This window comes from Paenibacillus oryzae (assembly GCF_001675045.1).
In the GTDB taxonomy this organism is placed as follows: Bacteria; Bacillota; Bacilli; order Paenibacillales; family Paenibacillaceae; genus Pristimantibacillus; species Pristimantibacillus oryzae.
Window position 1 is genome coordinate 115344 of the sequence record NZ_LYPA01000047.1, and the last position, 57671, is coordinate 173014.

Genomic DNA, 57671 nt, shown 5'->3' on the forward strand with positions numbered 1-57671 from the left:
ACATTCATTGCCGTTTTTGATGCATGGACGTAAAATGCCGGATCAGCCGCGGCTTGCAGCGTCTGGGGCAACGCCGGAAGCAGTAGAAGCAGCGCTAAAGCGATGGTTAGCCATTTGTTTTTCAAAATTTCTTCTTCCTTTCCTTTGGAACTGGGCCGGGTTATAACCCGGCCTCATGTAGGATTGCTGGATCATGTAGGGTTGCTGGATCATGTAGGGTTGCTGGATCATGTAGGATTGCTGGATCATGTAGTGTTGCTGGCCGTCTGATATTACTTAAGTTCTGGCATTCATTGTGTTCGTATTATTATTGGACAGGGGTTTCATGTTGAAGCTCGTTTTGTTCTTGATTATGATCCTCGTTTTGCTCATTGCTGGTTTCTTCATTTTGCTCATCGTTTTGCTCTTTGACGGTTTCTTCAATTTGTTCTTCGCCTTGCTCTTCATTTTGAGCTTCGTTCCGAATATGCTTGGCTATACCGCGTAAATCTTCGATATCGATTACGCCGTCACCGTTCCAATCGGCAATTTTGTACAGCTCCCATTCGGAGTTTGCTTCGCTTTTTCCATAGTAGGTGGAGATTAGCAAATGCAAATCCTCGGCGCCCAGATGTCCGTCTCCATTCAAGTCGCCTTTAGGAGGGAGAACAACCAGAGCTTTGAATGCCTGGACCGCATCAAGCAAGTGGAGAAGCGCTGCTTCAATGCTAGACAGCTCCGGCGTATCCTCCACCAGCAGAGCTTTGGCGCTATCAATGGCGGTTTGCAGCATGGCTTTGGAGCCTTCCGCATATTGCCCGATCAAGACGCCTTCAACTGCTGCATCGTGAATGGCTTGCGCGTTGTCAATTGCATTGCTCAGAACCGTTAAATCTAGGACAACAACAAAGGGCACTTCAATGACTTGGCTGGATTCGCCATCTACAACCGCGAGCGCTTTGATCGTCGTTTCACCTATTGGCAGAGAGATAGGGCCGGTATAAAGCCTGTTTGTATCGCTTGGTACATCGGAAGGCTCGCTTCCATCCAGCGTGTAATAAATTGCTGCTCCGTCTACTAGATGTGAAAGCTTCACTTTTTTGGGATAGTCGTATGTGCCAGCATTAGAATCGGTTGTTGGAGGCGTCAGTACATAAGGCTCTGCTGATTTGGCATATACCTCAACCTCAACAAGACCGCTTCCCCAGCCGTTGCTCAAAGCATTGTTGTCCGCACGGCGAACTTCTAAGACGTCCAGTTTTACGTAACGGTAACGACCATCGAGCTTGCTGGAATTAAAGCCGACCCAATTGTTTGCGGTTCCATCATATAGCTGAGTCCAGTTTTGGCCGTCATTGGAAGCATAAATCTTATATTTATGGTACATTTCTGACCCGTTGTACAACCGGTATGCCACATCGATTCGGGACAGATCGTACTTATCGCCCAAATCAACCGTATATTGGTACGGTCCAACAAGTCCGCCAAAATAATGGGTGGAATCACCTGTTGTACTTAAGCTGTAGGCAATGCCGTCATTTGTTTTAGCAATTTCCGTTTGATCATTGTTAGTTATAGCTGCTGTCTTGCCGCGAGAAACCAAGTATGATTGCGGTAATTGCACACTTCCGTCTTCGGCGTTGAGCTTCCATCCAGTGGTGTATGTCATGGAAGCGGTTTGGTTAGGTTCGTCTAGGGTCATCGGAAGCCAGATATAACGAGAATCGGATAGCTGACTTGCGCGCCATCTGTCGCCCATATAGACAAAGCTTTTGTTGCCGTTGCTGTCAACCAGTCTCATAATATTGGTCGGCTGGCTATAGAACGTACTGTTATTTCCAAGCGTAAAGCCAGGGATAAGGAGGTTGTTGTCCTTAACAGGCGTCCAGCCGTTTGGATTTTTCAGATCGGTTGTATAGCTGATCATCGTTTGGTTCGGGAACCAGCCCGATTGTCCGGAGGTGGCCATATAATAGCCATTTTCCGCACGGACAATTGCAGGGGCTTCACGGCCGACATGATCGTAGAACAGATAGGATTCAAAATCGGCTGCTTTTGTTGCAGGATCGCTGTCGGCATAAGTGGTAAAGTCGACATCGGTAAACTCCTCATTCAAGCGGTGCACCCTCATGGAGTGGCCTTCCGCATTGACCAGATAAGCTTTCCCGTCGTCATCCATAAACACGGTGTAGTCTCTGAGCAGCTTGCCCATTTGCTTTTCATCGTTTTGGATGTCTGAAGGAATGGTTGTTTTGACTCCGCTCGTTTTGTAAAACTCGGAATCCATGTAGTTTCCGCCGTCGCTCCTCCAGTTGCGCAGCGTGCCGCCTGGACGCCAGTGGCCCAGGAATGTATATGGCCCGTTAACCTGATCGGCGGTAGCAACCGCAATTTGGCTGCTTGCATAGCTGTTTGCCGTTTCCCAGTGGCCGTAAAGCACGTATTTTTGAGTTTTTTCGTTGTAAAGCAGCTTAGGACGTTCCCATTTATTATCCAGCAGGCCAAATTCTGCTCCGGGCACCGTTTGGGTAAATTGATCCACGATGTCGCCTTCATTAATCCAGTTGACCAGATCGCGCGAGGAATAAAGTGAAACGGCGTGGAAGACGGCACTATTATGGATTTTATTTTCGCCTACCCAATAATAAATCGGTTTGCCGTCTGACGCGGTTTGCTGAAGGAAGCCGCCCCCGTGTGCTTGAATGGCGTTGCCTTCCGTGTCGTACCAGGTTTCTCCCACAGGTACGCCAGCTTCAGTGTAATCTACAATTTTGTCTTCATTGATAGTCAGCGCCCACCTGAAGGCTTCGTCGATTTGCAGTGCAGCGCGGTCCACTGTCCATTGAGAAGCGGACTGGCTGGCCAGCACAGCTTCGGCATTGTTAAGTGCCGTAACGATTTTGTTCCAGGTGGATTCCGTATAATTGCCTTTGACCGTATCTTTCTTTTCGTTGTATTTAGCTTCGAGCGCTGTTTTGTTCACATCCGGCGTACCGAATACAGCAAGCTCGATTAGACCATCGGCCCAAACCGCGTCATTTCCGTTATGAACATTTTTGATTGAGGTTACAGTCAGGCGAACGTAACGGAACGGCGAGTCGCTGCTAATTGGATTCGTAACAAATCCAAGCACGTTGTTTTGAGAGCCGTCGACCAGTTGAGTCCAGTTTTGATTATCCTGGCTGCCAGACAACGTGTAGCGGAAAACGGTGTCGGAGCCGCCTACCAGTCTTGTTGTAAAGTTGATTTCTTGAAGCTGGGAAGATTGCTCAAGGTCAATAACAACGCTATACGGCAAGTTGGCATGATTCAGCTGTGGAGAGGAAGCCAGATCGGCGCCGTCCGTTGCCGCGGAAGCGTTTAATCCTTGGGAATCGGAAGCATTTTTGTTAAGTGAAATGTATTGTCCCGACTGAACTGGGATTAGACCGCGCACAGGATCAAGATCAAGCTGCGGGAACCACTCGGCGGCCGCTATTCCATTATGGAAGACCAGCGGGAACAAGCGGGCATACGTGCCCATTGGATCCTGGAAGCCCGCATGATGCTGATTGCCCCAGTGAAAGCCATTTAATACAAAGGCCTTATTGTTATTCGTTCCAGCGTAGCTTAATACGCCATTTGCCTGTGTAGCAAAGGTTGCGCTATTCGCGATTTGCCGCAAAGGAGTCCATTCTCCTCCTAATGTATCGGCGGAAGCGTATTCTGCCTGACTTGGATACCAGCCGCTTGCCGTGGAGCCAAAGAAATAATAACGCCCTTCATGTTTGATAATAATGGGTGATTCCTTGTGTTTGCCCTTGAAAATAGTATTTACAAGCTCGACTGGCTCGGTCCAGCTTGAATTTAGCTTCACAATCGCCAAATCACTGTTGGTGTTTGTTGCAAAAACGAGATAAGCCGTGTTGTCATCATCAACAAATATCGACATATCGCGGGAATCATGACCAAGCGGCTGCCCACGGAAGGTATCCTCGAAATCATTGCCGCCCGGTGTCATGGAGCCCAGAAAAACGGCGCCTCTGTTATAGCCGCTGCTTGCTTCCTCATGAGCCATAAACACGATTTTTCCAGTGGAGGGATTCAAACGGTAGCCTTCCATCTCCACGCGCATATCCTGAAACGATTCCAGCAGCCGTTCATTGCCGTATTGAATGCCGTCGTTACTTGTTAACTCGTAAATGCCGGTGGTGACAATGCCCGTGTTGTCGTTGCGTGCAGCCTTGTATTTATAATGGTACCAAGTGCCGCCTACCTCTACGCCATACGGCTGACCTGCCGTTAAATCATCTTCGCCCGTGTAGTTGTTCTTGACCCGTGTGACAGCGGATGGATCGTAAGTAAATGTCTCAATAGCGTTTGTTGTTGCTTCTGCTATGGCTTTGCCTCCGCGAATAGCTTTGACACGGTAGACATAGGTAGCGTCTGTATCCAGCCCATAGTCGTCCGCAACATCGCCGCGTACTCTGTCGATCATAACATTGTCACGGTATACCTCGTAATAATCGGTTCCGGCAATGATTGGCCATGAGATTTTGGCATTATTGACCGTTGATTCTCCCTGCAGCCTGAAAGCAAGCGCCGTGGCTGCCCACTGGCTGCCATAATATTCAACCGTTCTGACGGAGCTGCTCTTGCCATTTGGAGCAATAGTGGCCGCCTTGACAACGGTTCCATCCGACACAGAAAAAGGACCCGTATATTTCGTGCTGGATAATGTTGGATCGCTGCCGTCGGTTGTGTAATAAATGTAATCGATGCCTGTCGGGTGAGTAATGGTAACCGGTGTATAAATCTGTCCGGCTGCCGGTGAAATGGTCGGCATGATATTCGTCAGTCTGAAATCGGTAAGCTCTTCCAGTGACAATGCTTTATTAAATATCTGTACATTGTCGATGAGGCCGTTGAAGTATTCGCCTCCGCCCCAGTTGCCTTTGCCAAGCTGCAGTATACCTCCCGATTGGGAGACAATGCTGGACAAGGCGTGATTGCTTGCAACAGTGGCCTTAAGTTGATTATTGACATAAAGCTTTGTATCGGTGGCCGACACCACAACGTCGATATGCTTCCAGGCGTTGCTGCTCGCCGTTTCTGCGCTTTGCGGCCTGGAGTTCGTATTGTTATAGCGCTCAACGACAATTTTGCCCGGCTGATCGAGTATGCCCAGGTAGCGTTCGTTGTTATAGGTTTGGGCGGTTGTATTTGTAGCGGCAAAGAAGGCCCAGCCCGGATCGGCATTGGATTTGCTATCATAAGAAATAGTGATTTCGTCTAGTCCTGCCAGAAGAGGCGTTCCATCGGTTTTGGTTACGTTCAGCCAGAAGCTGCTGCTGAGATTGGCAGCTTTGCCGTTGCCATCAATAGAATCGCTGTAGCTTGCAGTGCCCTGGACAACCGCTTTGGCGCCATTGCCTTGAAGTCCAGTCGTGGAATCATCAAAATTAAAGTTGGCGATTAGCAAATCCCAAGCATCAGGAGGAGGAACGATAACCGTATAGCTTGTTGAAAAGTTGAACCAGTTGAGCGTCAAGGTTACTTCCTCGGTAGAGGAAGGTCTTGTTACGGCGCCTGTTGCGGCATTGATGACACTGTTGTTGCTGGACGTCCAGGTAAGGTTGGGGTCCTTCATCAAGGCCAAATTGCCGCGCACCTCCATGCCGTCCGATAGTCCGGTTGAATGGACCAAATCATTCCAGGCGAAGCTGCGAATTTCATTGGCAAACAAGGTGGCTGCATTACCGTCCACGGCTTTGTTAAAAAGACGGACATCCCGGTAATGCGAATCCAGATTGGCAAAAGTGTTAATAGTACGGTTAAGCCGGAAATGCCCATTGCCGATTTGATCGGCTCCTATTCCATTGGAGGACACCTCAGCAGCTTTTTCGCCATCCACCCAGACAATAAGCTTGCCTGTATTTGCGGTACCGTCCACCGAAATGGTGTAGTTATGCCACATATCTGCGGCAGGGGCAGGGAAGGACGCTACTGCTGCATCGCTTCCGTTGCGTCTGAGCACAACGGCGGCTGTACCATTGCTGTAATATGGACGCAGCGTGATGTTGTTATTTTCATTTGTGCCAAAAGATAAAAGGGTATTGGCAGAGGTTACGGCTCTAGTCTGTGTTTTATTAAGCTTGGCGTTTAGGGAAAATGAAATTTCCTTGCCCGTCACAGCCGCTCCGGGGTTTGTGCCCGCGATATGTCCATTGTTGGCATTGCCTGGATTAATCAGTGAAACATAGTCAGCGCGCCAGACGGGATCGCTGCCGCTTAATAGCTGTGTTTCGTTCAGCTTGTTTTTATACTGATAAACGCTATTCAGCGGATAGTAGGCAATTAAGCCTTCCGGTTCGTTATCCGCTGCGATTGCAGGGGGGGCTGGCGGGAACAAGCTGGTCATCAAGCTGGCTGCAAACAAAAGCAGCAGCGGCTTTCTTATACTCTTTTTTATTTTCTTCCAACGTTCGGCTTTCATCTAACCTCTCCTCTTTTATATAGTTGTTCACTTGGATGCTAACGTGTCGCCGACCCTCCTTTAGTATTTTTGAAACGCGTTACAGAAAACGCTTTCAATATTTTTGATAGTAACATGCGAACTCTTTCTTTTTTAGTGAAACATTGCTTCATCCATGAACATTTCGGCATGTGAACAGTGAACAATACTGATAATGCTGGACAAAAGCAGCATTTTCCACAAAGTATACGAGCAATCCTCAACCGTTTAGTGTGAAAAACCTCACTGCGGCCCTTCAAGCAAAAGGAGGAAAATGGAGGCATAAGGACGAATAAGGTGTAAGGTTGGCTCATGCATGTGCAGGATGAATGTGGAAATAATGTCAAAGAGGTTTATCTATTTTGATGTCTCCTGTTGATTTATGAGCGAAAATGACATACCATTAGATTAGAATGATTCTAATATGTTGCCTTCACATATAGTGCTGCCAGCATCAAGGGGGTTTGGTGTATGAATGTATCTGCCGAAATCGACAAAATAAAACGCAGTCTGATGGAAAATGGTTCCAAGCTGACAACGCAGCGGGAAATCATCGTTAGAGTGCTGCTGGAAAACGAAAAAGAGCATTTGAGCGCCGAAGATGTATTCATGCTTGTAAAGGAAAAATTTCCGGAAATCGGACTGGCAACCGTTTACCGGACGCTTGAGCTGCTGGCGGAGCTTCAAATCGTAGCCAAAATGAACTTTGGCGACGGCGTTGCCCGTTATGATCTGCGGGGCGAGGAGCATGAGCATATGCACCATCACCTCATTTGCCAGAAATGCGGCTCGCTTGAGGAAATTAAAGATGATTGGCTGACGGAGCTGGAGGAACGCGTGGAGCGGGAGTATGGCTTTAAGGTGCTGGACCATCGGCTTGATTTTATGGGCTATTATAAAAACTGCGATAACGGCAATTGCAAAAAACAGGGTAATAAAGCGGTATCCTGATGATTAAACGGCATATCCATCTTGAATAGAGGCCATGGCAGGAGAGTTCATCTCAGGCTATGGCTTTTTTACGCGTCTTTTCCATTTGACGGTGAGAATGCTTATCATTAAAATGAGAATAACGATTTTGGATAACAGGCAGCTGCTTGTTTAGGAGGAACTTCCTTGAAGCGGATATTAATAATAGAAGATGAAATCAATATGGCCCGATTTTTGGAGCTCGAATTGAGACACGAAGGTTTTTATGCTTTTGTCACGGGCAATGGGCAAACTGGACTTGAGCTGGCGATGGCGGGGGAGTGGGATCTTGTGCTGCTTGATTTGATGCTTCCCGAAAGAGGCGGGCTGGAAATTTGCCGAGAGATTCGTACCATGAAGCAAACGCCGGTTATGATGATTACGGCGCGAGATAGTATTCATGATCGTGTATCCGGCCTGGATAGCGGAGCGGATGATTATTTGCCCAAGCCATTTGCAATTGAAGAGCTTTTGGCAAGAATTCGAGTTATCTTTCGCAGGCAGGAGGCTGTAGAGGCGGGGGGACACATAACCTATGCTTGTGGGGATTTGCTGTTAAATCCTGATTCACGGCTAGTCACAAAAGGCGGAAATCCGGTGGAGCTGACCAAGCGGGAGTTTGCCTTGCTGGAGGCGCTTATGAAAAATGTGAATCGGGTGTTGTCCAGGGAAACACTGCTGGATACCGTATGGGGGTTTGAAGCAGCAGTTGATACCAACGTAGTAGATGTATATGTTCGTTACTTGAGGAACAAAATTGATGCCAAGGATAATCCTAGCTTGATTCAGGCTGTGCGCGGGATTGGATATGTGATGCGCAAATGAACAGACTTCGCAACGGCTACGCCGCACTTCCTATACGCTGGAAGCTGACGCTTTGGTCCTCGCTGCTGTTATTTCTTTTGTTCGCCGCAAGCAGTTTAGCGCAATTCTGGTTTGTCGAGAAATGGATGGTTAATCAGGAGGAAGAACGCATTGAACATGACATGAAAGAGCTGCTGAATGTGCTTCTTGCGAAGGAAATCACGATGAAGCCGGAGCATTATTCCGCGATTCAGGCTCATCTTGACAAGGCTAATGTTCGCAACGGCATGATCCGCATATGGAGTGATGAGGGAGAACCCATCGTAACAGTAGCTGACAATATGCCGCAATCATGGATTTCCGGGGCAAGCCGAGCAGAAGGGAACCAGTCTGCAAGCGTTAAAGACGGCATGCTTGTTATGGCGAGCCCATTAACCGTTTTTCAGTTTAAAGGCACCGTTGAAATGGTTCGAAGCATGGGGGACATCAACCGGTTGATCAGCATCTTAAACCGAATCATGCTGGCTTGCGGCGCCATTGCGCTTATGCTCAGTGTGATAGGAGGCCGGCTGCTTGCCCGTATTCTCATTAATCCGCTGAGAGTGATGAACGAAACAATCAGCCGTGTCAAACAAAAAGGCTTACAAGAAAGAATGCCCTTGGAGGGTGCAAGGGACGATGTAGCTGCGCTCAAAATGATGTTTAACGATATGATGGATCAGGTGGAGCAGTCTTTTCGACAGCAAAAGCGATTTGTGGAGGATGCTTCCCATGAGCTGCGCACGCCTATTGCCATTATGGAGGGCCACCTTCATATGTTGCAGCGTTGGGGGAAAAATGATGCTGAGGTTCTGAACCAGTCGCTTCAGAGCTCAACGGAGGAACTGCTGCGTCTCAAAAGGCTGGTCGAGGAGCTTCTTCTGCTATCCCGCGCAGAGACGCCCGATGGAACGCTTGGAAATGTTGTGCCGTGCAACAATCTTGCAGGGATGATTCAATCGGCGGTTTGGCGGACAGCCGTTGTACATCCCGAGTTTCATATCCAGGTATCCGCGGAGCGGGTTGAAGGCTTGGAGGCTGCGGTTAACGAAGCTCATCTGGAGCAAATTCTTAACATTTTGCTGGACAATGCGGTCAAATATTCAGGGAAAAGCCGAACCATACAAGTTGCAGGCTCTATTGCCTTCAGTGAAGCTATTATCGCTATTACTGACGAAGGCATCGGTATTTCGGATGAGGATTTGCCCCATGTCTGGGACCGCTTCTACCGAGCGGACAAGGCGCGCAGCGGCAAGTCGGGATACGGCCTGGGCTTGCCAATCGCCAAACGCCTTGCCGAAAGCAGCGGCTGCCGCTTGACCCTTGACAGCAAGCTGGGGCAGGGAACAACGGCACGGCTTTTTATTCCGCTATAATTTTTTTTCATTTTCACAGTGTTTTCTCATTTTTGTTGGATACAATATTCGGTAATGATATTCATTATCAAAAAAAGAAGAGAGAAATGAGAGGGACTTGAAATGAGGAACAAGATAGTAGCGGGGGTTTTGACCTTTTTGTCCGCAGCGGTCATCGTAACAGGCTGCGGCGGTACAAATGGCGGGACCAAGGGTGAAAATAACAGCGGGACTAACGGCGCCTCGCCGAGTGCTTCCGCCGAAGCGACGGCGAAGCCGGAAAAGAGCGGGGTTGTTAATGTGTTTACGGCCCGGCATTATGATATCGACTTCGCCATGTTCGATCAGTTCGAGAAAGAAACCGGTATTACTGTGAATGAGATTAAAGGAACAGCGGAAGAGCTTGTGGAGCGCATGAAGCGTGAAGGAGAAAGCTCGGAAGCAGATCTTTTCATTACAGTGGATGGCGGGGTTCTGAACTATGCAAAAGAAAGCGGCGTGCTTCAGCCAATCGAATCGGAGACTCTTTTCTCCAATGTGCCGGAGAAATTCCGTGACAAGGATAACAACTGGGTAGCGCTGGCCTCCCGAGCGCGCGTTATTGTGTATGCAAAGGATCGTGTTAAGCCGGAGCAGCTATCAACCTATGAGGCATTGGCTGAACCACAGTGGAAGGGCAAGGTAGTGGCGCGTTCCTCCACGAATATGTATAATCAGTCGCTTATTGCTTCTTTTATTGAATTAAACGGAGAAGCCAAGACGGAAGAATGGGCAAAAGGCATTGTCGCCAACTTCGCCCGCGATCCCGAAGGCGGAGACCGCGACCAGGCAAAAGCGCTTGCGGCTGGCATTGCGGATGTAGCGATTATGAATACCTATTACGTCGGCCAGATGCTTCATTCCAAGGATGCGGAAGAAGTGAAGGTGGCGGAAAATATCGGCGTCTTTTTCCCGAATCAGGAAACGACAGGCACTCACCTCAATATTAGCGGCATCGGCCTTGCCGCTCACGCCAAAAACAAGGAAAATGCGCTTAAGCTGGCGGAATATATGACTAGCAAGGAAGGCCAGGAAATGCTGACAAACGGCAGCTTTGAATTTCCGGTCAATCCGGCAGCAGAGCTTCCGCAGCTATTGAAGGAATGGGGCCAGTTCAAGACGCAAGACATTCAATATGCCCAGCTCGGAGTTAACAACAAGGCGGCAACAGAGCTGCTGAACAGAAGCGGCTGGAAATAAGAGATGAAGACATTGCTTCTGCGCAGATGGAAACAAAGATTCGGCGCTTGGAGCGTAATTAGCGGAATCGGGGCCGTATTGGCCCTGCTTCCGTCACTTTACATTTTGGCGGGTTTATTAGGCAAGCCGGGTGAAAACTGGGCGCACATCACCGAATACATGCTGCTGGATTATGCTCTGGAATCGCTGCTTTTGACTGGCGGAACCGTCGTGCTGGCTTCCCTTGCCGGGATTGTGCTGGCATGGCTAACCGTTGCCTACGACTACCCGCTGCGCCGTTTTTTTAGTTTTGTTTTTCTGCTTCCGCTTGCGATACCGCCTTATATCGCTGCTTACACGTACAGCTCTATGCTGAGTTATACAGGGAGTGTTCAAACCTGGCTCAGGGAGATGGGGGTAGCCGTTAATCAGAACTATTTTGACGTGATGTCGATGAAAGGCGCAATCATCATTTTTTCCTTGTTCCTGTTTCCATATGTCTATTTGATGGTGCGTTCCTTTCTGGAAAAGCATAGCGCATCCTTTGTTGAGAGCGCACGTTTGCTTGGAAGGAATCCGTTATCGGTTTTTTTTCGCGTAGCATTGCCGTTGTCAACGGGGGCTGTCGTCGGGGGAGCCAGCCTGGTCGCTTTTGAGGTGCTGAACGATTACGGCGTTTCTAAGCATTTTGGGCTTCAGACGTTTACGGCGGCTATTTTCAAAACCTGGTTCGGGATGTACGATATTGATTCCGCGCTCCGGCTTGCCGCGTCTCTTATGGCTTTGATTATCGGTATTTTTGTTATCGAGCGGCTGCTGAGAAGGCGCAAGCGATATCATATTCCCGCTAATCGGAGCGTGCCGCTTACGCGGCGAAAACTCAAAGGGCCTGTGGCCTGGCTTGCAGTTATTTTTAGCAGCTTTATAGCTCTGCTGTCATTTTTTTTACCGGTTGTCCAGCTTCTGATTTGGGCATGGTGGACGTTTGAGGACGTCTGGAATGAAAAATTTGTCGGCATGTTGTCCAATACGCTGCTTGTATCCTGCTTTACTGTCGTTATTACTATGTTTTTTGCCGTTGTTGCGAGCAATGTGAACCGCCAATGGAGAAGTCCGCTTTCCTTAACTGTCGGCAGGCTTCTGTCGATGGGTTATTCCATTCCAGGCGCTGTATTGTCCATCGGCGTATTGGCCGTTTTTTTGTCCGTGGATAAAAGGTTGGCCGGCGTTTATGCCGCACTGGGGCTTGGCCACAACAAGCTGGTGCTCAGCATGTCGCTTGTAATGGTAGTGTTTGCCTATAGCATTCGCTTTCTCGCGGTTGGGTACAATGCGATGGATTCAGGCTTCGACCGGATCGGCAACAAATACAGCGAAGCCTCAAGAACAATGGGCAACGGCATGACGGCGACTTTTTTTAAGGTGGACTTGCCGCTTGTGAAAGGAGCCGTGCTGGCAGGGGGCATTATGGTTTTTCTAGAGGTGGTCAAGGAGCTTCCGCTAACGCTTCTGCTGCGTCCCTTTAACTTCGACACGCTGGCGACAAAAGCGTATCAATATGCCAGCGACGAGCAAATTCATCAAGCGGCGCTTCCTTCACTTTTGATTATTGCATTGGGGATAGGGTCCGTTTGTCTCTACCATTGGCTGGGAAGGAGGAAGAGCTAGATGGCGTATGTAGAGGTTAGCGGCTTGCGGTATGCCTATGGCGGAGGTCGCGATAATGTATTTAACGGGTTTTCATTAAGTCTTGAAAAAGGACAAACCGCCGGCTTGCTTGGTCCTAGCGGCAGCGGGAAAAGCACGCTGCTGCGGCTGCTCGCTGGCCTGGACGCTCCGCTGGACGGAAGGATTGCCATTGGCGGCACGTTAATGGCGGGCGGCAGCGTCTTTGTCCAGCCGGAACGCCGGGGAGTTGGACTGGTGTTTCAGGATTATGCGCTGTTTCCCCATATGACGGTGGGACAGAATGTCGCTTTTGGCCTGCGCGGCATGAGCAGACCTGAACGCCGCAAAGTAGTGGGGGAGATGCTGGGGATGGTTAGGCTGGAGGATTTCGCCAAACGTTATCCGCACGAGCTGAGCGGAGGACAGCAGCAGCGTGCCGCCTTTGCCCGCGCGCTGGCTCCACGGCCCCGATTGCTGCTACTGGACGAACCGTTCAGCAATTTGGATGCCGACCTAAAGGCCAGCATTCGGAGGGAATTAAAGCAATTGCTGCGCCAGACGGGCATAACCTCCATCCTGGTGACCCATGACCGCGAGGATGCCGAAGCAATCTGCGATACCATTATTATGATGCCTTCGGGAGACAAGCGAGAGACGGTATCGGCACCCGAGCCTGCCGTTGTCAGGCTGTAGGCTGCAGGCTGTGGCCATTGTGCGAAACGAGACTAAGTGGGTTCTATTGGGGGGCATTATCCCCGTCTAGAAAGCTTTGGACGCAGCTGCCGCATACGCAGGCTTTGCCCCGCTGCTCCGCAGGGATGCGGGCAAGCAGCTCTTTTGGTATTGAAGCGTGGAAGCACCAGCAATCCAGGCTTGCCGTCTCTTCTCCTGGGGTCAGCTTTTCGGCTGCGCAATGGTTATTCCCGCCGCATAGCGGACAATTGCCAGGATTCATATTTTTTCCTCCTTTGCACAAATCAGCCCTGCGGCATTTCTCCGCAGGGCTGGTTTTCTTTAATTTTTTTCTTAATTCTCGGGCAGCACGAATTTTTCGATAACGTGTCTTACGCCGTCCTCGTTATTGGATAAGGTCACGTAGTCCGCCAGCTCCTTCAAGCTGTCGACGCTATTTGCCATCGCAACGCCCAAGCCGGCGGCTTGAATCATTTCGCGGTCGTTCCATGCATCGCCGATGGCGATGGTTTCATCCATGGAGCAGCCCAAATGCTCTGCCATAAATTGCAGGGCATGGCCTTTTGTGCCTTCCTTATGCATAAACTCCAAATAATGAGCTTTTGATTTGGTCATATGCACCCGATCGCCGATTAGCGGCTGCAGCTCCAGCGCGATCTGGTCCAGCCGCTCAGGCTGGTCAATGATAAGCAGCTTGTTCAGCGGCTGCGTAATTAATGCGCTATAGTCCTCCTGAATCCTGTAAGGGATTTTGGACAAGGCGGAATAGGCTTTAATTTTATCGTTATCCTCGGTTCCATACAACACGTCGTTGACGTACACTTGCAAATGGAGGCCATGCTTCAGGCAGTAGTCATACAGCTCGGCCGCTGCGTCCGTCGGCACGTTGCGCTCATATAAAACCTGGCCGTCGAGCAGTGTTTTGACGAGAGCGCCCTGGTAAGTAATAATAGGTACATTAAGTTCAATCTGCTTGGCAATTTTTTGCGCTGAAGCGAACATGCGCCCGGTAGCCAGCGTAACCGTCACCCCTTTTGCGATCGCGGCTTCCATGGCCTTTTTGGTGCCTTCGCTTACGGTCAAATCATCCCTCAGCAGAGTGTCGTCTACATCAATTGCAATCAACTTGTACATACTGCGGAAAAGCTCCTCTCCCATGCATAAAGCAGTTTCTCTGTAGCTGTGCGTGCGGTGAATAGGTTGATTGTAGCGAAAATTCAGCTTTCATACAAGGAGATCATGACATGAACATCAATGATGCGCAAATTCGAAAGCAGCCCTCCGGCGTATGGTACGCTATCGGGGCCGTTGTACTGCTGCTGGCAGGTTTTGTTTTGGGGATGTTATTCGGCGGGGCCCGATACCCCATTACAAAAGAACCGGAGTTCAAGCAGCTGAGCAATGCCTACAATCGCATTTTGAACGATTATTTGGACGGCGCTACTCCAACTCAGCTCATTAACGGGGCGGCTCAAGGCATGACCGCTTCGCTGGAGGACCCTTATTCGCAATATTTGGCGGGAGAAAAGGGAGAGCAATATACAGAATCCTATGAAGGCCAGGTATACGGCATAGGCGCAGAGATCCGCCAGGAGGAAAACCTCTTCATTATTCAATCTGTTTTCAAGGACACCCCTGCCGAACGGGGCGGCCTGCTGCCTGGCGATATTATCAGCGGCGTTGACAGCGTGGAGCTTCAGGGGAAATCGCTGCAGGATCTGCTAGGCCTCATCAGAGGGGAAGAAGGAGAAGCCGTAACGTTAACTATTTTACGCGGCAGCGGAAGCGAGCCGATTGAAATGACGCTGAAACGCGCTGCCATTCCTATCCATACTGTAACCTCGGAAATGCTGGAAAACGGGATAGGCCATGTGACCATAACCCGTTTTGGCCAAAATACCGCTGTTGAATTCAAGGAGGAGCTGGCGAAGCTGAAGGAAAGCGGAGAGCTCAAGTCCTTGCTCCTGGATTTGCGTTCCAACCCCGGGGGACTGCTGGATTCGACGCAGGAAATAGCCAGCGTCATGATTCCGAAGGGCAAAAAAATATTGGATATCGTATATAAAGAGGAACGCCGCACCGTCAGCCTGGTATCCAACCAGAAGGAGGAATGGAAGCTTCCCGTCGTTGTACTGGTCAATGAATACTCCGCCAGCGCAAGCGAGGTGCTGTCATCGGCGCTGCAGGAATCAGCGGGGTTCAAAATCGTTGGCAAACAAACCTTTGGCAAAGGCGTAGTCCAGCAGTTTTTCTCTTACCCGGACGGTTCCGTATTGATTCTGACGGAGGCGCAATGGAAAACGCCGGGCGGCGCCTGGATCAACAAGCAGGGCGTTACGCCGGATTACAAGGTTGAACTGCCGGCCTTCGCCACGCTTCGTCCGCTGCCGCTGGGAGCAAAGCTTGCAATCGGCAGCTACGGCGACGACGTATCGGCGCTGCAAGCCATGCTTCAGGCATTGGGTTATGAGGAGACAGGGCTAAAGGGACTGTTCGACGAAGAAACCAAAGCCGCGCTGAAGAAGTTCCAGAGCGATGAAGGATTGGACGCAACAGGAGAGTTTAATGACAAAACGGGTTACCGGCTAACCGAATTGCTGCGGGAAAAGCTGATCCGTGAAGATACGCAGCTGCAAAAAGGCGTCGAGCTGTTGAAGGCGGCTTCCTGAATAAATGGGAAAAAAACCGGAGAAGGTCAAGTTGTGCAGACGGAACTGGGATAACGGGTCCAAACAGCTTAACAAGGCGCTAAAGAAGGATTATCCGGAGCTTAAGCGTAAAAAGAAGGATTGTTTGGGAAAATGTAAAACCTGCAGAAGCCAATGCCTGATTATGGTGGGTTCGGATTATATCAGCGCGGCCTCGCATCAGGCTGTGCTCAAAAAGCTGAAAAAAAGAATGGATTAAGGTCAAATAGCATGTAAGTCGTACCCTAATGCAAGTGAGCACAAGAGGCGGGCTTTTGCCGTCTCTTGTTTTTGTGATAAGATGGCAATATAACACATAAGCGAGGTGCCTTCCATGAATGATAATCTGGCAAAAGCGTTAAACGATCAAATGAACTTTGAATTTTACTCTGCTCACGTTTATCTGGCCATGGCGGCCTATTGCTCCGGCGACAGCCTGGACGGATTCGCCAACTTCTTTATTGTGCAAGCAGAGGAAGAGCGATTCCATGCGATGAAAATATACAAATTTTTGAATGACCGGGGACGCCGCGCCACGCTTGACGCGCTGCCTGAGCCAAACAACGAATACTCCTCCATGCTGGATGCATTCCAGCAGGGCTACAAGCATGAGCAGCAAAATACAAAACGTTTCTATGATCTGTCCGATATCGCACTGAACGAACGCGAGCATGCAACAATCAACTTCCTGAAATGGTTCATTGACGAGCAGGTTGAGGAAGAAGCTTTGTTCGACAGCATTATCAACAAGCTGAAGCGTATTGAGAAGGACAGCAACGCGTTTTATATGCTGGATGCCGAATTTGCAGGCCGCAGCTTTACGCCGCCGGCTGAATAGGAACATTCTTATGACAGGAATCATTGGCGAGGCTCGTCCGCAGGATGCGGACGAGCTTCTTCCCATGCTGTTGTCGGCTATCGGCTCGATTGCCTATACGTTGTCCGGGTCGACAAATCAGGAAGAGACTGAAGCCGCATTGCGGGACTGGATCGCTAAGGATAACAACCGCCTCAGCTACTCCAATATGCTGGTTGATCGCAGGGACGGCCGCATCGCAGGCATGCTGATTTGTTATTCCGGCTCCGATGCCGAAAGGCTGGATGAACCTATCAAGAAAAGACTGCAAGAGTTGTATGGCTCGCAGGCTGCGGAGCAGCTAGTTGCAGAATGCTCGCCAGGCGATTTTTATCTGGATTCGGTGGCAGTTGCAGAACATTATAGAGGACAAGGAGTTGCCAAAGGACTTTTGGCTGCTTTTGAGCGCCGGGGCAAGTTAAGCGGCTGCAAGCGCCTTTCTCTAATTGTAGAGCCTAATAATGAAAAGGCCGCTTCCCTCTATCAAAGGCAGGGCTATCGCGAGGACGGCAAGCTGCCTGTTAGCGGAACGCTTTACACAGTAATGGTAAAACCATTGGCGTAATGCTATGTTGAAGCTTTTGTCACAGCCTCTATGTAAACACCTTTTTTAGGTGAACACATAGAGGTTTTTTTGTTACAGAGATATGGAAAGATCAGATAGACAATAATAGAGCCGGAATGATAGGATAAATTGGTAATGATAGAGTTGGAAAATGAAGGAGAGGCGGTTAGAGATACAATGACTACAGGAAATTGGAATAAGGCTGCTGTAAGCACGGTGCTGGCAGCGGGCTTGCTGCTAAGTCCTCTTGCGCCTGCCCTGGGAAACGTTGCTTCAGCAGCAACGGCGCAGCAGCAAAGCATTCAGCTTTTGGTGGATAATCAGAGCATTCAGCTGTCGGCTCCCATTTATAAGGAAAACGGTATCGTTATGGCGCCAATGAAAGATGTGCTAGATGTATTGGGCGTTACTTCTGTTTACGAGACGAAGAGCGGAACAATCATTATCCGCGACTTGGATGTAACGGTATCTATTTCGGTTGGAGGGACAAAAGCCATTGTTAATGGCGCAACTCTGCAGGCTCCGGCAGCCCCTGCCGTTAAAAATGGCGTCGTCTACATTCCTGTCCGTTTTATCGCGGAGAAGCTTTTTATTGATGTTAGCTGGGATGCGGCAAAAAACGCAGTTAAACTGCAGACGTGGGATTTCTCCATGGCCGAGGAAGAAGAGACGGATGACGAAACCGAATGGATCGACCAGACAGCTGACGTAGTGATGACAGGGGAAGAAATTGCGTCGATGTTCGACGAAAGCGTCGTCATGATTATGACCAACAATGCTCAAGGAAGCGGCGTTGTGATCAGCGATCATCTCATTTTGACCAACTACCATGTTATTGAGGACGCAACATCGGCGACGGCTTATTCTATTTATTCTGATGAAATCAAAATTAAAGGCATTGTTGCCTGGGATGAACAAACCGATTTGGCCATCATTACTACAGAAGACCCTATTGACCTTAATTATGTAAGCCTGAATTATTCAACGCCCTCCAAAGGCAGCAAGATTTATGCAATAGGCAGTCCGCAGGGTCTGCAAAATACGATCTCAGAAGGCATTGTCAGCAATACGCGTTATGAAGAAGGCGTTCGCTATTTGCAAATCAATACGCCTATCGACCATGGCAGCTCAGGCGGCGCATTGTTTGACGCCTACGGGAATTTGGTAGGCATAACGACAAGCGGCATCGGTAATACGCAAGCGCAGCTGAATTTTGCGGTATCCGTTCTTCATGCATCCATTCTTTATGATACGGTCACGGAAACATTGATTAAAGACGCCGCCTTTCTGGAGCCGCGGCTCCCGGCAACTTTGGCAGATGCACCGCTTTCTACCATTGAAAAGCTTTTGAAAGATGAGTTCGGATATGCGTCAACGAATTATGGCAGAGCTGAATTTTCGAATTGGGAGGCCAAACGCGACGGGGAAGGCTGGCTTGTGCTGAGCGCAACGATTGATCCCCGATTCTATATTTACAATGGCTCTGCCGCCGAAGTCGAGCTTCGTCTATGGAGCATTAATCTGGGTCACGAGCTGCATCGCATGCTGCCGAAGGAGCGCATCCAGGTGGCAATCGACTTTGTTCGCGATTACAGCTTTAAGCCTCGTGGCTTTGCGACGAATGAAGTCTCTCAAATCGAAGCAGGCAAGTGGAGGCTTCGCCATTCCGTTATAGACATGCAGTTGCAAGACCAAATGTACCTAAAAACAAGATTCTAGAGAGGTTGCTCAAAAAGTCCGCTTCCCATTACGGGTCATGACTAGCGTCATGGCCGGCGTCGAATATGGCTTTCAGCCGAAACTTCCGTTGCTCACGTAGCTTCCACTACGCTCCGCTACTCAGTTTCTAGCTTCAAGCCATCTTCTTGGTACTGGGAACCGGACTTTTTGAGCTTTTATTTGAATGAGGTTGCTCAAAAAGTCCGCTTCCCATTACGGGTCATGACTAGCGTCATGGCCGGCGTTGAATATGTCGTTCAGCCGAAATCTCCGGTCCTCACGTAGGTCCCACTACGCTCCGGTCCTCGATTTCTAGCTTCAAGCCATCTTCTTGGTACTGGGAACCGGACTTTTTGAGCTTTTATTTGAATGAGGTTGCTCAAAAAGTCCGCTTCCCATTACGGGTCATGACTAGCGTCATGGCCGGCGTTGAATATGGCTTTCAGCCGAAATCTCCGGTCCTCACGTAGCTCCCACTACGCTCCGGTCCTCGATTTCTAGCTTCAAGCCATCTTCTTGGTACTGGGAACCGGACTTTTTGAGCTTTTATTTGAATGAGGTTGCTCAAAAAGTCCGCTTCCCATTACGGGTCATGACTAGCGTCATGGCCGGCGTTGAATATGGCTTTCAGCCGAAATCTCCGGTCCTCACGTAGCTCCCACTACGCTCCGGTCCTCGATTTCTAGCTTCAAGCCATCTTCTTGGTACTGGGAACCGGACTTTTTGAGCTTTTATTTGAATGAGGTTGCTCAAAAAGTCCGCTTCCCATTACGGGTCATGACTAGCGTCATGGCCGGCGGCGAATATGGCTTTCCATTGCATGTAATAATATGCGGCGTCTGCTTTTAAGCTGGCGTCGTTTTTTGGTGCATGGCCGGAATGATTTGTCCATCTTGGGTTATTGGTATATAATATGCTCGCTATACAAAATGCAAAAGCGGGGAGAATCTTTTATGAAAGTTGTCCTGTCGACGTTAAACGCCAAATACATCCATACTTCGCTTGCTTTGCGCTGCTTGAAGGCCTATAGCGAGCATGACTTTGATATCGAAATTGCAGAATATACCATTAAAGACCCGGCGATGAATATTGTGTCGGATTTGTTCGCTAAGGAACCCGATGTCATCGGATTTTCCTGTTACATCTGGAATATTGAAGAGACCATTACTGTCGTCAACATGTTGCGCAAAATTAAGCCGGAGCTAAAGATCGTGCTGGGCGGGCCAGAGGTCAGCTATGATATCCAACAGTGGATGGAGCGGCTTGTTGATGTAGATTTTATTGTGGCCGGGGAAGGGGAAGAGACCTTCCACCATCTGCTTCAGGAATTGGAGGGAGACTCCAAGTTTCATATGGTGTTTGGCCTTGCTTACCGAAAGCAACGCGCGGAGGGCGCGGAAATCATCATTAATCCGCCCCGGCCCAAGCTTAATTTGAATGAGCTGCCTTCGCCGCACCGTTTTGCGGAGGATTTGCCGCATTTGGGCAAACGCGTCGTTTATTTTGAGACGAGCAGGGGCTGCCCGTTCAGCTGCCAGTTTTGCCTCTCAAGCATCGAGGTTGGCGTCCGTTATTTTGATATCCAGCGAACGAAGGACGATATCTTGTATTTGATTGATCAAGGAGCCAAGCTGATTAAATTTGTGGATCGCACCTTTAATATCAAAAGGGACTATGCGCTGGAAATGTTTCAGTTTTTGATCGAAAACCACGGGGGCTGCGTTTTTCAGTTCGAAATAACGGCGGATATTATGCGTCCCGAGGTGCTTGATTATTTGGCGGAGCATGCGCCTCCCGGTATATTCCGCTTTGAAATTGGCGTTCAATCCACCAATGATCCAACCAATCTGGCCGTGCAGCGGCGTCAAAATTGGTCCAAGCTGGTGAGGACGGTTACCAAGGTGAAGGAGTCCGGCAAAATTGATCAGCATCTGGATTTGATTGCCGGTTTGCCGCTGGAAAATTATGATACGTTTCGGGGTACCTTTAATGATGTATTCGAGCTTCGTCCAGAGGAGCTTCAGCTTGGGTTTTTGAAGATGCTGCGAGGTACGGGCCTGCGGCTTCAAGCTGAAAAATGGGGCTACATCTATATGGATCGCGCGCCATACGAGATGTTGGGCAACGAGCTGATGCCGTTTGCCGATATTGTGCGAATCAAGCGCGTTGAGGATGTATTGGAAAAATATTGGAATAGCCATAGATTGGATCATACGCTGCTTTATCTGGTCGATCATGTGTTTGCTTCACCGTTTGATTTTTTCCAGCTGTTCGGCGATTATTGGGAGAGCCGGGACTGGTCCAGAATCGGACACCAGCTTGAAGATTTATTCTCAAGGCTCTGGGACTATTTGAATAGTCTGGCTGCGGGAATGGATGGAGAAACGCTAAGGCGCAACGGCGTTTTAAGAGACGGGGCCGAGCTGCGTCTTGACGTTGTGCTGGGACTGATGAAATACGATTATTTCCTCAATCATCATTATAAGCCCCGCAAAACCTGGTGGGAGCGGACCATGGAAAAGCCGGAGTGGGGAGAATGGGTGCGCAAGCTGTCTGATCAACCGGATACGATATCGGGCGATTTTGCCTCATTGGGATTGCGTGAACGAGAGCTGCAAAAACATGCCGTCATGGAGAAGCTGCCGTTCGATCTCGGCAAATATTTGAGTACCGGCGAGCTGGCATGCGACTCGGAATCGCTGCTGGTTATGTTATATGCGCTGGATCAGAGCGACAGCAAGCCCAAACCGCGAGCATACTGGGCCGCTATTTCTTAACGACTGACGGATAGGGCAAAGTAAAACCCCCGCATGAGTCATTCTGGCTGTTACAGACCAGGCGATGACCTATGCGGGGGTATTTGCTTATGTTAAGCCTTTATTCTTTTATTCAGGCACAATACTGCGCAGTACGGTTAAATTGCCGGAGAGCTCATAGGCCCCAAGCGTGGCAGGAAGCAGGAAGCATTCTCCGGCTTTGACGGCTTGCTCGCCGCCGTCCCATTTGAGACTGCCGTTGCCATCGGCAATAACGAGAATAACAAAGCTTTCGGGAGAAGTAGACAGGGCTACTGTACCGGCAACCACGCCTTTTTCAACCAGGAAATACGGCGAAGAAGCAATGGTCAGCCATTCTCCGTGTTTAACGCCGTCTGTTTTCATGCGCTGAGCGCCTGCGCCTTCATAGGCAATAACATTCAGGGAATCTTCAATATGAAGCTCGCGCAGCTTGCCGTCTAGTCCGGGACGGTCGTAATCGTACAGACGATAAGTCGTGTCGGAATTTTGTTGAATTTCCGCGACCAGAACGCCGGAGCAGAGAGCATGCACAGTGCCGGCTGGAATGTAGAAGGCCTCGCCTGCCTGTACGGTAATCTCCTGCAAGGTGTCGGTAATGCGGCCTTCTGCAATCGCGGCTTCCATGGATGCGCGGTCTACGCCTTCTTTTAAGCCGTAAATAATTTTTGCGCCTGGTTTGGCGTCCAGAATGTACCACATTTCGGTTTTGCCCAGCTCGCCCGCAGGCAGCCCTTCGTAGCTGTCGGTTGGATGAACCTGTACGGACAAGTCATCGTTGCAGTCCAGCAGCTTGATAAGAAGGGGAAAACGCCCGTTTTTCTCCGAGAAGCCCCGGCTGCCGAACCATTCGCGGCCGAATTGCTCCCGAATTTGATCCAAGCCTTGTCCCGCCAGCTCGCCATTAATCACCTTGGTAATGCCGTTAGGATGGTCGCCGATCATCCAGCCTTCACCGATTGCGCCCTCCGGCAGCTCCAGACCATATTGCTCCAGCGCGCGGCCTCCCCAGATTCTTTCTTTCATCTCGGCCTTGAATTGAAGCGGGTATGCTTTAACAGTTGTCATGTTGCTCTCTCCCTTATCTGTTGTTGATTTCTATGATGTTTTCCCCGGCTGGAACAACTCCAGCAATTCTCCGTCCGGCCCGTACAGGAAAAAATAGCGCGCGCCATTCGGAAGCGTTGTAATTTCAGTGTCGCGAAGCGGCACGTCCAGCTCTTTGATGCGCAAAAATTCGGCTTCGATATCATCAACCGTAAACGCGGCATGATGCACCTTGCCTTCGGCAGGCAGCTCCGGATTATATCCTTCCACCAATTCAATTTGTGTTTCCGAAGAGTCGGCGAATGCCAGGAAAGCCAGCCTGATTACGCCGTTAGTATGCGTCATCGTGTATAGATGCTTCAGTCCTATCACATTTTCGTAAAACGGGAGCGACTTGTCAAGATTGGAAACCATAATGCCCAGATGCTCGATTTTTTTAACTGCCACAGCGGTTTTGCTCCTTTTCTGTAAAAGTTCACGAATGATTGTTTGCAGGAGTCCCGGCCGCCGCGTACATGATTCCTCTGATCGCAGTTGTTCCAGAAACACAAGCGAGCGCTCCAAAATGATCGCAGCCGGCTGTTTAGCTTGAGCCGGGAGGCCGCCGCTTCTCGATTGCGAGCAAATACGGTGCGGCGGAGCGCTGCGGCTGTCTGTAGAGAACGGCCTGCGCCTTCATTTGCGGCAAGGCAGCCGCCCAATCCTCCACGGCAAGCGCTTCTTGCTCGCCCCCGGGATGGCCGGGATACAGCACGCAAGTAATAATGCCGCCCGGACGGAGCAGTTCAAGCGCTGCATTTAATGCCAGAATAGTGCCTTCAGGCTCTGTAATGACGGTTTCGTCTCCGCCAGGCAAGTAGCCCAGATTAAACATGACGGCGGCAATTTTACCGTGCCGGAGGGGATCAATCTTGTCAAGCATCGCCGCATGACTATCCAGCATAAGATGCAGCGCAGGCAGTTTTCCTTGCTGCTTCAGCTCCTCCAGCCGGAGCTTCGTCCGCTCCAGCGCTTCCTTCTGAATATCGAAGGCATACAGGGTGCCGGATGGTCCAGCGAGTCCCGCCAGAAAGAGGCTGTCCACGCCGCCGCCTGCCGTAGCGTCAATAACGGCATCACCCGGCGATACGCGTTCCCCGATCCATTTGTGAGCCTGGCTGAGCACGGATAGGAAACCCATGGACTAACCTCCGTTCCAGAGCTTGCCTTGCCAGCTGTTGCGGCGATTCAGCTCCCGGTCGATGCCGTTCAGCACCTCCCATTTTTTCATGCTCCACATAGGTCCGATCAGCAAATCCCGCGGAGCGTCGCCGGTCAGCCGGTGAACGATCATCTCCGGAGGAAGAAACTCCAATGAATCGGCGATAAGTCCAATGTATTCGTCCTGCTCCAAAAAACGAAGAAGCCCGGCTTCGTATTGCTTGACCATCGGCGTTTTGTACATGAGATGCAGCAAGTGGATTTTGATGCCCTGCACATCCATGGCGGCAACGGCCCTGCCTGTTGCCAGCATCATTTCATGGCTTTCCTGCGGCAAGCCATAAATGATGTGCGCGCATACGCGAATGCCTCGCGCCCGAAGTCTGGAAACGGCATCCAGGTAGCAGGCCGTATCGTGAGCGCGGTTTATCAGCTCCGAGGTTGATTCATGGATCGTTTGAAGCCCCATTTCCACCCACAGGTATGTACGCTCGTTCAACTCGGCCAAATAGTCCACTACATCATCGGGCAGACAATCCGGGCGTGTGGCGATAGACAGGCCGACAACGCCGGGCTGTTGAAGTATAACCTCGTAATATTCCCGAAGCTCCTCGACCGGCGCATACGTATTTGTATAAGCCTGAAAATAGCCGATATAAGCTGCATCCGGCCATTTCTGATGCTGTCTGTCGCGGATGGTGTTGAACTGGGTGACCAGATCGTCGCGCCTACGACCCGCAAAGTCGCCGGAGCCTCTGGAGCTGCAGAAGGTGCAGCCGCCCTTGGCGATCGTTCCGTCCCGATTAGGACAGGTGAAGCCGGCGTCCAGCATCACTTTGAAAACCTTGCCGCCGAATTGCTGCCTCATTTCATAATTCCAGGTATGAAATTTTTTGTCCCCCCACAGCAGGGGCTCCTGACGGGGCTCTTGAAGCTCTATCATCGTTTTCCCTTCTTTCCAAACAATCACCTTCCATTTTAGCGAAAAATGAGCTGAAAAGCCATGCTTTGAACAGAAGGTGTCAATGAACGTTCGGAAAATTGAAAAACTGGAAATAATAAAAATGGAATCGCATTTTAGGCTTGCGTAACCTGACATGGTGTGTTATATTAAAAGTGCGACAAAACAATAAAAATACCTAACATAGCCTAAATGTAACCGCAACCATCAATTGTCGATAAATTGGAAACAAAAAACAATCTGACGAGGTGATTTCGATGAGCATGACTAAAGTTCCCGGCGGCGACGAAAAAGTAACAGTTGAATTGACAGTGAAAGAACTGCTGGCTCTGACCGGCGTACATTTCCATTCCAACCACGACGTTAAAATATCGGCACGCAAAAAAATCAATTCCGCACTGGAAAACAAGTGGGAGCAGGAAGCAAGAGACAATGCGCCGATTCCTTATCAATTGCTGAACTAGCAGGGAGCAGGGGCGTTGCGACAGCAACCCCGTTCTATATAAAAGGACCTCGATCCACTTCGCAGTGGGGCTAGAGGTCCTTTTTTATGCCATATGAAGGCTGGCAGGAATGAGCGGGCTGTCCGAAAAGTCAAGCGGAACGAAGCATGATTCAGCAGAGAAAGCGGATAAAAATGTTTGAGCTTCCAAGACATCAGACAGCCCCTTGAAAGGCTGCCCGTCCGTTTATTGACACAGAGTATTAACCGGAATGAGCCGATCCAGGCCGCGCATATAAGGCTGCAGCGCCTTCGGTATCACAACCGAACCATCCTCCTGTTGATGATTCTCCAGCAAAGGGATGAGAATGCGAGGGCTGGCGACGGCTGTATTGTTAAGCGTATGGCAAAATTTCAGCGTTCCTTGAGCGTCGCGATAACGAATATTACAGCGCCGTGCCTGAAAGTCGAGCAGGTTCGACGACGAATGCGTCTCGCCGTAAGCGCCCCTGCTTGGCATCCAGGTTTCCAAGTCATATTGCTTATAGGTTTTTTGCGACATATCCCCTGTACAAACAGCGACCTTCCGGTATGGCAGCTCCAGCAGCTGGAGCAGCTGCTCCGCGTTGGCTGTAATTTCCTGAAGCAGGTCCTCCGAATGCGCCTCGTCGTCCCGGCAGATGATCACCTGCTCCACCTTCGCGAACTGATGCACGCGATAAAGCCCGTGCACATCCCGTCCGGCCGAGCCGACCTCGCTGCGAAAGCACATCGACGCCGCGGCCATGCGGATAGGCTGCTCCACATTGACCACCTCACCCGCGCAATAGGTAATCAGCGGCACCTCCGAGGTGCCGACGAGATACTGCTCCTCCTCCGCGAGGCGGTAGGTCTGATCCTTGCCAAGCGGAAAAAATCCGGTGCTCCGCAAAGCTTCGGGCCTTGCCATCAGAGGAACCTCCATGGGCATGTAGCCCTTGTCGAGCAGCAGGTCCAGCGCCAGTTGCTGCACGGCGCGATGCAGAAGCGTGCCTGCACCCCGCAAGTAGTAATGGCGGCTTCCAGCCGTCCTCACGCCTCTTGGCACGTCGATCAAGCCGTGAAGCTCGCCCAGCTCCATATGATCCCGAACCGGGAATGGAAATGCCGGCGGCTCTCCCTCTACCTTGAGTATGAGATTGTCTGCATCACTAAAGCCGATTGGCGTATCCGGCGAAACGCGGTTCGGTACCAGCTCCATCAGTTCCGCAAGCCGCTGCTCCGCCTCGTCCAGCCGAGGCTCCGTTTCTGCCAGAGCTTTAATAACGGCAGCCACCTCTTCCTTGCAGGCGGCAAGTCTTCTTTCCAGACTTTGCGTAGTCAGTTCTCCGTCAACGTCGATTGCTGCGTCCGACGCCTTCCCGGCTCCTAAAAGGCTGTCCTTTACATCCCGCGCCAATCCTGTCTTGACCAAACCGCCGGGTTTGGCTTCCGCGCTGTCTTGCGATACGCGCAGCGCTCCCATTAGGCGCCCGATTTCGCGCGACAGCTTGTTGCGAGTCTCCCGCAACCCATCCGTCGTCTGCTGCAGCTTCCGCCTCGACTCATCCCGGCGGAGCAGCTCGTCGACCGGCAGCGCAATTCCTTTTCGATCCGCCGTCCTCTGCACCTCTTCCGCATTTTCCCTGATCCATTTCAAATCCATCATGTCTGCTGCACTCCTTTTCGAGAGAAATATAAAAAGCGCCCTTATCCCACATGGGACGAGGAGCGCTTCTCTCGCGGTGCCACCCAAGTTGACCAAGCTGTGTAACGGCTTGATCCTCTTTGTTCCGCGGTAACGGGCGGGTCCGGTTAACTTAGGAGAGACGGCCGAATAATACGGCTGTCCACTTGACGAAAACGCCTCCGAGTTGGATGCTCTTCACAGGCATAATGTGCAATTCAGTTTTTTGTATTATAGCTTATGTTGGTTTGGAGCGCAAGGTACGGAGCGCGGTGTGCGGGGATTATGTTTTCTGGCAGTGAGAGGCTTTACAAGACGGGAAATGTTCGTCAAAATAGGACTATCCATATGTAAGAGGAGCTGTAACCGATGCGTTTAAGAGGAAGAAAAGGCATTCGCGAAAATTTGGAGGCACAGCCCGAGCTTGTTGTGCTGGACGCTGCGCCGCATAAGGGCAAATGGCGTGACTTTTTCGGCAATGACAATCCCATTCATGTTGAGCTTGGCATGGGAAAAGGGCGATTTATCAGCCAGATGAGCGTTCGCAATCCCGACATTAATTACATCGGAGTCGATATGTACGACGAGCTGCTGCGCAGAGCCAGCGAAAAAGCCCGTTTAGCCTGGAGCGAAAAAGGCGAGGCGTCCCCTCCCAACCTGGCCCTGCTAAGAGCCAATATTGAAGGAATCGAGGACATGTTTGCGCATGGAGAGCTGGAGCGCATCTACTTGAATTTCAGCGATCCGTGGCCAAAAAGCAAGCATGCCCGCCGCAGGCTGACGCATTATCGCTTCGTAGAGAAATACAAGGAGATTTTGAACGAGCGCGGAGAAATTCATTTTAAAACGGATTCGTTGACCTTGTTCGAGTTTTCCTTAAACAGCTTTGCCGAAATGGAGCTTGTGCTGCGCAACATCTCGCTGGATCTGCATCGGGATGGCCCGCGCGAGGATCTTGTGTTTACCGAATACGAAAGCAAGTTCATGAACAAAGGTCAAAATATTTACCGGCTGGAAGCCGTCATCGGCAAAGAGGCGTTGCGCCACTACCGGAAAGAGAAGAGGGAAACGCGGAAACGCGAAGCGCAGTCTGTTCGTTTTCCATCCATTCCTGGCGAAGAAAAAGGAGACGGCCAAGCCTCATCGCCTCAAGACGAAGCGAATTCCTAGAATTCATCGAAAAAATCCTCCATTCCACAGCAAGGCTTCAGTGGAACCGGAGGATTTTTTTGCGCATGGGCCCGCATCAAATGGCAACAGGAGCAACCCAGAAATAATGAACGGCCATAGCGGACAAGGTGCCCACAAATGCTCCCGCAGCTACATCTGTAGGATAATGAAGTCCTAAATACATGCGGGACCAGCCGACCGAGCAGGCAAGAAAAAGTCCTAACGGAATGATTAACAGATTCCAGGCGCCGCTTGCGGTCAGCATAATGGGAACAGTCCAGGCAAAAATGGCGGTAGTATGGCCGGATGGAAAAGAAGGGTCCTGCAGCGGTCTGGAAACGGTTGTGACGTTTGACATGGACTGATAAGGCCGCAGCCGCCGGTATGCCCGTTTGACTATGGCGACAGGTATATGGCTAATGACGACCGCCAGCAGGCATTTCCAGCCCGTGGAGCTCCAGGGAGAGGGGGCCAAGAGGGCGAACAGCAGCGCTGTAGCAAGCGTAAAGGTAGCTCCGCCCATATGTGTAACGCGGCTGAACCAGCCGCGCGCGAAACGATGGCGCATGCTGCTGCCCGTCCGGCTGTTGGCCCACAGAAGCACCCGGCGCTCGCTATTTATAATCCAGCGTATCAGTTTATTCACGAGTCATTCACTCCTTTGCATGTCTGGGCGCGTTTTTTCTATTGTAGCATTGAATTGTTAGAAGAAAGCTCTGGTTTTGAAAAATCTGCATTAACCATACCACGCTGATCCATGTCGCCACTCCTTTTAATCTTGGCCTCTGCGGTATTCATTACGCCAAAAAACACGAAATTCTCCTTGTCGCTTCTTATCATACCAATTTCGATTATTATTTGCCGTTTTACAATCTGGGCGGAATGGAAAAGCTATTATGGAGATATATGGATGGGTTTCTCCCTCCTGGACGAGTATAGATTAATTAATTTTAATTCAACCCCATTTATCAAGGACGTTTGTGCTAAAAATGCAGAAAATGGTTGAGAATAAGACAGACACGAAGCAAAGAGCGGGGAATAGAGCCCTGGTCTTCTGCAATGCCTTTTTCTGACTCAAAAGAGTGAAAAGCAGTCGAATTCCCATTTTGACAAAGTAGTGGTTTCAGAGGAAAATCAGTAAATCAAACAGGGCACACTATGCACTGGATAAACTTGCGCCCCTTTTAATCAGGGTTCAAAAAGTTCGGCTTCAACAGGCATGCTTCATAATGGGAAGCGGACTTTTTGAACAACATTGTCAGGGGATAGAAGCAAGGGGTCAAAAATAGGGGTTTCAAGGGGGCAATGCCATATGGGTTTTACAATTGCTTTTATCGCACTACAGGTCACGCTGGCCTGCATCGCCGTTTACCAGTTTGGTCTTTCGTTATTCGGCTTTATGAAGCACAAGGCCCGCAAGCGGCACGAGCCGCAAAAGTCCTTTGCCGTGCTTGTCGCTGCGCATAACGAGGAGCAGGTGGTAGGGGCGCTCATTGAAAATTTAAAAAATCTGGATTATCCCAAAGAGCTTTACGACATTTTTGTCATTTGCGACAACTGTACCGACAACACCGTGCAAATCGTCCGCAGCATGGGCGTGAAGGCTTGCGTTCGCAGCAATTATCATCTGCGGGGCAAGGGCCATGCCATTGAATGGATGCTGAAGGAGCTTTGGAGCATGCCGCGCCAATACGATGCAGTGGTTATGTTTGATGCCGACAATCTGGTCAATCCCGACTTCCTGAAGCTTATGAACGATGATTTGTGCGCAGGACACAAAGTAATTCAGGGGTATCTGGATACCAAAAATCCTGGCGATTCCTGGGTCACAGCGGCTTATGCCATCACTTACTGGTATTGCAACCGTCTGTGGCAGCTGTCCAGAACAAACCTGAACATGAGCAATTTTCTGGGCGGTACGGGCATGTGCTTTGATTCTGCCTTGCTCAAGGATATGGGTTGGGGAGCAACGAGCCTGGTAGAGGATTTGGAGTTTTCCATGCGCTGTGTCAAGCGAAATATCTATCCCGTCCTGAATTACGACGCCAAAGTATTTGACGAAAAGCCGGTTACGTTCAAGGCATCCGCCCGCCAGCGCCTTCGCTGGATGCAAGGGCACTTTAATGTGGCGCGCAAATATTTTTTCCCGCTGCTGTGGGCAGGCATCAAGGAGCGAAATCTGACCAAGTTTGACGCCGCTATCTACAGTATTTCGGTATACAACACATTGCTGGGCTTTCTCCTGATCGTGCTTCTCTGGGCGGATATGGCCATTCCGGCGTTTAATGTCTTTCATTCCGTTTATGACTACCTCCCGAAATGGCTGGTGGTTGTCGCCGCTACTGCTACTCTGCTGCAATTTCCAGCAGCCATGATGATGGAGAAGGTCAAAAGTAAAAAGATGTACGCCCATTTGCTTACGCTGCCGTTTTTCCTGATTTCCTGGTGGCCGATTACCTTCTATGCCTTCTTTACACAGAACAACAAAACCTGGAGCCATACGCAGCATACCCGAGTGGTGCGCATTGAAGAGGTGCAGGGCAAATAAAGCTTTTTGCAAAAAGTCGCTTGACAGCGATTGGCAAGTGCGTTATATTAATTTGGTACTGTTTAAAACATACGCAAAAGCAGAAGCACCCGCTTCTCACCTCTTCGGCGCAGGCTGACAGGTTCGCGATCATGGAATGATAACTGCATTGCCTTTTATCGGCATGCAATGAATTTCAATGGACGTTGATGTGATGCGGGTTCTATGAGCCCGCATCTTTTTATTTTTGAGAAGCAAAACTATTTTGGAGGTGGCACGTTATTAGCAGAGAACATCAAATCAACGATGAAATCCGGGCCAGGGAAGTTCGCTTGGTAGGCGCTGACGGAGAGCAAATCGGCATTAAATCGATTCGCGATGCGTTGCAGCTTGCAATTGATGCTAATCTGGATCTGGTGAACGTCGCGCCAACGGCCAAACCGCCGGTTTGCCGCATTATGGATTACGGCAAATTCCGCTACGAGCAACAGAAGAAAGAAAAGGAAGCGCGCAAAAATCAGAAAGTCGTTGATCTTAAGGAAGTTTGGTTCCGCGCAAACATCGAGGAGCACGACTATCAGGTCAAGTTCCGCAATGTTGTGAAGTTCTTGAATGAAGGCGACAAGGTAAAGGCTTCCGTTCGTTTCCGGGGGCGTGAAATTACGCATGCAGCGATCGGGCAGCGAATTCTGGATCGTCTATCCAAGGAAGTTGCCGAAATATGCAATGTCGAGCGCGCTCCCAAGCTGGAAGGCCGGAGCATGATTATGATTTTGGCACCGAAAAACACCGCCCAATAAAAGGCTGGATACAATTTTAAGGAGGAAAATACTGACATGCCTAAGATGAAAACACACAGCAGTCTGAAAGACCGTTTCAAAATTACCGGTACTGGTAAAGTGAAACGCTACAAAGCTTACAGAAACCACTTGCTTTCGCACAAATCCGGACGCCAGAAGCGCGTTTTGGCTGGTCAGCCTTTGATGGCAGCTGGCGACGTTCGTCGTCTGCAACAAGGTCTTTCCAACCTGAAATAATAGCACGGCATATAATGTGAGTTCCCATATAAAAAGTTTATTCAAACTACAGGAGGTTTCCACTCATGGCAAGAGTTAAAGGCGGCTTTGTCCGCACTCGTCGTCGCAAAAGAATTTTGAAGCTGGCAAAAGGTTATTTCGGTTCCAAACACCGTCTGTTTAAAACAGCGAAGGAGCAAGTTGGCAAGTCGCTTATGTACGCATACCGCGACCGTCGCAACAAAAAACGCGATTTCCGCAGACTGTGGATCGTTCGTATCAATGCGGCTGCTCGTATCAACGGCTTGTCCTACAGCAAATTCATGCATGGCCTGAAGCTTGCTGGCGTTGAAGTAAACCGTAAAATCCTGGCTGACCTGGCTGTTAACGACATCGGTTCGTTCAACTCCCTGGCTGGCATCGCCAAAGAAAAAATTAACGCTTAATTAAAAAAAGCCATTTCGTCCGCAGGTTGTTGCCTGTGGCGAAAGGCTTTTTTTGTTTTACCCGTTATTCGCTTGTTTGCCTAGCTCAAGCTCCGCGCCGTGAGATAACTTGGGGTCAAGCGTTCTTGCTGGAGAGGGCAGCTTGCTTTTTAGAATAACCTTTTCGATACCATCGCTGGTACCCTTTTTCAGAGTAAGCAACGTATCGCCCAGCCGAAAACAGCAGCGTGTACTACTATTTTCACCCGTTTCCAAAGGTGGGCTTTGCCTGAGAAAAAACCGGTAGCTTTCAAAGGCAGTATTCCAGTCAGTGGTCGCAATGACCAACTCTTGAAAACCTTCGCTGCCATTTGGATGGGCTGTCATAGCATCATTCAACACAATTGCGGGATGATAGGGACTCATAAAAAACGGGAGATTTTCGTTGCCGGGATAATAGATGGACCAATTTACAGCAGATCCGTCCTCGTTTTTTCTTTTCATTCGTTTTGGTCCGTATACATGAAAGCCCGATAAGGACAGAACCTTCATATTATGCTGGAAAGCGTCACTTGGGAGGCTGTCCAAGGCATAATCTCTGAAGCCTTCGCCAGCGCGTATATAATTGTCGTAACGGCCGGCATCAGGCTTTTTGAAGATCCGCATAAAACGCACCACAAGGCGCATCAGGCTATTCAGCGGCTGTCCAAAATTAGTGCAAAACAGCTCCAGAAAGGAGCCGTCGTTAAAATAAATCATGGCATTAACGGATTTGTCCGGTTTGGTCGGGTAGGTTACGCAAAACCCCAGTTTTGTGAAGTTATTGACGGCCGCCTTTAAATTATCGACTTTAATCAAGACATGCCCGATTTGAAACGGCGGGTTTGCCTGCATATTCGTTTCTCCTCTCCTGTTCATAATTAGGAATTGTAACGCAGAAGCAAAAAAAATGTGCTCCAAAGCGGAGTTTTTTATATCCCGATCGGAAGTTTTGGACAGTAAAAATCCCGAGCAAGCGGCGCGGAGTGCGTTGTAGGGCAAAAAAACCGTCCCTGCCGAAATTTTAGCTTGCTCGGTTTCTGGAGTTGAAGCTGAAATGAACGATACTAATGCCTCTGCCAATTTCTTGAGCGACGGCACGGCCACAGGAGCAATGATTATAAGCAATATCGCAACCGACTTGACGATATGCAGGAGTAATTTGACCTTTCAAAAAAATGGAGTGATTCATGAGCCGCGCGACCCGCGCCTATTTGTGCAAATCAGCTTTTGTCTGGAGGGGGGCTTGTCTTGGAGCTACTCTGATTCCTCCGGCGAACAGTCAATTAGCCGCTGCGAAAGCGGGATTCAATATGGATTTTTGGAGGATTGTTTCAGCTCGTTTTATGCGGGTCAGCATTGCGAGGGACTGAGCATCGGCCTTGGCCGGGAGCGTTTCGGGGAGATGATTTCGTGTTTTCGTTCCAGACATGCATCAGCCGCTGATTTTGGAAAATCGACAGTTATTTCGCCAAAGGTACAGCTGCTGATTAAGCAACTTTATGGGCAGCTGAATGAAAGCTCGATTTGCGAAAGTCTTCGCCCCATTTATACAGAGGGAAAAATATTGGAGCTGCTGGCGGTTTATTTTGATGAAAGGATCGGCATGGGTTCCCGGAGCGGCGGCAATCCGCCCCTTTCAAGGGAGGATTGCGAGCGGCTGTTGCTTGCAAAGGGCATCATCGACCAAAAATATGCCGAGCAGCTGACCATCTCCGGCTTGGCGAGGACGGTTTGTTTAAATGAATACAAACTGAAGACCGGCTTCAAGCAAAGCTTCGGCCACACGGTATACGGATATATCGTTTATAAACGTATGGAGGCTGCGGTTTTGCTGCTGGATTCCGGTAAGCGAAAGGTGAAGGACGTAGCGTGGCTGGTCGGCTATTGCAACGTAAGCCATTTTATTAAGGCGTTCAAGAAACAATATGGGCGCACTCCTGGCGAGATAAACCGGACCATGCGCGATTAAAGTCGTTTAATGTTCACGAGCGGACAAACATACAGGCATTCCCTCCTTCCAGCGAATAAGCTATAGGATAACAGGGAAGGGGGGAAACGGCATGCGTGGCAAAGTTTCCAGGGAACAAGCCAAAAAGCTTTTGGGAAAATCTATTTATGCGGTCAAGAGAGACGGAGCGGTCGTCACGGGACGTCTGGTTAGAATAAGCGGCAACCGTCTTTATCTGTCCCCAGGCAAATCGTCAAAAGGAAAAAAGGTTAAAACAAAAGCCTTTATATTACCGCTTGTTTTATTTGACCTGCTTGCTATCGGCACACTAGGCTTCTGGGGAGGCGGCTGGGGCGGTGGCTGGGGCGGCGGCTACGGAGGCGGCTGGGGCGGCGGATGCGGATGCGGCGTTCCAGGCTGCGGCGGCGGATGCGGCTATGGAGGTTATGGCGGCAAAGGCGGCGGTTACGGATTCGGCGGCTTCTAAAGCAGCCGTCATTAAAGCGGTTTAAAGCGGCTTGATCAGCTCATGGCATTGCAGATCAGGCCAGAAGCGTAACACGGAATAGCCAAGCTTGTGATAATAGGCCATGGCGCGTCCGTTGCTTCGGTCAACAAACAGCCGGCTGACGGCGCAGCGATGCTTGCGGCCATAGGCTTCGGCGTAGCTCATCAATGAGGTTCCGTGTCCGCAGCCCCGGTGCTGCGGATGCGTAACCAGCATATCCACCAGCAGCTCGCCGCGAGAGGCGCTGCAGTGGACGAAAGCGACAGGAGGGCCCGTCTTGCCCTTTGCGGCTACATAAGTGACGCCCCAGCGGAAACGTTTGGGAAGCTCTCGTATGGTATGGGCGTCATGCGGCCTGACACTATGGGAATAGGGAAGCAGCTCTGCTTTAATTAACCGGACAAGCTCGGTATCATCACTTGGTTTGCGAATTCGGATCATGTCGTTCCTCCAATCGTAGCGGGTGAAAAAGACGAATGATTTCATGCTGTATAACGCCTTAATGCCCTGGTTATAATACGATATGATGCCATATCCAAAATGTCCCTCAAAGAGGTTATTCGCACCTACGTAAAAAGAGGGTACAATTTTCAATGGTTATTGTTCTTGACGAACAGAATGAATCGGACTATAATGATGAAAAGTCATATCAATCAGCTATGATGAGGACGAAGTGTTAAGGGCTCTTTTGTTCAGAGAGCAGACGGATCAGCTGCAACCGTCGCCAAAATCCCTTTTCTACGAGCTCACCTCGGAGCTATTCTCCTGAAAAGCGGCAACGCGTATTAGGGAGCATCGCAGGGCAAGCGTTAACGTGCCACTGGCAGAACGTCGATATGTGCACAGCGTTCTGACCTGTAGAGGTTATATATCGGGAGATATATAACGAATTTGGGTGGTACCACGGAAGATCAACCTTTCGTCCCTTTCAGTTTAAGCTGAGGGATGAAAGGTTTTTTGTTTTGCTTTTTTGAGAGGAGGAGCACTAATGACAACAGAAAGCGCAACATTAAAGTCAAAAGAAGAGTTGTTGAAGAAACTGTCCAAGCCCGAAGTAATTTCCGGTTCCGAAATTCTACTCCGCAGCTTATTGCTGGAGGGTGTGGATTGCGTCTTCGGTTATCCGGGCGGAGCGGTTTTGTATATTTATGACGCTATGCATGGCAATACCGATTTCAACCATATTTTGACCAGGCACGAGCAAGGAGCCATACACGCTGCTGACGGCTACGCTCGCGCAAGCGGCAAGGTTGGCGTATGTATCGCTACTTCCGGCCCCGGTGCAACCAACCTGGTAACGGGGATCGCGACCGCTTATATGGATTCCGTTCCGCTGGTTGTCATTACGGGCAACGTCATGTCGACTCTGATCGGCACAGACGCTTTTCAAGAAGCTGATATTACCGGCATCACGATGCCGATTACGAAGCACAGTTATCTGGTGCGCAATGTCGAGGATTTGGCCCGCACCATTCATGAAGCGTTCCACATTGCCAATACGGGACGCAAGGGTCCGGTGTTGATTGATATTCCGAAGGATGTGTCCGCACAGCAGACCTTGTTCCAACCGGTTACCGGAGTTAACATTCGGGGTTATAATCCAACGATTAATCCCAACAAGCTGCAAGTGGACAAAATGATCAAAGCGATTTCGGAAGCGGAGCGGCCGCTCATTCTGGCAGGCGGCGGCGTTGTTTATTCCGGAGCGCATGAGGAGCTTCTGGAATTCGTAACAAAAACGGAAATTCCGATTACGACAACGCTTCTTGGACTCGGCGGCTTCCCGAGCGGCAATGAGCTGTGGCTGGGCATGCCGGGCATGCACGGAACCTACACCGCTAACACATCCATCCAAAACTCGGATTTGCTTATCAACATCGGCGCGCGGTTTGATGACCGCGTAACGGGCAAGCTGTCCGGATTTGCACCGCTGGCAAAAATTATCCACATTGACATCGATCCTGCGGAAATCGGCAAAAACGTACCGACCGATATTCCGATCGTCGGAGATGTGAAGACGGTTCTGGGATTGGCCAACAAAACAGCGGTTCGCGCCGACAAGGCAGATGAGTGGAGAGCAAAGCTGAAAGCCTCCAAAGCGCAATATCCGTTCCGCTACAAGGATTCCGACACAGAGCTGAAGCCGCAATGGGTTGTAGAGATGATCCACGAATCGACTGGCGGGGATGCAATTGTCACAACGGACGTAGGCCAGCATCAAATGTGGGCCGCTCAATATTATCCGTTCAACAAGCCGCGTTCATGGGTAACGTCCGGCGGCCTTGGGACTATGGGTTTTGGTTTTCCTTCCGCAATCGGGGCTCAGATGGCAGAGCCTGACCGCACGGTTGTTTCCATTAATGGAGACGGCGGCATGCAGATGTGCGCCCAGGAGCTGGCAATTTGCGCGATTAATAACATACCGGTTAAAGTTGTTATATTAAACAACCAGGTTCTTGGCATGGTTCGTCAATGGCAAGAGCTCATTCACGGCAATCGCTACAGCTATATTGATCTTGCCGGCAGCCCGGACTTTGTGAAGCTTGCTGAGGCATACGGAGTCAAAGGGTTCCGCGCCTCCAATAAAGAAGACGCCAAGGCGGTATGGGAGGAAGCGCTCCGTCATCCAGGCCCGGCCGTAGTGGAATTTATCGTACGCAAAGACGAAAATGTCTTCCCGATGGTCGCGCAGGGCAGCACGATCGATCAAATGATCATGGGGGATGCGGAATGAAAAAACATACTATCGCAGTAATCGTTAATGATCAGCCGGGCGTTCTGCAGCGTGTGGCAGGATTGTTTGGACGCCGCGGCTTCAATATTGAAAGCATTACGGTTGGCGCAAGCGAGGAGCAGGGATTGTCGCGTATGGTTATCGTCACCTCCGGCGATGATCATACACTGGAGCAAATTACGAAGCAGTTGTATAAGCTGATCGACGTTATCAAGGTCATTGATCTTAGCTCCAATGCTATGGTGGGCCGTGAGCTGGCGCTTATCAAAGTATACGCCGAGCCGTCCAGCCGTCCCGAAATATTGGGCGTGGTTGAAACCTTCCGCGCATCCGTCGTTGATATCGGCACTCAGTCATTGATGGTTCAGGTTGTTGGAGATTCCGGCAAAATAGATGCTATGATTGAATTGCTGAAGCCTTATGGCATCCGAGAGCTTTCCCGCACTGGCGTAACTGCGCTTAACCGCGGTAACGTAAAGCAATAATTATGCTGCAATAAAAAACAGAGCACACAGCCGCTTTTGAACGGGCGTTTAAGAGGGGAACCGGCGTCAGAAAGCCCGACTTCTCCGCTTAAACACCCGTTCAAAAGGGTTAAATCAAAGGAGGCAATTATTAAAATGGCAGTTACATTGTATTATGAAAAAGACGCTGATCAAGGCGTGCTTCAAGGCAAAACAATCGCAGTAATCGGTTATGGCAGCCAAGGCCATGCGCAAGCGCAAAATCTTCGCGATAGCGGCCTGAAAGTAGTTATCGGCCTTCGTCCCGGCAAATCCGCTGACGTTGCAAAAAAAGACGGCTTTGAAGTTTTGACAGTTGCTGAAGCAACCAAAATTGCTGACGTAGTTCAAATTTTGCTTCCAGACGAAACGCAAGCCCAAGTATATAGAGAAGAAATCGAGCCTAACCTGAAGCAAGGCGCGGCTATTATGTTCTCCCACGGCTTTAACGTACATTATGGTCAAATCGTGCCAAGCGCGGACAAGGACGTATTTTTGGTTGCTCCCAAATCGCCGGGCCACATGGTTCGCCGTACGTATCAAGAAGGTTTTGGCGTTCCAGGCCTGATCGCTATCCATCAGGATGCAACAGGCAACGCCAAAGCAATCGGTTTGGCTTATGCCAAAGGTATCGGCTGTACTCGTGCAGGCGTTATTGAAACCAGCTTTAAGGAAGAGACTGAAACGGATCTCTTCGGCGAGCAAGCCGTATTGTGCGGCGGTGCTTCCGCACTGGTTAAAGCTGGCTTTGAAACGCTGGTTGAAGCAGGTTATGCTCCGGAAATGGCTTACTTCGAATGCCTTCACGAGCTGAAGCTGATCGTTGACCTGATGTATGAAGGCGGACTTGCTACTATGCGCGATTCCATCTCCAATACAGCTGAATATGGCGACTATGTAACAGGCCCTCGCATTGTGACAGATGAAACGAAAAAAGAGATGAAGCGTGTTCTGGAAGATATCCAATCCGGCCGTTTCGCTCGCGACTTCATCCTGGAAAACCAATCCGGCCGCGCTATGCTGACGGCTACACGCCGTAACGAAGCTGCTCATCCAATTGAGCAAACAGGCAAACAGCTTCGTGAGCTGATGCACTGGATTAAGAAATAAAACATTCTACATGTATAAGTGCAATTAAAAACGGCAGAAGCAGGACGGAAGAACCATTCACACGGCGGACTCCTGCCAACGCTATTTAGTTGCACTTATATAGAATAAAAACCGATCCCGGTTCATTGGGGCGGCCGCAGGAGGAATTATGATAAATCAGCCTGCGGCCGCTCCGTATGCAATCGGGATAATTCTGTTCACGGAGGTGCAATGGAGAAATGCGTAAAATCTATATTTTTGATACCTCGCTTCGCGACGGCGAGCAATCTCCCGGCGTCAACCTGAATACAAAAGAAAAGGTCGAAATTGCGCTACAGCTTGAAAAGCTTGGCGTAGACCGGATTGAAGCAGGCTTCCCTGCCGCATCTCCTGGAGATTCCGCTGCGGTTAACGCCGTAGCGCGCGCAGTCAAAAATGCATCCATTATCGGGTTGTCCCGTTCTCGCGAAGGCGATATTGATGCTGTGCGGGAAGCGCTTATTGGCGCTCAGGATCCTTGCATCCACCTGTTTCTGGCTACAAGCCCCATTCATCGCAAGCATAAGCTGCGCATGGAGAAGGAGCAGGTGCTGGAAGCGGCAGACCGTGCTATCCGTTATGCCCGGCGCTATTTTGACAAGGTCGAATTTTCCCCGGAGGATGCAGGCCGAACCGAACTGGACTTCCTTTGTGAGGTAACGGAAATGGCCATTAAAGCCGGTGCTACCGTGGTCAATATTCCCGATACGGTAGGATATCTGAACCCGCAGGAGTTCGGTAACATTTTCAAAACGTTAAAGGATAATGTACCAGGTATCGAAAAAATTCAGTTAAGCGCCCATTGCCACGATGATTTGGGGATGGCGACAGCCAATTCTCTAGCCGCGATTCTGAATGGAGCTGATCAAATCGAAGGTACCATTAACGGGATCGGCGAACGCGCAGGCAACACGGCTATAGAAGAAATCGCAATGGCGCTGGCGACTCGTCCGGATTACTTTAACGCTCACACCACGTTGAACCTGAAGGAAATTGCTAAAACCAGCCGTCTTGTCAGCAAGCTGACAGGCATGCCCGTTCCGGGCAATAAAGCAATAGTTGGCGCCAATGCATTCGCTCATGAATCCGGCATTCACCAGGACGGCATGCTGAAGGAAAAAACGACCTATGAGATCATTTCACCGGATGTGATCGGTCTGAAGGATTCCAAGCTGGTGCTTGGCAAACATTCCGGCCGTCATGCCTTCCGCGAAAAGCTGATTGATATGGGCTACGAACTCGACGATGAATCCGTTAATCATGCATTTGCCAAGTTCAAGGATTTGGCGGATCGCAAAAAAACGGTTGGCGATGAGGATATTCGTGCAATGCTCGAGGAGCGCTTGATTGATACGCCGGAGGTATTTGCGCTGGAAACCATCCAGGTCAGCTACGGCAATCGCTCCACGCCAAACGCAACGGTTGTAATTCGGGCCGCGGACGGCGAAATTCGCGAGGAAACAGCGGATGGAAATGGCTCGGTCGATGCCATTTATAATGCTATCGATAAAGCGACACGGGAAACGGTGGAGCTTGAGGATTATTCCATCAAGTCGGTTTCGCAAGGCAAGGATGCTTTGGGCGAGGTGCATGTAGTCCTGAAGCAGAATGAGCAATCGGCGCAGGGGCGCGGCCTCAGCACCGATATATTGGAAGCAAGCGCCAGAGCTTATCTGGATGCAGTAAATCGGTTGCATGACAAACGAAATACGCCGGGCCGCCGAGACAATATCAGCTTGATTTAGGCCCCAGCGCTAGAAACATACACAAAAAAAGTTGGAAGGAAACATAAGTTTCCGTTCCAACTTTTTTTTATATCCAGGAGGAGGTGTGTACGATATTTCACTTAGTTATATATGGCGTCCCAGGGCAGGTAGCTCATGTGATATGATTAATCGTACAGCCCTTTAGCGGAAGGGCTGGGGTTTCTTTTAAATAGCGGCAGGGAGGTTATGGATAAAAGGCAAAAAGCCGGGGTCTCTGGTGAAATGGAAAAAAGCTTCAACAATTTCCGGATCAAACTGGCTTCCGCTGTTTCGCTGCAGCTCATGAATCGCTGTAATATAGCTGAGGCCTTTCCTATAACCACGGTCTGATGTCATGCTGTCAAAGGCGTCGATGACGGAGCAGATTCGGGCCAAATAAGGAATCTGGGAGCCGGATAGCCCATCGGGATAACCGCAGCCGTCCCAACGTTCGTGATGATGCATAACGATATTCCGCACAGCCTCATCCAGTCTGCATCCGTTGTAATCCAGCAAATGCCCGCCGCATACGGGGTGAAGCTTTAAAATAACCCAATCCCTTTCTGTCAGCTTGCAATTGCAGTGCAGAACACTATTCGGAACAAGCAGCTTGCCGATGTCATGAAGCTGGCAGCCTTGAATGAGCTGGGTTAAATGCTGATCGTCCAGATTCATAACACGGCCAAACTGCTTGGCTATGATGGAGGCTCGTATACAGTGAATGTAAGTCGAGGGACTCTTCCGTTTCAGAAGCTTCAGGCACAAGCTTGCGATCTCGTCTTGCTCAATATCGGAATTGGAGTTATCGACCGATGTAATGCCTGTAGTCATACCGGATCTCTCCTTCAAATTTTCGCTTAACCGATTGTTGGCAGGCCGTTACGGGTATACTGCACGTTAAGAAGCTATATTCTGTACGCTTTCAGGGTCAATCTCAAGCGTTTCAAGGATTTTGGGCAAATACTTTTTTCCCGAACGCTCGCCGTGCAAAATGTAATTTAAATATACTTTTGTCGTTCCTACATGCTCAGCAAGCCAGGCTTGACTATGTCCCTTATCAAGCAGACGTTTTCGAATGAGCATGCCAAGAGGGGTTAGTTTCCTTTTCTTCAACCGAATTCACTCCTTATTCACAACCAGATATATGTAGGTGTTGTGAAACGGGTTTCTGGTTTAAGTGCTAGATCCAGCCCAAGCCGAAAAGACAGACCGATCCCGTTAATGCTGCTCTGTTAGTATATCTGTATATCTGGTATGATGAAAAATATTAGCCTAATTATAGATTACACGTATATTCGAGCATTGTCAACAAAATGGCGGTTTATTCGTCATTATTTACTGGATTTTACACGAAAAACCATACAACGGAGGCTTTTATGTCGGGAATTGGAACACGGATTAAAGAATTGAGAAAAAGACATGACATCAGCCAAGAGGAGCTGGCCGCCCAAATCAAGGTTTCTCGCGGAAATGTCGGCGATTGGGAGCGGGGCCGGGCAAAGCCGGGAGCGGATGCTCTCATCGCATTGTCCAGTTATTTTTCCGTTTCCATTGACTGGATTCTCAATGGACAAGAGTTTCAAACACCCCACATGAAGCGCTGGCCTCAGACCATGCCCGGAGATAACATTACGCCTGAAGATATTGAATTGCTGGCCAAGCTAAAACGGCTGTCTGAAAAAGAGAGATGGAAGGTTGAGGGGTACATAGATGCTATTGCGGGTGGATCAGCGATTCAGTCAAAAAAACCGATGGAAAAGTTATCTCCATCGCCAAATGGAGAAGAAGCCGCCGCCAGTGAAGGGGCTTAATTTTTAGCTCGAATTGATTAACTTTTTAACCAGCTGATAGCTTTTTGCGAGCTTGATTATAGCTTTTGACTATAAAGCTCATAGAATTTATATCTTTGTCTTGTTCGCGTATTTGTGGTACAAATGATAATAGAATGAGAATGATAAGAGGAGAGTTGAATGTATATGTCGGAAGTTAAAAAAATTGCGGTTTTGGGCGGAGACGGTATTGGTCCGGAGGTTGTAGGCGAAGCTCTGAAAGTATTGAAAAAAACAGAAGAGCTGTTCGGCTATCAGTTTGAAACGGAGCATGGCTTGTTTGGCGGGATTGCCATCGACGAAAAGGGCACTCCGCTGCCGCAGGAAACGCTTGAAATTTGCCAAAAGGCTGATGCTGTGCTGCTGGGTGCAGTTGGCGGCCCTAAATGGGATAACAACTCCAAAGAGCTTCGTCCCGAAACCGGCTTGCTTGGCATTCGCAAGGCGCTTGGACTATTCTCGAATATTCGTCCGGCAACTGTATTTGACTGTCTGAAGGAAGCTTCCACGCTGAAGCCTGAAGTATTGGAAGGTACGGATCTGATTGTTGTCCGCGAATTGACTGGCGGCATCTATTTTGGCGAGAAATTCCGCCGCGAGGGAGCAGGCGGCGAAGAAGCGGTTGATACTTGCGTATACAATGTGCAAGAGGTTGAGCGTATCGTTCGCCAGGCGTTCGATATTGCCATGACACGCGGCAAGCGTCTGGCATCCGTCGACAAAGCCAACGTTCTGGAAACATCGCGTCTGTGGCGCGAGGTTGTAAACCGGATTGCGGTTGAATATCCGGAAGTGGAGCTTGAGCATGTATTGGTCGATAACTGTGCGATGCAGCTGCTGCGTCGTCCGTCCAGCTTTGACGTTATCGTTACAGAAAACATGTTTGGCGATATTCTTAGCGACGAAGCGGCTATGCTTACCGGCTCCATCGGCATGTTGTCGTCGGCATCGCTGGGTGAAGGCAGCTTTGGCCTTTATGAGCCGGTGCACGGCTCCGCGCCTGATATTGCCGGACAAGGCATCTCCAACCCAATTGCTACCATCCTGTCCGTAGCTTTGATGTTCCGTTTGACTTTTGGCTATCACGAAGCGGCGGCTTCCATTGAAAAAGCGGTGAAGGACGTATTGGATGCAGGCCATCGTACCGGCGATATCGCTGTGGACAAGTCCAAAGCTATCGGTACAACCGCGATGGGCGATCTGATCGTTGCGGCAATGACTAAATAAACGAAATATATAGAGAACGATAGGAGGAGCTACAGATGGCAGAACGTTTAGTTGGACGCAAAGCTCCAGACTTTACAATGGAAACGGCAACTGGCAACGGCGGGGATTTCGGAACGGCTTCGCTTGCCGATTACAGAGGCAAATGGCTCGTATTTTTCTTTTACCCGCTTGATTTCACATTTGTATGCCCAACTGAAATTACGGCGCTGAGTCTGGCGGCTGATCAATTCAAGGCATTGAATACCGAGATTTTGGGCGTTAGCGTGGACAGCAAGCACAGCCACCGCGCCTGGATTAATACACCGGTTAGCGACAACGGCCTTGGCGAGTTAAACTTCCCGCTTGCTTCGGATTTGACCAAAAGCGTTGCCCGCGATTATGGCGTGTTGATTGAGGAAGAAGGCGTTGCGCTGCGCGGATTGTTTATTATCGATCCCGAAGGCGAGATCAAATACCAGGTCGTTAACCATAATGATGTAGGCCGCAGCGTTGACGAGACGCTCCGCGTGCTTCAGGCGCTTCAATCCGGCGGATTGTGCCCCATTAACTGGAAACCTGGCCAAAGCAATCTGGTTGCTAAATAAGCGAACAGATATCATTGAAAACAATGTAAACAACTATTAAGAGAGCTACAGTTATCTGCAAGTGGATAACTGCAGCTCTTTTTTTCAATGTTCGGGCTTCACTATAAGTCAATCATGCAGTGATCATGAGCTGGAAGACTACAACATCGAGTTATCTTTGTCGCTCAACTGAACACATCCTCCTGATTCAGATGCTCAACATCCTTGAGCAAATCGGGTATCCAGGAGTCTGAGCCAGGGATGATATCTGTACCGCCATAAACAAGCCAGCGCAGTGTCTTAATCAGCCAGCATAAACCGCCAATCCGCAATTGCCAGTTAAGCTGCTTCATTTCAAGCTCTGCGGCATCAAGGTAAGCTGAAATGATATCTTCTTTTGTAAGACTGCTCCATGTTTGTGCTTCCTTAATCAAGCAATACAGGTCGCCAAGATGGGGACTTAGATAGGCGATGGACCAATCAATCGGCATTATGCCATTGTTTTGGATTAACAGGTTTTTTGCGTGGTAATCATGATGAACGATTGAGATGGGCACCGTTTGATAAAGTTTATCTAATTGACAAGGCAGTACATGCTTGAGTTTCACTAAAACGTTGGCGCCCGCTAGTTTGTTTGATTTCAGCAGATCATCAAGCAGCTTTAGAATGTCGTCCATTGAAACGTAGTAAGCATCAAAATCCACCTTTGGAAGCATCCCGCCTTGTAAGTTTGAAGTTGCCCTTGCTCTTAGACTAGCCAGTTCCCTCGCCGCTTCAAGAAAATAGGCAGGCTGCGGCTGCTGCTCTATATTTTTTTCGCCCGCATCCTCCATAATCATGACTCCGCTGTCTTTCAGGCTAACAAAATCAAAGATTCGCGGGGCCTTGAGCTGCAGAGGTTGTACTAAACTTCGATAAATTTTTGCTTCTCCCGCCATTTCACTTCCGCCCCACTTAATGATCAGCGTTTCTTCTGTTTTTAATGTTGCCCTGTAAACCTCTGATAGTGACCATTTCCTTAGCAGGGTCCATTCTTCAACGTTATTTAGCAACGGCATCTTTGAGCTATATTCTGAAAAACATGCTGGAATCATGTTGGCCTTCCCTCTTCCCTATAGGATTTCAATACATATTTTTGCATATGTAGCAATAAAAATATAGACTTATCTTTTTCTGTTTGCTATGATGTTGAATTAAGTCTTGGAAAAAGTTGAGAGAGCTTTGTTTATCCGTCTGAGGTAGATAAAGCTCTTTTTTGAATACCTGTACGGCGCTGGAGAAATGAAATAATGAGTCATATTAGTAATGAAATATCAGTAAAGGAAGAGGATAGTTAAAGCTACCGACTGATGCGCATAGGGAGGAATAGCCATGGAAGAAGGGGTTGTTAATGGTATGAAAATGAAGCTGACAGCAAGCTATATTTTAAAAAAAGCAAACAAGTGGGCTTTAGTGGCGGCAGCTTTTCTTACTGTAATGACTATTGTGGCTTGTAAGGCAGATTCCGAAACGGGAAGCGGCAGCAAGGGGCTGCAAGCGGACAAGGGGAACGTAGGTAGTTCTAGCACGCCTGCTGCATTGGGAATGGAGGACCCGCTTGCATATGTTGACTTGGCAGAGGCTAACGTTATTGGAGAGACGTATCGTTTTGACAAAATGCTATATTTAAATCTATTAAGCTCCTTTTATCCCGGCTCGGACTTTGTTGAATATTATACCTTTAGTAAAGATAGCTTATTGATTACGGATCGAGAAGGCGGGCAAGCGCTGGTGTCTGCTAGATATGAAAAATCAGAGATTGAGCCGGAGGCTTTTATTGAAGCCTTTGGAAGCAAAGTGCCGGATAATATAATTCCGGAAATTAAGGATTATTCAATTCGTCTTCAGTATGATCTGAACCGGATTGAAGGCCAGCCAGCGTTTTTCCGTCTCTATATTATGAATGAACATGTTTGGCTGGCTCGTATGTTAAACGATGAAATATGGTCCCTATACCAGCTTGTGCCTTATTCCGGAGAGCTGCCCATTAAGGAATAAGCGGGGAGCGACAAGGGCGAATATCAAAAAGCAAGCTTGAAGGATGAAGGAATTTGCCGGAGGCATATCGAATAGGTTAAGAAGAAAGCGGCGTTTTGCAGTTCAGTTTCGAAAGTACATCCAACAGATTATGAAGGAGGTCTTCCGATGAGCTTTTGCTGCGGGGCCAGCATGATTGGAACAAAAGGAACGTTGAAGCATCATAGTACGCATGTTCATAATGTGCCGATTACATTTTGTCCGGTATGCCATCGGGTGGACATTCATTATCTTGCCCAGCATGAATATGACATTCTTGCGGAATATGCTTTTGGCGATGGGGCTGCCGAGGTTGATTTTACGGATTATGTAGAAAAAAGGAAGCAGGACCTGATTGAAAACTGCGTGAACGATGAAAGTGAAGAGCCGATGGAGGTTGTGCGAAGCCAAATTGATATGGCTCTGGATTTGTTCAGCTTCGCCAAAGGCATTAACGACAGGGACTGGCAAGTGATGCTGATGAAGCGGCTTGCTTCATTAAATGAGCGCCGCAATAAGCTGATGCAAAGACGCTCCTCTGTTTAGTCTCTGCCATATTGCACGCTCCGATATACAGAACATGGAAGGCCTCCCCTTTACAGGAGGTCTTTTTGATGTTTTCGCGGATTAGAATTGTTTCATTTAGCCGCTTTCGGTGTAATCAGGGATGTGAGTGGCCCGGCAATTAGTGTATAATCGGCAGGATGTTGCGGATGATTCAAAAAAAATGAAGGTTTTCTCATTTGCACCCCCGCAAACCGGAGAAGATAGGCGAAATCATATAGTAGCGAGGTGGAGCGATTGTTGCTGATCCTGTTGGAACGTTTTCTGCGGAAATCGTCTTCCTCCAAAAAAGGGCCTGCCAAGCAGGCGCCGAGCCCGGAAGAGGCGGTTTCCGAAATTAAAAACGGCGATGAAAGCAGACGCGATGCCTTAATCGCAGCTTATTCGCCATACATAGCCAAATTAACAAGCAAATTCTGCAAACGTTATATCGATCCGAAGAAGGATGATGAATTCAGTATTGCGCTGCTGGCGTTTAATGAAGCGATTGACAGCTTCAACGCCAGCGCAGGCAAATCCTTTCTCGGCTTCGCAAAAACGGTCATTCAGCGCAGGCTTATTGACTATGCCCGAAAAGAGAAGAAGCATCGCCAGGATGTGCCTTACAGCGTGTTCGATTATGAAAGCGATGACGGCGCGGTTTATAATATAGTGGAGACGCGGCAGTCAATCGCCGCCCATGAAGCGGGAAAAGCCGAAACGGCTCGCCGTTTGGAAATCGCAGAGCTAAACGGCGAGCTGGGCCGCTTCGGCATTACCTTTCAGGAGCTTGTAGAGCTGTCTCCCAAACATTCCGATTCAAGAGAACTATTGATTTCTATTGCAATTCAATTAGCTGAAAATGTGGAATTGGCGGGGCAATTGAGAGCTACAGGCAAGCTGCCGGTGAAAGATCTGATGGAAGCAGGCAGCGTATCCCGAAAAACGATAGAACGCAATCGAAAATATATCATTGCGATCGCTATCATTAAATCCGGCAATTATCCCTATATGAACGATTATTTGCGTGTCGAAAAAAATGACAATAAATCCTTGAAGGAGGTGAGCCGATGAAACGTGGCGTAGTCATGAGTATCCATTCCAAGCATGCAGTTGTAATGACGCGCGACGGACGCTTTCTGAAGGCTCCCCTTCGCGGCAATCCCCAAATCGGAGAAGAGATGGTATTTGAGGAGGAGATTCCTTCCAAGGCGGAGAGAAAACGGCTGCGCCTCCCGCTGCGGGGCGGATTTGTGCGGTATGGCGCGGCAGCTGCCGTGTTATGCCTGCTGCTGGCTTCATGGCTGGTTTATGCGGCAAGCAGCGCAAGGAGCGTTGTTGCTTATGTCACAATTGATATTAATCCTAGCATCGAAATCGGCATCGACAAAGCGGAGAAGGTGCGCGAGCTGCGCGCCCTGAACAGTGACGGAGAGATTGTTATTGAAGGGATAAAATATCGCGGGATGGACATTGAATCCGTAGCCGCCTCCATTCTGAACGTTGCAGGAGACACGCATTATCTGGATACTCCTTACAAGGATATTTTTATTACAAGCATGATGGTGAACAGCTCAAGCTCTTCTGCGCTGGATTTTGAAACCGTGCTGGCGCGTAAGCTGGATCACAAGCTGCAGGAATGGCTGATTGAGCATGGTACGCCTTCCGAAATGGTGCATATCACTACCTTGCTTGCTCCGGAGGAGCTGCGGCTTGCCGCCGAAGAAAACGGCTTGTCAGCGGGAAAAATGGCCGTTTATTTGATGGCCAAAAGCGAAGGCTTCCAGCTAGGGCTGGATGAGCTGCGCTCCCAATCCATTCATGACGCCACGGAACCGATAGGCGGCGTCAAAAGTCTCGTTGACAGCGAGTCCGAGGGTGAAACAAGACTGCGGCTGCAGGAGCTCTTGCAGCAGGAGCAAAGTGCTGCAGCGGCTAGCAATAAACCCGCTGCTACGCTGAAGCCATCTCCGGCAGCCAAGCCTGTCCTGCAGCCGGAGACAGCTCGTCCCGGCGGCCCAACGGCCAAGCCGGACCCAGGGGCTGCGCCAGGGCCATCCGGCAAGCCGGGCGGCCGGGGCGATAAAGGCCGCGAAGAGGACGATCGCGGCGGCAAGGGCAAGGGCCGCGAAGAAGACGATCGCGGCGGCAAAGGCAAGGGCCGCGAGGAGGACGATCGCGGCGGCAAGGGCAAGGGCCGCGAGGAGGACGATCGCGGCGGCAAGGGCAAGGGCCGCGAGGAGGACGATCGCGGCGGCAAAGACAACGGCCACGGAAACGGCGGCCGCCATTGAAAAATGTAAGTCAATGATTGTTTTTACCAAAATTCGACAGAATTTCTGATTGACAGCCCTTGCAAAGTAAACCTATGATGAGGTATGGTGTTTTGAACATTCCATAATCCATAGTTTTGCCGGGGAGGAGTAGTAGATGCAAGCCATTCGAAAGCGGTATTTCCCGGCGCTTGCCGAATTTGTTCGTGGCGGCGGAGAAGCATCGCTGTTTCATGCCAGTGAGCTTGGCAAACAACTTTACGACTTTCATCCTGAAGCGATTTTTGCCGTTCATGAAGAATGCCTGGGGACACTTGCCGCAAATATGGAATCACACGATGCGTTAAAGCTTTATCACGACTCTTTTTCTTTTCTAAAAGAGTTGCTCGCTGCCCAGCATGAAAAGGTGGGCATTGACGCCAGTGGAGAAATTATCGACTTGCGCCGCAGAACCTCAACTTTGGATGTGCACGGATTACTGCCGGTTCAATACCCTACGGATTCCGAAAGAGTCAAAAACAAGTATGAAAACGTGCTGCAGCATATGGATAGCGGAATTGCGCTGTTCGACGATGACGGCATCCTGACGTTTATTAACGTGCAAATGGCCAAGGAACTTAATATATCCCGGTACGAGCTGGTTGGCCATAACATCAGGGGCATTTTGCTTCACCCGGGCCTGCATATCGGCACCAAACGCATCATTTTGCGCCTTTACCGGGAAATGTTCCGCAAGCGAAACCGGTATTACGAGTTTCAGAATCGCGACGGGAGACATCTGCTGGCAACCGTTACTTATGGCGATCAATTAAACGGCGATTTCCTGATTAGCGTCAAGGATGTTTCGGAGTACAAGCAAATTGAGCAAAGCGCGCTGCAAAACGACAAGCTGGCCATGCTGGGCAAAATAGCCGCGGCAATCGCCCACGAAATCCGCAATCCGCTTACCAGCATCAGAGGTTTTATTCAGCTCCTTCGCCCCTATCTGCTAGAGGTGGGGAAGGAAGAATACGCTCGTATTATTTTGACAGAAATCGATCGCGCAAACGACATCATATATGAGTTTCTGAATTCCTCCAAGCCATCCGCGCCATTGAAAAAAGCAACCTCGGTTGACGGTCTGATCCGCGAAGTCATCATGTTGACGGAAAGCGAAGCGCTGCTCCGCAATTGTGAAATCACATTTGAATCGCTTGAGCCCGATGCATTTATTGCCGTGGATGTGAAGCAGGTCAAGCAGGTTATGCTGAATATGGTCAAAAACGCGCTGGACGCGGTGGAAGAGGTCCGGTCTGATAGAAGAGGCAGCATACATATTTCGCTTTCTAGCGACGGTCAATACGTGGAATTCAAAATCAAGGATAACGGCAAAGGAATGGACAAGGCCGTCATGAACCGCCTGTTCGATCCCTTCTTCACCACCAAGCAAGCCGGAACAGGGCTTGGATTATCGGTCAGCTATCGCATCATCCGCAACCACGGCGGCACCATTAGGGTAGACTCCCGCGAAGGCTGCGGCACGGAATTTATCATTTATTTGCCATTGGCGGAATAAAGGATTAGAATCGAATCGGGGCATAAGTTCCGATTCTTTTTTATGGGGAAAAATGAAAGCGGGGAACGGCATGATAAAAACGAAATTGACATACGGCGAACCGGCCGCAGACATAAGCGGAGCCAGCGCTGGTGCGGCTGGAGCCGGGGTTCATATTCTTTTTTTAACCGAGGAGGAAGCCGGGGGAACAACGCCTCTGGTGCAGGAGCATATCGACGCCGAGCTAAGGAGAGCGGTGTCCAGGGGGCTGTTCAAGGGCAAGCCGGAGCAGGCGTTTAGCGCGCCTACGCTTGGTTTGTTCAAAATGCCTTATGTGCTATTTGTAGGCTATAAGCCGGGAGAAGGCCGCGAGGGCTTGCGGCTTGCGGCAGCGGCAGCGGCAAAGGAGCTGAAAGCATTGGCGGCAGAGACGGCCTCCTTCGATTTGCGGGCTTCTATTTTGCAGGAGGAAGTAAAGGCACTGGGAGCGGCAGCCGTGTCGCAAGCGCTGACAGAAGGGCTGCTGCTTGCGCTGCATGACCGTCTTCCGCTCAAAAGGGAACCGGCAGTGCGTTATCAGCCGCTGCATGTGGGCCTTGTACCGGATGCCGGATTGCAGCAGCTGGCTCCGCAAGGGGAGTGGGAGCAAGGAATCGCGAGCGGACTTGTCATCGTGGAGGCTGTTGCTTATGCGCGCGACCTGACTAATCTGCCCGGCAATGATCTGACTCCGGAGCGGCTGGCTTTTTTTGCTGAGGAACTGGCTCATGAATATGAGCTGGATGTTGAAATTATCGATGAATGGACGGCAGCGGAGCAAGGCATGGGCGGCTTGCTTGGCGTAGGGCAAGGCAGCGTCAATCCGCCCCGCATGATCGTGCTTCATTATAAAGGAGATCCAGATAGCGACGAGGTTTGGGGATGGATCGGCAAAGGCATTACGTTTGATACCGGCGGCATTTCGCTCAAGAGCCCTCCAGGCATGGAGGAGATGATTTCCGATATGGGAGGCGCGGCAGCCGTGCTTGGCGCATTGCGGGCGGTTGCGGAATTGAAGGCAAAGGCCAATATTGTGGCGGTTATTCCTGCCGCCGAAAACATGCCGTCGGACCGCGCATTAAAGCCTGGCGATGTTCTGACTACGATGAGCGGTTACACCATAGAAGTGGTCAACACGGATGCGGAGGGCCGCATAGTGCTGGCGGACGGTTTGACGACAGCTATACGCAGGGGGGCGACCCGTCTGGTCGATGTTGCTACGTTAACGGGAGCCGTCATGCAAACGCTCGGTTATGAGGCGACTGGCGCCGTTACCAATCACCCCGAGCTGCTGAAGGAAATAATGGCTGCCGCAGATCGTGCCGGAGAACGCGTCTGGGAGCTGCCTGTGTATCCCGAATTCAGGAAGCCGCTGAAAAGCGTCGCCGCCGATTTGCGCAATGGCGCCGGACGCTATGGAGCAGCCACGACGGGCGGTTTGTTTATCGGGCATTTTGCTGAAGGTTTGCCTTGGGTGCATCTGGATATTGGCGGCTCCAGCTGGCTGGAGGAAGATAAAGCGCTTGAGCCTAAGGGAGCTACTGGCTCCATTACCCGAACATTAGTGGAGCTTGTGTGCCGAAAATAGAAGAATGCCGGGCGAAAGTCCGGCTTTTCCGCCAACTTTTGTAAGCTCTTTCATGAATTCAGGCAAGCATCTCTATTGATGCTGTAAAACGATGAAACCGATGCCAATATGATCATGGAAGGCAATCCGTTATTGTACTAAAATATGAAGAAGCCAAGCAACAGCAAAAATCACAATTTTATTTCTTTTTTTTGTGAAAACGATGTTGCGGGGCATGCTTCGCAATGGAAAGTCAACGATTGAGCAATCTCTAGAAGCGCAAGCGGGCGCGCATGGTTTGGTCCGCAGCAGGCAATAATGAGATGGTTATCAATAGAGAGGGTGGAAATTTCTGCAATGAGCGTCCATGATGAAGTCAATCATTCGCCTTGGAAAAGCTATTATGGTCCCAATCTTGGTTATGTTCAGGAGCAATACGAGCTTTACTTGACAAACCCGGAAGCCATTGAATCATCGGTTCGCGAGATGTTTGAACAGTGGGGCCCGCCTCCCGAGATTACAGAGACAGCCAATGCCGTTTCTTCGGGACGAGCTGACAGCGCTTTAAAGCAAGCGCCAGCTTCCGCGATCGACAGCAATATGTTCAAGAAGGTCGTTGCCGCGCATCAGCTCATGCTGAATATTCGCAGGTACGGCCATTTAGGCGCGGATATTAATCCGCTTGGCATTAGCCAGCCCGCCGACACCAAACTGCTGGAGCCGGAAACCTTTGGACTGACCAAAGAGGATTTGGCCAGCATTCCGGCATCGTTGATCTGGGACAATGCTCCGGAGTCGCTGGCAAGCGGCTGGGAAGCCATTCAGCAGCTCAGGAAGATTTACACCCGCTCGGCTGCTTACGAATTTACGCATATTCATGACGAGAATGAACGAAACTGGCTGCATCGCCAGGCCGAGTCCCGCTCGTTCCCAGCCCCTCTGACGGGCGAGGAGCGCATTGCTCTGCTGGAGCGGCTGATGCAGGTTGAATTGTTCGAAAACTTTATTCATAAAACCTTCGTCGGACAAAAGCGTTTTTCCATCGAAGGCCTTGATATGCTTGTTCCTGTGCTGGACGAAATCGTTCGCAATTCTGCGCAAAGCGGCGCAGAGCATGTCCTGATCGGCATGGCGCACCGCGGCCGCCTTAATGTGCTAACGCATGTGCTGGGCAAGCCGTATGAAAAAATCTTTTCGGAATTCCATCATTCGCCCAACAAGGAATTAGTGCCGTCCGAAGGCTCCATCGGCATCAACTTCGGCTGGACAGGCGATGTAAAATACCATCTGGGAGCCAATCGTTCCGTTCAAAGCAGCGAAACGGTGTCCACGCGTCTCACGCTGGCGAATAACCCGAGCCATCTGGAATTTGTTAATCCTGTAGTAGAAGGATTTACAAGAGCGGCTCAGGAGGATCGTTCGCAGCCCGGCTTCCCGGTCCAAAACGTGCAAAGCGCCGTTACGGTTTGCGTCCATGGCGATGCGGCCTTTATTGGCGAAGGCATTGTGGCGGAGACGCTTAACTTTAACAATCTGCAAGGCTACCGCAATGGCGGCACGCTGCATATTATCGCCAACAACCGTCTTGGCTTTACGACCAACAGCCAGGACTCGCGTTCGACTTATTATGCAAGCGATCTGGCCAAAGGCTTTGACATTCCGATTGTACACGTTAACGCCGACGATCCCGAGGCTTGTCTGGCGGCAATCCGTCTGGCCTGCGAATATCGCTCGATTTTCAATAAAGGCTTCGTTATCGATCTGATCGGCTACCGCCGTTATGGCCATAACGAAATGGATGATCCCGAAGTAACTCAGCCGCTTGTATACGCCAAGGTGCGCAATCACCCTACGGTAAGCACGATTTATGGCAACAAGCTTGTTGCCAAAGGCGTTGTTGGCGAGGAGCAGGTAGAGCATCTGCGCCAAAAAAGGCTCGGCGAGCTTCAAACGGCATATGATTCCATGAAGGAGCAGGAGAGCAAGAAGCATGCTCAAGCGCCTCAGGATAACGGCAAAATCGTACCTGAAAACGTGGCGACGGCCGTACCAATGGAAACGTTGAAGGAGATTAACCTGGAGCTGCTTAATCGTCCGGAGTCCTTTACGGAATACAGCAAGCTGCAGCGTATTCTCCAACGCCGCTCCATCGGCCTGAACGATGGGGAAAAGCTGGATTGGGCGCACGCGGAGTCGCTTGCATTCGCTACGATTCTGGCGGATGGAACGCCGGTTCGCTTAAGCGGCCAGGATTCGGAGCGCGGAACGTTTGCTCACCGCCATATTATGCTGAATGATCACGTCACAGCCCAAAAGTTTTCGCCGCTTCATATTTTGCCGCAAGCAAAAGCTTCCTTTGCGGTTCATAACAGCCCGCTGTCGGAAACGGCTGTACTGGCTTTTGAATACGGCTATAATGTGTTTGCGCCGGAAACCTTTGTTATCTGGGAAGCGCAATATGGCGACTTTGCCAACGTGGCACAAGTTATTTTTGACCAGTTTATTTCGGCCGGCCGCGCAAAATGGCTGCAAAAATCCGGTTTGGTCATCCTGTTGCCGCATGGTTACGAAGGTCAAGGGCCAGAGCATTCCAGCGCTCGTCTGGAGCGTTTCCTTCAATTGTCTGCCGACAATAACTGGACCGTAGCCAATCTGACGACATCGGCTCAATATTTCCATATCTTGCGCAAGCAGGCGGCTATGCTGGGCAGCGACAATGTTCGCCCGCTGGTGCTGATGGCTCCAAAAAGCTTGATCCGCAATCCGCGCGTAGCTTCTCGCGGCACGGAGTTCAGCGAAGGCTCCTTCAAGCCGGTGCTGCCAATGTTCGATGCCGGAGAATCCAAGGATGCCAAGAGCAAGGTTAAACGCCTGCTGCTGGGTACAGGCAAGGTGATGGTGGATATTGAAGAGGCCATGTCAGCCTCTGAGGCAAAAGAATTTGAATGGCTTCGCGTAGCTCGCGTGGAGCAGCTTTATCCGCTGCCGAAGGCAGAGCTTGAAAATATTCTGGCGCAATATCCGCGCTTGTCGGAAATTGTCTGGGTTCAGGAAGAGCCGAAAAACCAGGGCTCGTGGAATTACATGGAATCCCGCCTGCGCGAGCTTGCTCCGTCGAAGGCGACGGTAAGCTACATTGGCCGTCCGGATCGTTCAAGCACGGCAAGCGGACATCAGGAGGTTCACGCTGCAGAGCAGCAGTTTATTATCACTTCAGCGCTTAATGGTCAACCAATACAATCCAGCTTGGTAGGGAGGTAGCCACACATGGCAGAAATAATCGTACCTGATTTGGGAGAATCGATCTCGGAAGGCACTATTTCAAAATGGTTTGTGAAGGACGGCGACACCGTCAATCAAGGCGACGTGCTCCTTGAGCTGGAAACGGATAAGGTCAACATCGAAATTAGCGCGGACAGCAGCGGCACCGTGTCCGGCATTACGAAAAAAGACGGCGACGTTGTTCTGGTTGGCGAATCGATCGGCACAATCGGGGCCTCATCCGGGGCTCCTGCGCCAGCAGCGGCCGCTGAGCCGGCACCGCAGCCTGTTTCGCAGGCAGCAGAAGCTTCCGCTCCAGCGGCCGCAACACCGGCTTCGACCCCTGCTCCGACCGTCGCGCCTGCTGCAGGAAATAACGCCGCAAGCGTAAATGCTTCTCCGGCGGCGCGCAAGCTGGCTCGCGAGCAAGGCATTGATTTGACCCAGGTGCAAGGAAAAGACGGCATTGGCCGCATTTACCCGGACGATGTGCGCTCGCATGGCACCAAGTCGGCTGCTCCGGCAGCGTCCGCCCCGGCTGCTTCAAGCACGCCGGCAGCCCAAGGCTCGTCCCCTGCTCCGGTTGAAGGCGGAAAGCCGGTTGAGCGCCAGCGGATGTCGCGCAGACGGGCAACGATCGCCAAACGTCTGGTTGAAGCGCAGCGTACGGCTGCAATGCTGACTACCTTTAACGAGGTAGACATGACGGCGATTCTGGATTTGCGCAAGCGCCGCAAGCAAACCTTCTTCGAGAAAAACGAAGTGAATTTGGGCTTTATGTCCTTCTTTACAAAAGCGGTTGTTGGCGCCCTGAAGGCGTTCCCTCTGCTAAACGCGGAAATCGACGGCGACGATGTTGTTGTTAAGAAGTTTTATGACATCGGCATTGCGGTATCGGCGAAGGAAGGACTTGTTGTTCCTGTTGTCCGCGACGCTGATCGCCTGAGCTTTGGAGAAATCGAAAAAAATATCGTCGATCTTGCGAAAAAAGCTCGCGCCAACACGCTAGCGCTTAGCGATCTGCAAGGCGGCAGCTTTACGATTACAAACGGCGGCGTTTTTGGCTCTCTGTTGTCCACGCCTATTTTGAACACGCCTCAGGTAGGCATTCTGGGCATGCACAAAATCCAGCTTCGTCCTATTGCGATTGATGAAGAGCGGATGGAGAACCGGCCGATGATGTATATCGCCCTCTCTTACGACCACCGTATTGTAGACGGAAGCGAAGCGGTTCGTTTCCTCGTAACGGTTAAGGAATTGCTGGAAGACCCTGAGCAGCTTCTGCTGCAAGGCTAGAGTTGGTTCTGGGCAACTTAATATGCCGCTTAATATGCAAAACTCCCTGCAAGCAGATGTTCAATCTGCATGCAGGGAGTTTTTTTACATATGGCCTGTGCCGGGTTCTTAAAAAATAGAATGGTTTGACTGTCGTATGAATCTTCATGGAGAGTAAGGAGCGGGCGAGTTATACACTTTGTATGTTTATTCGTACAAACGCTGCACTTTTGATGGATATTTTGATTGTTTTATACGATAAATCGTACAAAATTTTGGTATAGGGGTAACGGCTGCTTTGTTTTTGTATGAAATTTCGTACAACCTGTACGTTAATAGGGTTGGTGATGCCATGTTTGTACGATAATTCATACAACCTGCTGGTTAATACAACTGGTGATGCAATGTTTGTATGATGCATCGACCCTCCGCGCTTTAACCGTGTCCGTTTATCTGATGCTGCTTGCGGTACTGCTCCGCTGTCAGCCCGGTGTGGCTTTTGAACGAGCGGCTAAAATGGGAGGGATGCTTGAAGCCAACCTCATAGCCGATATCGGTTATACT

General features: G+C 50.1%; 52 protein-coding genes and 1 other annotated feature (2 of these 53 cut by a window edge). Of the genes, 36 read left to right on the plus strand and 16 right to left on the minus strand.

All coding sequences use genetic code 11. From position 1 onward, the window contains the following. Both A7K91_RS09595 and A7K91_RS09600 read right to left on the minus strand, forming a co-directional pair. Positions 1–125 carry the start of an S-layer homology domain-containing protein gene (locus A7K91_RS09595; protein ID WP_068682045.1) on the minus strand. 1594 nt of this gene lie to the left of the window's left edge, so 125 of the gene's 1719 nt are visible here — the first part of the coding sequence; the start codon lies at positions 123–125; the stop codon falls past the left edge of the window. A 182-nt stretch (positions 126–307) separates the two neighbouring features. Further along, complete coding sequence (locus A7K91_RS09600; RefSeq protein ID WP_068682047.1) at positions 308–6454, minus strand: chitobiase/beta-hexosaminidase C-terminal domain-containing protein; 6147 nt, start codon at positions 6452–6454, stop codon at positions 308–310. 489 nt (positions 6455–6943) lie between these two features. On the opposite strand from A7K91_RS09600, the gene fur reads away from it, so the two are divergent. From fur to A7K91_RS09630, 6 genes are all read left to right on the plus strand, one after another. Next, entirely contained in the window at positions 6944–7423 is a 480-nt protein-coding gene (fur, locus tag A7K91_RS09605; RefSeq protein ID WP_068682048.1) for a ferric iron uptake transcriptional regulator, read from the plus strand. Positions 7424–7588: 165 nt separating this feature from the next. Continuing rightward, entirely contained in the window at positions 7589–8266 is a 678-nt protein-coding gene (locus tag A7K91_RS09610; RefSeq protein ID WP_068682051.1) for a response regulator transcription factor, read from the plus strand. Then, entirely contained in the window at positions 8263–9660 is a 1398-nt protein-coding gene (locus tag A7K91_RS09615; RefSeq protein WP_068682053.1) for a HAMP domain-containing sensor histidine kinase, read from the plus strand. Before A7K91_RS09610 ends, A7K91_RS09615 begins: the two co-directional genes overlap by 4 nt. 102 nt (positions 9661–9762) lie before the next feature. After that, a complete protein-coding gene (locus A7K91_RS09620) occupies positions 9763–10878 on the plus strand; it encodes a Fe(3+) ABC transporter substrate-binding protein (protein WP_068682054.1) in 1116 nt (371 codons plus the stop codon). A gap of 3 nt (positions 10879–10881) precedes the next feature. Beyond that, positions 10882–12525 (plus strand): ABC transporter permease, encoded by a 1644-nt coding sequence (locus tag A7K91_RS09625; RefSeq protein ID WP_068682055.1) that lies wholly within the window; start codon positions 10882–10884, stop codon positions 12523–12525. Further along, positions 12526–13218 carry an ABC transporter ATP-binding protein gene (locus A7K91_RS09630; protein ID WP_068682056.1) on the plus strand — a complete coding sequence of 231 codons (693 nt, stop codon included), beginning with the start codon at positions 12526–12528 and terminating at the stop codon, positions 13216–13218. It begins immediately after the preceding gene. A gap of 43 nt (positions 13219–13261) precedes the next feature. Here the strand turns inward: A7K91_RS09630 and A7K91_RS09635 are convergent, their stop codons facing one another. After that, complete coding sequence (locus A7K91_RS09635) at positions 13262–13480, minus strand: cysteine-rich CWC family protein (protein WP_068682057.1); 219 nt, start codon at positions 13478–13480, stop codon at positions 13262–13264. A 71-nt stretch (positions 13481–13551) separates the two neighbouring features. Beyond that, positions 13552–14352, minus strand: coding sequence for a Cof-type HAD-IIB family hydrolase (locus tag A7K91_RS09640; protein WP_068682058.1), 801 nt, complete (start codon positions 14350–14352; stop codon positions 13552–13554). Between the two features lie 110 nt (positions 14353–14462). On the opposite strand from A7K91_RS09640, the gene A7K91_RS09645 reads away from it, so the two are divergent. The 6 genes from A7K91_RS09645 to A7K91_RS09670 all read left to right on the plus strand — a co-directional run bounded on the left by A7K91_RS09645 (position 14463) and on the right by A7K91_RS09670 (position 21822). Further along, on the plus strand, positions 14463–15887 hold the full coding sequence (locus A7K91_RS09645) for a S41 family peptidase (RefSeq protein WP_068682059.1): 1425 nt from the start codon (positions 14463–14465) through the stop codon (positions 15885–15887). Positions 15888–15891: 4 nt separating this feature from the next. Beyond that, positions 15892–16125, plus strand: a complete 234-nt coding sequence (locus A7K91_RS09650; RefSeq protein WP_068682060.1) for a DUF1450 domain-containing protein — start codon at positions 15892–15894, stop codon at positions 16123–16125. Positions 16126–16239: 114 nt separating this feature from the next. Further along, positions 16240–16743, plus strand: coding sequence for a ferritin (locus A7K91_RS09655; protein ID WP_068682062.1), 504 nt, complete (start codon positions 16240–16242; stop codon positions 16741–16743). 10 nt (positions 16744–16753) lie between these two features. Then, positions 16754–17326: a GNAT family N-acetyltransferase gene (locus A7K91_RS09660; RefSeq protein ID WP_169833390.1), complete on the plus strand. Its 573-nt coding sequence runs from the start codon at positions 16754–16756 to the stop codon at positions 17324–17326. 135 nt (positions 17327–17461) lie between these two features. Beyond that, a complete protein-coding gene (locus A7K91_RS09665) occupies positions 17462–19045 on the plus strand; it encodes a trypsin-like peptidase domain-containing protein (protein ID WP_068682064.1) in 1584 nt (527 codons plus the stop codon). A 953-nt stretch (positions 19046–19998) separates the two neighbouring features. Next, on the plus strand, positions 19999–21822 hold the full coding sequence (locus tag A7K91_RS09670) for a B12-binding domain-containing radical SAM protein (RefSeq protein ID WP_068682066.1): 1824 nt from the start codon (positions 19999–20001) through the stop codon (positions 21820–21822). A 108-nt stretch (positions 21823–21930) separates the two neighbouring features. On the opposite strand, the gene A7K91_RS09675 is transcribed toward A7K91_RS09670, so the two are convergent. From A7K91_RS09675 to mnmL, 4 genes are all read right to left on the minus strand, one after another. After that, the gene (locus tag A7K91_RS09675) at positions 21931–22908 is read right to left on the minus strand and encodes a type I phosphomannose isomerase catalytic subunit (protein WP_068682068.1); all 978 of its coding nucleotides are present in this window, start codon (positions 22906–22908) and stop codon (positions 21931–21933) included. A gap of 30 nt (positions 22909–22938) precedes the next feature. Further along, positions 22939–23334: a VOC family protein gene (locus A7K91_RS09680; protein ID WP_068682070.1), complete on the minus strand. Its 396-nt coding sequence runs from the start codon at positions 23332–23334 to the stop codon at positions 22939–22941. A gap of 136 nt (positions 23335–23470) precedes the next feature. Then, the gene (gene mnmM, locus A7K91_RS09685; RefSeq protein ID WP_068682072.1) at positions 23471–24067 is read right to left on the minus strand and encodes a tRNA 5-(aminomethyl)-2-thiouridylate-methyltransferase MnmM; all 597 of its coding nucleotides are present in this window, start codon (positions 24065–24067) and stop codon (positions 23471–23473) included. A gap of 3 nt (positions 24068–24070) precedes the next feature. After that, on the minus strand, positions 24071–25030 hold the full coding sequence (gene mnmL / locus A7K91_RS09690) for a tRNA modification radical SAM protein MnmL/YtqA (protein WP_068682074.1): 960 nt from the start codon (positions 25028–25030) through the stop codon (positions 24071–24073). Positions 25031–25305: 275 nt separating this feature from the next. On the opposite strand from mnmL, the gene A7K91_RS09695 reads away from it, so the two are divergent. After that, positions 25306–25512, plus strand: coding sequence for a hypothetical protein (locus tag A7K91_RS09695; RefSeq protein ID WP_068682076.1), 207 nt, complete (start codon positions 25306–25308; stop codon positions 25510–25512). A gap of 225 nt (positions 25513–25737) precedes the next feature. On the opposite strand, the gene serS is transcribed toward A7K91_RS09695, so the two are convergent. Further along, a complete protein-coding gene (gene serS / locus A7K91_RS09700; protein ID WP_169833391.1) occupies positions 25738–27177 on the minus strand; it encodes a serine--tRNA ligase in 1440 nt (479 codons plus the stop codon). Between the two features lie 387 nt (positions 27178–27564). On the opposite strand from serS, the gene trmB reads away from it, so the two are divergent. Continuing rightward, positions 27565–28365: a tRNA (guanosine(46)-N7)-methyltransferase TrmB gene (trmB, locus tag A7K91_RS09705; RefSeq protein WP_068682078.1), complete on the plus strand. Its 801-nt coding sequence runs from the start codon at positions 27565–27567 to the stop codon at positions 28363–28365. 76 nt (positions 28366–28441) lie between these two features. Here the strand turns inward: trmB and A7K91_RS09710 are convergent, their stop codons facing one another. Beyond that, positions 28442–29011, minus strand: a complete 570-nt coding sequence (locus A7K91_RS09710; protein WP_068682080.1) for a phosphatase PAP2 family protein — start codon at positions 29009–29011, stop codon at positions 28442–28444. Positions 29012–29118: 107 nt separating this feature from the next. On the opposite strand from A7K91_RS09710, the gene A7K91_RS27010 reads away from it, so the two are divergent. From A7K91_RS27010 to rplT, 5 genes are all read left to right on the plus strand, one after another. Next, positions 29119–29304, plus strand: a complete 186-nt coding sequence (locus tag A7K91_RS27010) for a hypothetical protein (RefSeq protein WP_425415654.1) — start codon at positions 29119–29121, stop codon at positions 29302–29304. 373 nt (positions 29305–29677) lie between these two features. After that, the gene (locus A7K91_RS09715; protein WP_068682082.1) at positions 29678–30913 is read left to right on the plus strand and encodes a glycosyltransferase family 2 protein; all 1236 of its coding nucleotides are present in this window, start codon (positions 29678–29680) and stop codon (positions 30911–30913) included. 71 nt (positions 30914–30984) lie between these two features. Continuing rightward, positions 30985–31141: a sequence feature (ribosomal protein L20 leader region), on the plus strand. Positions 31142–31191: 50 nt separating this feature from the next. Beyond that, entirely contained in the window at positions 31192–31692 is a 501-nt protein-coding gene (infC, locus tag A7K91_RS09720; protein WP_068682084.1) for a translation initiation factor IF-3, read from the plus strand. Positions 31693–31728: 36 nt separating this feature from the next. Further along, on the plus strand, positions 31729–31929 hold the full coding sequence (gene rpmI / locus A7K91_RS09725; RefSeq protein ID WP_068682086.1) for a 50S ribosomal protein L35: 201 nt from the start codon (positions 31729–31731) through the stop codon (positions 31927–31929). A 65-nt stretch (positions 31930–31994) separates the two neighbouring features. Further along, positions 31995–32354 carry a 50S ribosomal protein L20 gene (gene rplT / locus A7K91_RS09730; protein ID WP_068682088.1) on the plus strand — a complete coding sequence of 120 codons (360 nt, stop codon included), beginning with the start codon at positions 31995–31997 and terminating at the stop codon, positions 32352–32354. 57 nt (positions 32355–32411) lie between these two features. On the opposite strand, the gene A7K91_RS09735 is transcribed toward rplT, so the two are convergent. Further along, the gene (locus tag A7K91_RS09735) at positions 32412–33227 is read right to left on the minus strand and encodes a VOC family protein (RefSeq protein WP_068682090.1); all 816 of its coding nucleotides are present in this window, start codon (positions 33225–33227) and stop codon (positions 32412–32414) included. Between the two features lie 202 nt (positions 33228–33429). Here A7K91_RS09735 and A7K91_RS09740 point away from each other — a divergent pair, with 202 nt between their 5' ends. After that, positions 33430–34344, plus strand: a complete 915-nt coding sequence (locus A7K91_RS09740) for a helix-turn-helix domain-containing protein (protein WP_068682092.1) — start codon at positions 33430–33432, stop codon at positions 34342–34344. A 91-nt stretch (positions 34345–34435) separates the two neighbouring features. Then, positions 34436–34810: a hypothetical protein gene (locus tag A7K91_RS09745; RefSeq protein ID WP_068682094.1), complete on the plus strand. Its 375-nt coding sequence runs from the start codon at positions 34436–34438 to the stop codon at positions 34808–34810. A 21-nt stretch (positions 34811–34831) separates the two neighbouring features. Here the strand turns inward: A7K91_RS09745 and A7K91_RS09750 are convergent, their stop codons facing one another. Next, positions 34832–35317: a GNAT family N-acetyltransferase gene (locus tag A7K91_RS09750; protein ID WP_156739445.1), complete on the minus strand. Its 486-nt coding sequence runs from the start codon at positions 35315–35317 to the stop codon at positions 34832–34834. A gap of 502 nt (positions 35318–35819) precedes the next feature. On the opposite strand from A7K91_RS09750, the gene ilvB reads away from it, so the two are divergent. The 4 genes from ilvB to A7K91_RS09770 all read left to right on the plus strand — a co-directional run bounded on the left by ilvB (position 35820) and on the right by A7K91_RS09770 (position 40941). Beyond that, on the plus strand, positions 35820–37565 hold the full coding sequence (ilvB, locus tag A7K91_RS09755; RefSeq protein ID WP_068682098.1) for a biosynthetic-type acetolactate synthase large subunit: 1746 nt from the start codon (positions 35820–35822) through the stop codon (positions 37563–37565). After that, positions 37562–38050, plus strand: coding sequence for an acetolactate synthase small subunit (gene ilvN, locus A7K91_RS09760; RefSeq protein WP_068682100.1), 489 nt, complete (start codon positions 37562–37564; stop codon positions 38048–38050). Before ilvB ends, ilvN begins: the two co-directional genes overlap by 4 nt. Before the next feature lie 135 nt (positions 38051–38185). Beyond that, a complete protein-coding gene (gene ilvC, locus A7K91_RS09765) occupies positions 38186–39178 on the plus strand; it encodes a ketol-acid reductoisomerase (protein WP_068682102.1) in 993 nt (330 codons plus the stop codon). A gap of 218 nt (positions 39179–39396) precedes the next feature. Continuing rightward, positions 39397–40941, plus strand: a complete 1545-nt coding sequence (locus A7K91_RS09770) for a 2-isopropylmalate synthase (RefSeq protein ID WP_068682104.1) — start codon at positions 39397–39399, stop codon at positions 40939–40941. 186 nt (positions 40942–41127) lie between these two features. On the opposite strand, the gene A7K91_RS09775 is transcribed toward A7K91_RS09770, so the two are convergent. Together A7K91_RS09775 and A7K91_RS09780 are read right to left on the minus strand one after the other, a co-directional pair. Beyond that, entirely contained in the window at positions 41128–41772 is a 645-nt protein-coding gene (locus A7K91_RS09775) for an HD-GYP domain-containing protein (RefSeq protein ID WP_068682106.1), read from the minus strand. Between the two features lie 66 nt (positions 41773–41838). Beyond that, a complete protein-coding gene (locus A7K91_RS09780) occupies positions 41839–42054 on the minus strand; it encodes a helix-turn-helix domain-containing protein (protein WP_211274516.1) in 216 nt (71 codons plus the stop codon). A gap of 263 nt (positions 42055–42317) precedes the next feature. On the opposite strand from A7K91_RS09780, the gene A7K91_RS09785 reads away from it, so the two are divergent. The 3 genes from A7K91_RS09785 to A7K91_RS09795 all read left to right on the plus strand — a co-directional run bounded on the left by A7K91_RS09785 (position 42318) and on the right by A7K91_RS09795 (position 44581). Next, the gene (locus A7K91_RS09785) at positions 42318–42752 is read left to right on the plus strand and encodes a helix-turn-helix domain-containing protein (protein WP_068682108.1); all 435 of its coding nucleotides are present in this window, start codon (positions 42318–42320) and stop codon (positions 42750–42752) included. A 165-nt stretch (positions 42753–42917) separates the two neighbouring features. Further along, positions 42918–43997 carry a 3-isopropylmalate dehydrogenase gene (leuB, locus tag A7K91_RS09790; RefSeq protein WP_068682179.1) on the plus strand — a complete coding sequence of 360 codons (1080 nt, stop codon included), beginning with the start codon at positions 42918–42920 and terminating at the stop codon, positions 43995–43997. 35 nt (positions 43998–44032) lie between these two features. Beyond that, positions 44033–44581, plus strand: a complete 549-nt coding sequence (locus A7K91_RS09795; RefSeq protein WP_068682110.1) for a peroxiredoxin — start codon at positions 44033–44035, stop codon at positions 44579–44581. A 164-nt stretch (positions 44582–44745) separates the two neighbouring features. Here the strand turns inward: A7K91_RS09795 and A7K91_RS09800 are convergent, their stop codons facing one another. Continuing rightward, positions 44746–45654 (minus strand): phosphotransferase, encoded by a 909-nt coding sequence (locus A7K91_RS09800; RefSeq protein ID WP_068682116.1) that lies wholly within the window; start codon positions 45652–45654, stop codon positions 44746–44748. Positions 45655–45931: 277 nt separating this feature from the next. Here A7K91_RS09800 and A7K91_RS09805 point away from each other — a divergent pair, with 277 nt between their 5' ends. From A7K91_RS09805 to odhB, 8 genes are all read left to right on the plus strand, one after another. Then, a complete protein-coding gene (locus A7K91_RS09805) occupies positions 45932–46597 on the plus strand; it encodes a hypothetical protein (RefSeq protein WP_068682118.1) in 666 nt (221 codons plus the stop codon). Positions 46598–46744: 147 nt separating this feature from the next. After that, complete coding sequence (locus A7K91_RS09810; RefSeq protein WP_068682120.1) at positions 46745–47161, plus strand: hypothetical protein; 417 nt, start codon at positions 46745–46747, stop codon at positions 47159–47161. A 258-nt stretch (positions 47162–47419) separates the two neighbouring features. Continuing rightward, the gene (gene sigI / locus A7K91_RS09815) at positions 47420–48232 is read left to right on the plus strand and encodes an RNA polymerase sigma factor SigI (protein ID WP_245697375.1); all 813 of its coding nucleotides are present in this window, start codon (positions 47420–47422) and stop codon (positions 48230–48232) included. Then, positions 48229–49452, plus strand: coding sequence for an anti-sigma factor domain-containing protein (locus A7K91_RS09820; RefSeq protein WP_068682124.1), 1224 nt, complete (start codon positions 48229–48231; stop codon positions 49450–49452). Before sigI ends, A7K91_RS09820 begins: the two co-directional genes overlap by 4 nt. 136 nt (positions 49453–49588) lie before the next feature. Then, the gene (locus tag A7K91_RS09825; protein ID WP_068682126.1) at positions 49589–50986 is read left to right on the plus strand and encodes an ATP-binding protein; all 1398 of its coding nucleotides are present in this window, start codon (positions 49589–49591) and stop codon (positions 50984–50986) included. A gap of 70 nt (positions 50987–51056) precedes the next feature. Then, a complete protein-coding gene (locus A7K91_RS09830; protein WP_068682183.1) occupies positions 51057–52592 on the plus strand; it encodes a leucyl aminopeptidase in 1536 nt (511 codons plus the stop codon). Positions 52593–52928: 336 nt separating this feature from the next. Further along, on the plus strand, positions 52929–55832 hold the full coding sequence (locus tag A7K91_RS09835) for a 2-oxoglutarate dehydrogenase E1 component (protein ID WP_068682128.1): 2904 nt from the start codon (positions 52929–52931) through the stop codon (positions 55830–55832). A gap of 6 nt (positions 55833–55838) precedes the next feature. Then, positions 55839–57128 (plus strand): 2-oxoglutarate dehydrogenase complex dihydrolipoyllysine-residue succinyltransferase, encoded by a 1290-nt coding sequence (gene odhB, locus A7K91_RS09840; protein ID WP_068682130.1) that lies wholly within the window; start codon positions 55839–55841, stop codon positions 57126–57128. A gap of 414 nt (positions 57129–57542) precedes the next feature. On the opposite strand, the gene A7K91_RS09845 is transcribed toward odhB, so the two are convergent. Next, on the minus strand, positions 57543–57671 hold the 3' end of the coding sequence (locus A7K91_RS09845; protein WP_068682132.1) for a helix-turn-helix transcriptional regulator. It continues 723 nt past the right edge of the window; only the last 129 of its 852 coding nucleotides appear in the window; its start codon lies beyond the right edge, outside the window — the gene reads right to left on this strand; its stop codon occupies positions 57543–57545.

What these genes read in the sequence shown, in the direction of transcription:
- A7K91_RS09600 (WP_068682047.1), bottom strand. Translation starts at nt 6,454, where the DNA reads ATGAAAGCCGAACGTTGGAAGAAAATAAAAAAGAGTATAAGAAAGCCG.
- fur (WP_068682048.1), top strand. Translation starts at nt 6,944, where the DNA reads ATGAATGTATCTGCCGAAATCGACAAAATAAAACGCAGTCTGATGGAA.
- A7K91_RS09615 (WP_068682053.1), top strand. Translation starts at nt 8,263, where the DNA reads ATGAACAGACTTCGCAACGGCTACGCCGCACTTCCTATACGCTGGAAG.
- A7K91_RS09620 (WP_068682054.1), top strand. Translation starts at nt 9,763, where the DNA reads ATGAGGAACAAGATAGTAGCGGGGGTTTTGACCTTTTTGTCCGCAGCG.
- A7K91_RS09625 (WP_068682055.1), top strand. Translation starts at nt 10,882, where the DNA reads ATGAAGACATTGCTTCTGCGCAGATGGAAACAAAGATTCGGCGCTTGG.
- A7K91_RS09630 (WP_068682056.1), top strand. Translation starts at nt 12,526, where the DNA reads ATGGCGTATGTAGAGGTTAGCGGCTTGCGGTATGCCTATGGCGGAGGT.
- A7K91_RS09635 (WP_068682057.1), bottom strand. Translation starts at nt 13,480, where the DNA reads ATGAATCCTGGCAATTGTCCGCTATGCGGCGGGAATAACCATTGCGCA.
- A7K91_RS09640 (WP_068682058.1), bottom strand. Translation starts at nt 14,352, where the DNA reads ATGTACAAGTTGATTGCAATTGATGTAGACGACACTCTGCTGAGGGAT.
- A7K91_RS09645 (WP_068682059.1), top strand. Translation starts at nt 14,463, where the DNA reads ATGAACATCAATGATGCGCAAATTCGAAAGCAGCCCTCCGGCGTATGG.
- A7K91_RS09650 (WP_068682060.1), top strand. Translation starts at nt 15,892, where the DNA reads ATGGGAAAAAAACCGGAGAAGGTCAAGTTGTGCAGACGGAACTGGGAT.
- A7K91_RS09655 (WP_068682062.1), top strand. Translation starts at nt 16,240, where the DNA reads ATGAATGATAATCTGGCAAAAGCGTTAAACGATCAAATGAACTTTGAA.
- A7K91_RS09660 (WP_169833390.1), top strand. Translation starts at nt 16,754, where the DNA reads ATGACAGGAATCATTGGCGAGGCTCGTCCGCAGGATGCGGACGAGCTT.
- A7K91_RS09665 (WP_068682064.1), top strand. Translation starts at nt 17,462, where the DNA reads ATGATAGAGTTGGAAAATGAAGGAGAGGCGGTTAGAGATACAATGACT.
- A7K91_RS09670 (WP_068682066.1), top strand. Translation starts at nt 19,999, where the DNA reads ATGAAAGTTGTCCTGTCGACGTTAAACGCCAAATACATCCATACTTCG.
- A7K91_RS09675 (WP_068682068.1), bottom strand. Translation starts at nt 22,908, where the DNA reads ATGACAACTGTTAAAGCATACCCGCTTCAATTCAAGGCCGAGATGAAA.
- mnmM (WP_068682072.1), bottom strand. Translation starts at nt 24,067, where the DNA reads ATGGGTTTCCTATCCGTGCTCAGCCAGGCTCACAAATGGATCGGGGAA.
- mnmL (WP_068682074.1), bottom strand. Translation starts at nt 25,030, where the DNA reads ATGATAGAGCTTCAAGAGCCCCGTCAGGAGCCCCTGCTGTGGGGGGAC.
- A7K91_RS09695 (WP_068682076.1), top strand. Translation starts at nt 25,306, where the DNA reads ATGAGCATGACTAAAGTTCCCGGCGGCGACGAAAAAGTAACAGTTGAA.
- serS (WP_169833391.1), bottom strand. Translation starts at nt 27,177, where the DNA reads ATGATGGATTTGAAATGGATCAGGGAAAATGCGGAAGAGGTGCAGAGG.
- trmB (WP_068682078.1), top strand. Translation starts at nt 27,565, where the DNA reads ATGCGTTTAAGAGGAAGAAAAGGCATTCGCGAAAATTTGGAGGCACAG.
- A7K91_RS09715 (WP_068682082.1), top strand. Translation starts at nt 29,678, where the DNA reads ATGGGTTTTACAATTGCTTTTATCGCACTACAGGTCACGCTGGCCTGC.
- rpmI (WP_068682086.1), top strand. Translation starts at nt 31,729, where the DNA reads ATGCCTAAGATGAAAACACACAGCAGTCTGAAAGACCGTTTCAAAATT.
- rplT (WP_068682088.1), top strand. Translation starts at nt 31,995, where the DNA reads ATGGCAAGAGTTAAAGGCGGCTTTGTCCGCACTCGTCGTCGCAAAAGA.
- A7K91_RS09735 (WP_068682090.1), bottom strand. Translation starts at nt 33,227, where the DNA reads ATGCAGGCAAACCCGCCGTTTCAAATCGGGCATGTCTTGATTAAAGTC.
- A7K91_RS09740 (WP_068682092.1), top strand. Translation starts at nt 33,430, where the DNA reads ATGAACGATACTAATGCCTCTGCCAATTTCTTGAGCGACGGCACGGCC.
- A7K91_RS09745 (WP_068682094.1), top strand. Translation starts at nt 34,436, where the DNA reads ATGCGTGGCAAAGTTTCCAGGGAACAAGCCAAAAAGCTTTTGGGAAAA.
- A7K91_RS09750 (WP_156739445.1), bottom strand. Translation starts at nt 35,317, where the DNA reads ATGAAATCATTCGTCTTTTTCACCCGCTACGATTGGAGGAACGACATG.
- ilvB (WP_068682098.1), top strand. Translation starts at nt 35,820, where the DNA reads ATGACAACAGAAAGCGCAACATTAAAGTCAAAAGAAGAGTTGTTGAAG.
- ilvN (WP_068682100.1), top strand. Translation starts at nt 37,562, where the DNA reads ATGAAAAAACATACTATCGCAGTAATCGTTAATGATCAGCCGGGCGTT.
- ilvC (WP_068682102.1), top strand. Translation starts at nt 38,186, where the DNA reads ATGGCAGTTACATTGTATTATGAAAAAGACGCTGATCAAGGCGTGCTT.
- A7K91_RS09770 (WP_068682104.1), top strand. Translation starts at nt 39,397, where the DNA reads ATGCGTAAAATCTATATTTTTGATACCTCGCTTCGCGACGGCGAGCAA.
- A7K91_RS09775 (WP_068682106.1), bottom strand. Translation starts at nt 41,772, where the DNA reads ATGACTACAGGCATTACATCGGTCGATAACTCCAATTCCGATATTGAG.
- A7K91_RS09785 (WP_068682108.1), top strand. Translation starts at nt 42,318, where the DNA reads ATGTCGGGAATTGGAACACGGATTAAAGAATTGAGAAAAAGACATGAC.
- leuB (WP_068682179.1), top strand. Translation starts at nt 42,918, where the DNA reads ATGTCGGAAGTTAAAAAAATTGCGGTTTTGGGCGGAGACGGTATTGGT.
- A7K91_RS09795 (WP_068682110.1), top strand. Translation starts at nt 44,033, where the DNA reads ATGGCAGAACGTTTAGTTGGACGCAAAGCTCCAGACTTTACAATGGAA.
- A7K91_RS09800 (WP_068682116.1), bottom strand. Translation starts at nt 45,654, where the DNA reads ATGATTCCAGCATGTTTTTCAGAATATAGCTCAAAGATGCCGTTGCTA.
- A7K91_RS09805 (WP_068682118.1), top strand. Translation starts at nt 45,932, where the DNA reads ATGGAAGAAGGGGTTGTTAATGGTATGAAAATGAAGCTGACAGCAAGC.
- A7K91_RS09810 (WP_068682120.1), top strand. Translation starts at nt 46,745, where the DNA reads ATGAGCTTTTGCTGCGGGGCCAGCATGATTGGAACAAAAGGAACGTTG.
- A7K91_RS09820 (WP_068682124.1), top strand. Translation starts at nt 48,229, where the DNA reads ATGAAACGTGGCGTAGTCATGAGTATCCATTCCAAGCATGCAGTTGTA.
- A7K91_RS09825 (WP_068682126.1), top strand. Translation starts at nt 49,589, where the DNA reads ATGCAAGCCATTCGAAAGCGGTATTTCCCGGCGCTTGCCGAATTTGTT.
- A7K91_RS09830 (WP_068682183.1), top strand. Translation starts at nt 51,057, where the DNA reads ATGATAAAAACGAAATTGACATACGGCGAACCGGCCGCAGACATAAGC.
- A7K91_RS09835 (WP_068682128.1), top strand. Translation starts at nt 52,929, where the DNA reads ATGAGCGTCCATGATGAAGTCAATCATTCGCCTTGGAAAAGCTATTAT.
- odhB (WP_068682130.1), top strand. Translation starts at nt 55,839, where the DNA reads ATGGCAGAAATAATCGTACCTGATTTGGGAGAATCGATCTCGGAAGGC.